This is a genomic window from uncultured Polaribacter sp. (genome assembly GCF_947495205.1).
Classification (GTDB): domain Bacteria; phylum Bacteroidota; class Bacteroidia; order Flavobacteriales; family Flavobacteriaceae; genus Polaribacter.
On sequence record NZ_CANLXV010000015.1, the window covers coordinates 1 to 57,671 of the forward strand.

A 57,671-nucleotide genomic window follows, 5' to 3' on the forward strand; every position below is an offset into this window, starting at 1 on the left:
TTTGCCTAAAAAACCTTCTATAAAATACCAAACAGTTAATACTAATCAACTTGCGTTTTATTAATCGAACTCAGGTTTTTATCTAAACTTTTCATTTCCTTACTAACTTTAGATTGAACAATTTAACCATAATGTGATTGCGTTATTGTTCATATTAGAATGACCTAATAATTCTGATACAATCTCCATTTGTACGTTGTTAAATAAAAGTGCAGTTGAAGCAAACTGTATAAGCTAAACCCTTGAAAAACCTATTAAAAACAAAAAATCCCCACTAAATAAATAGTGAGGATTTAAGTGAGCCCTGAAGGATTCGAACCTTCGACCGCCTCCTTAGAAGGGAGGTGCTCTATCCAGCTGAGCTAAGAGCCCGTAGTTTTATAGTTGATTACTTAAGTATCCCCCTTATATTATTCTTTGGGTGCCTAAAAGTGTGCCTCCAAATTCTTTTTCAATGCTATTTGGCAAATATTTTCATCTTTTATAAAAACCTCTAAAATTGTTTCGTTGATTCCATAATTCTTAATTTTAGAATATAAGTAGTTATAATGTTTTTGATGAAACTCATAAACTACTTTAGAGAGTATATCTCCGTTATATTGTAAAACTATATTACTTGTAAATTCAATACCAAAGAGGGCTTTTAAATCTCCCTTTATATACTCATAGTTTTCATATTCTATGCCATTTTGTAATGTTGATTCAATAGATTTAAGATTAAACTCATTCAGTTCATACTGCTCTCCTATTTTAAACCTTAGCTCTTGTTGTAAAGATTTGAAATTACCTTCATTAATATTAAATCTATCCATATTATAAGTGTATTAGAAAGGTAAATCTTCCTCTGGGTCATCATCTAAGAAACTTACAGGCTCAATGTCTGGTGATGCTAAATTCTTGTCCTCTGAACTGCTTAAAAGCTCAATTCTCCAGCCTTGAATAGCATTAAAATATTTTGCTACACCTTCAGGATTTATCCATTCTCTACCTCTTAAATTAATGTTGATTTTGACATCTTGACCAACTTTATAATTATTTAACAAATCACACTTATCTTGAATAAACTCTACTAAAATATATTGAGGATACTGGTCTTCTGTTGTAATTACAACTTCTCTCTTTCTAAAACCATTAGCACCTATTTTTTGTGTTTCATTTAAGACTTTAATTTTCCCTGTTATTTCCATAATTTTATTTTTTTAATTCTTCAATACTCCAACCTAAAAGACTTAAAGAGTAGCCCTGTTTATTAGACTCATCTTTACCTCCTAACAAGTCTGCATAAACTTTTACTTTTTGACCTACTTTAAGATTACTAAGTAAATCTGTTTTTCCTTTTAAAAATCTAATCAGTAGTTTACTTTGATGCATATCATCATTAGAAACAACTACAGTTTGCCTGCTATAAGTTTGGTACTTATTTAATTTAACTACCTCTAAATCATTTATATCCTCAATAGCACCATTAATCTCAATTTTGTTTGACTTTTCTAAAATTTCTAAAAACTTTAATACATTGTAAAAATCTAATTCATCTAATTTTACTTTTAAGGGTAGTGATAATGGATAAAGTAATGTGAGATTATAATTGGAAATAAGGCTATTGTCTTGAAATAAAGAAACAAATTCTTCATACTGATGTTTCTTATCAGTTTTATGAATTTCTAACCAATTATTTAATTGGTCTATATCTTTCTTTACTAAATCATAAACCTCAATTTGTTCTTTAAAATAGACTTCATTCCTATAAAATGCTGTTACTTTTAAAAGCACTTCATACATGTCTAAAAACTGAGATTGTTTAGCATATTTTGTGAGATTTCTTGGAGATTTTACTATACTTTTTAATTCATCAAAAAATCTTAATAGGGTTTGATATTCATTTTCATGTTTCATCAACCACCATTCAATTTTATCTCTTTTGTAGATGCCTTTATCAGACAAATTTTCTAATTCTATTATACTCTTGGTCATAATCAACTAAATAGATTAATAACCCAATTAAAAGCATCAATTACCCATGTTATTATCCAATATATTAAAGTAACTGTAAAAACCAAGGATATTAAAAGAGCCAAAATTTGTCCTCCAGAATCTATTAGAAACTTTATTTTACTAACAGCTTTTAGTTCTTGTGATAAAAGAACCAAAGAGATAATTAAAACTAATATTGAAATTGAGTAAAATTTAAATAAATCATCTTCTGAACCAAAACTTGATACTAAGTTTTGAATTATAAAAAAACCTACTATTCCTAAAATAATTTTAAGTATTCCAACTGTTCTAATTACCTTAATTATTTCTTCATCTATTTCAAGTCCTAAAGACTTAATGAATTTTAATATTTTATTCATAATAGTTTTTTTTTTAAAAGTTAAATAACAAACATACTTATTTTATCATTTATGATAACCAAAACAACACGTTTAATTATCATTTTTGGTAACTGATTAAATGATGATTTAAAATGACAGATAAAAAGCAACTTCAGTTAGCAATAGGTAGAAGGATAAAAAAATTAAGAGAACAAAGAGATATACCTCAACAAGACCTTGCTGCTAAATGTAATCTTGAAAAATCTAATTTAAGTCGTCTTGAAGCTGGAGGAACAAACCCTACAATTTATACTTTACAAAGAATTGCAGACAATCTTGGAGTAAGTCTCACTGAAATTGTAAATCTTGATAGTGAAAATTAAAAAAACGCTATTAATACCTATTTATAACATTTTTTAATCTCTAAATTCTTACCCAGTAGAGCCTAATTACTCAAACCTACAAATAAATAAAATCACTAAAAAGTCCTCTTTTTTCCATTTCTATATATAGTAAAATGGAAAAACAAGGGTTTTTATAACAATCCATTATCTGCAAAACTGAAAAAATTATCTTTAGTAATAATTAGATGGTCTAACAAGTTAATATCAAGATACTCTCCTGCTTTCTTTAATTTTTGAGTTAATCTCTTATCCATCTCACTTGGTTTTAGGTTTCCACTTGGATGATTATGAGAAATAATAATACTTGAAGCATTATATTTTAAAGCAACACTAAATACTAATTTAGCATCAACATAAGTTCCTGAAACTCCTCCTTTAGACATAGCATAAACTCCTAAAACTTGATTAGCCCTGTTCAGTAATAAAACTTTAAATTCTTCTTGAAGTTCAATAATATTTTTATTCCAAGAATCTAATAGAATTCTAAAACTATCATCACTATTGGTTATTTTATGTACTTTTTTGTTAGCATTTGAGTATGAAACACTTATTTCTGATATTTTCATGATATTTATTTTATTTTCCATGGAAAATACTTGCATATTAAAAATGAGATATATACCTTTGCACAAGAAGGTTTCTTTCTGACACTCTTCAGAGAAATTCTTCTACAAACTTTATATAATATAGTCAAAGGGAAAGTACAGTAAGGTTTTCTTTCTTTTGGTTCTTTTCTTTCTTTTAGACTTATTAAAACCTAAATTTTTCCTGTTTAATCCCTAAATACTTTTACCTACAAGAAAATTAATATATCTAATTAGAATATAGAGTAAACCTTTATTAATAATTGATTAAGTATAGTATAACCATACACTCTTTATTTCTTGAAGGTTTGTAACAAACAAGAATAAAATAGTTAGGATATTCTACACATTAAAAAAAATAGCCCAATCTAAAGAATAGACTGGACTAATATTTTTTACTCTGCGTGTTCTAAAATCCCATTAGATGAGAACACATCTGAATTTGCAATAACATTAGGTTCATACTGTACAGCTTTTTGTTTAGGCTTAACAGCATCTTCTGTTGTGTAAACCCACCTATGCTCTAAAGTAATTTCCTCTCCTGTTTCTTGAACAGTATATGAAAAAGGCTCACAAGACTCTTTAGCAATCTTACCAGCCATTTCTGTACCTATTAAAGCAGTACAAGTCTGCTCATCAAATGTTGTTGGTATAAATGCTTTCTTTGCTGTTGCATAGAAATTGCCTGTAGTTTGGCTTAATACCATTTCAATGCCACCTTGTAGCTCCAAAACAAAGAATGAGGTTCCATCATCTTTATTTCGTTCTTTGTAACCAATAATTCTAACCATTGTTTTTAATTTTTGAGTTTATAAATAACCACACAGAAAATAAATTATCTACAGATTTTAAATTACAGCTATCAACTTGAATTTATTATTTCTGCCAGAAAAATTTCTTATCTACATAAAGTGGCTGGGGGAGTTTTCCCTATGACTATGTGGGGGTGCTTGAGTATAGGGTAGTTTACATTCTCACAGTCTATTAAAAATTTTTTATTATAAAATTTTTTAACTAAATATTTTTGAAACCATTTTCTTACTTTTGAGAAAAATGCTAATACATCTCTTTTAGAGATTTTAATTACCAAATACAACAATCAACAAAATATGCCAACATTAAACTGGATAGGTAAAGAAAAGGTAATAAACCACCACCAAGATGTACCTTTTAAAATTTTAGAACCACAATACACTTTTACCAATGGTAAAGAGACTAAAGGTGCCAATTCTGAAAATAAAATTATACATGGAGATAATTTAGAAGCTCTAAAAAGTCTATTACCAGAATATGAGGGTAAAATAAATTGCATATACATAGACCCACCTTATAACACAGGAAATGAAGAATGGAAATATAATGATAATGTAAATAGTCCTACAATAAAAAAATGGTTAGGAAAGGCAGTAGGAAAAGAGAGCGAAGATTTAAGCAGGCATGACAAATGGCTTTGCATGATGTATCCAAGATTAAAACTATTACATAAATTATTAGCAAAAGAAAGTGTAATTTTTATTAGTATTGATGATAATGAGCAGGCAAGTTTAAAATTAGTTATGGATGAGATTTTTGGTTCTAATTCATTTGTTACTACACTTCATGTTGAAATGAGTTCAGTTCAAGGACAAAAAGTAAAATTTGCTAAACAAGGAAGCATTGTAAAAAATGGAGAACATATTTTAATCTACAAAAAAAGTGGAAAAAAAAATATTGCTAAAAAAATACTTTATAACCTTCAAGATTATGACACTCATTACAGCATTTATTTAAAGAAAATTGACGAAAACAATTATTTAGAAATACCTTTAAGTCAATTTATTATTAATGAAAATAAAGATATTATTAATCATTTACTATCAATTGGTTTAGCAAAAAAAAGCAAAAACAAAATTTCACTATCAAATAAGAACATAGCTAAAGCTTATTCTATTTCTGATATTTTTAAAGAATTTATTCATAAAAATGCTGAAAGAATAGTTGCTGATGATAAAGTCAGTTCATTGTCAGGTTTAGAAAATTTAGACTTAAAAAAAGGTGAAGTTAAATTAGTAAAGAAAGAAAGTAGAAATTATTTATTAACTATTAATTCTAATAACAATATTAGACAAAGATTAATTCTAAATGAAAAAATTCACAAAGCAAATGATTATTATAATACACATGGAATAACAACAATTAGAGGTGATTGGTGGTCTGGTTATTACAAAGACATGGGTAATGTTGCAAAAGAAGGAAATACTAAATTTGATAATGCAAAAAAACCTAAAAGATTGATAAGAGATATTCTTTATATGACCACAGATAAAAATGACATAATATTAGATTCTTTTGCTGGTTCTGGGACTACTGCTCATGCTGTAATTGACTTAAATAAAGAAGATAATGGTAACAGAAAGTTTATTTTAGTAGAAATGGAGGATTATGCAAATGAAATTACTTCTAATAGAATAAAGAATGTTATTAATGATTCTAAATCTGGTGATTTCACCTATTATGAATTAGGGGGTTCTTTGTTTTTAGATAATGGTTTTTTAAATGAGTCTGTAGGTTTAGACAAAATACACCAATATGTTTGGTATAGTGAAACCAAAGAGCCTTACAAGAAAGAAGAAGAGAACTATTTGTTAGGTGCAAAAAATGACACTGCTTATTATTTCTATTACCAAAAAGACAGCATAACTACTTTAGATGAAAGCTTTTTAAGGTCTATAAAAACAAAGGCTAACCAATATATAATTTATGCAGATAATTGTTTGTTACCTCAAACCATTATAGATAAATACAATATTGTGTTTAAAAAAATACCAAGAGATATTACCAGATTTTAAGATAAAAACAACATGGAATTAAAACCATATCAGCATAGAGTTATTAAAGATTTAGAGCGTTTTCTATCTTACACACAAAAAGAGGAAACACCTAAAAAAGCATTTGACCAATACTGGGAAGATAAATTGGGTATGCCTTATACACCACAATTAGATGGTTCTTTTACAGGTATGAAACCCTATAAAGACAATATACCAAATGCTGTACATATTGCCATAAAAGTGCCTACTGCTGGTGGTAAAACTTTTATTGCTGTGAATGCTCTGCATACTATAAACAAACATTTTTATCAAGGTAACGCAAAAGCAGTAGTTTGGTTAGTACCTTGGTCTAATTTATTACAGCAAACTGTAAATAATCTATCCAATCCTAATCATCCTTATAGAGAAAAATTAAACAGTCTGTTTAGTAACAGAGTTGAGGTATATGAAAAAGACCAATTGTTACAAGGTGCTAATTTTAACCCTACTTCTGTAACAGAACAACTAAATATTTTTGTATTTAACTTTAGTAGTTTACGTATAAATAGCAGAAAAAAAGATGATAGAAAAGTGTTTCAAGAAAATGGAGCTTTAGAGAGTTTTAGAAACACAATTGTAGATAAAGAATTAGTATTACCAGATACAGATGAAACTGCTTTAATTAACGTAATAAGAAGCTTAAACCCTATTGTTGTTGTAGATGAAAGTCATAATGCAGAAAGTGATTTAAGTGTAGAAATGTTAAACAATTTAAACCCTTCTCTGGTATTAGATTTAACTGCTACACCAAAAGAAAATAGTAATATTATTTCTTTTGTAAATGCTTTGGCTCTTAAAAAGGAAAGTATGGTAAAACTACCTGTTGTAGTTTATAATCATCATAAAAAAGAAGAAGTTATTACCTCTGCACTACACCTTCAAAGGCAATTAGAATTATTAGCCATTGAAGAAGAAAAATTAACAGGTAAATATATAAGACCTATTATCTTATTTCAAGCTCAGTCTAATATTAAAGGGAAAAACAATACTACATTCCAAAAAATAAAAGAGCAGTTGGTAAAACTGCAAATTCCAGAAGAACAGATAAAAATTAAAACAAGTGGTATAGATGAATTAAAAGACGTTGATTTGATGTCTAAAGATTGCCCTGTTAAATATATTATTACTGTAAATGCTTTAAAAGAAGGTTGGGATTGTCCCAATGCTTATATATTAGCCTCTTTGGCAGATAAATCTTCTGCTGTTGAGGTTGAACAAATTTTAGGTAGAGTTTTAAGACAGCCTTATGTTGTAAAACATAAAGAAGCATTGTTAAATATGTCTTTTGTATTAACGGCATCTTCTAAATTTAATGAGACCTTAGATAGTATTGTTAAAGGTCTGCAAGAATCTGGTTTTAGTAAAGATGATTATTATGCAGAAGAAATTGAAGAAGAGGTTTTAACACCAAATGAGGTATTAAATCAAGATTTATTTTCAAAAGAAACAACACTAGAAAATTACGTGAAATCTGATGATGATTTTGATGTTTCTGCTATTGAATTTAATCCTAATGATAAAGTAACATTAGACACCATTGCTCAACAAAATCCATTAGTATCTAAAATAACGGAAAAGGCTAAAGTTGAAGGACAAACTTTTGAAGAAAAAGTAAATGACCTTGATTTAGATGATACTACTTCAATTTTTACAGATATTATGAAAACTGCACCAAAAATCTACAAAATAGATGGTCAATTTAAAGAAGTAGCAAGCACACTTAAATTACCTCAATTCTTTAAAAAAGTAGAAGAAGATGAACTTGGAGAAATTAGTTTATTTGAAGAATTAAATTCTGAAGACCAGTACTTAAATAAATTAAGTTTGTTAGATGGTTTTAAGCTATCTAACTATAGTTCTATGGTAACCTTTGAAGACATTTCTAAAGAAATATATGCTGTAGATTTTAATGAGCAAAAAAGAACTGCTACAGCTCAAAAAGTAAGCAAAAGAGCCAAAGATATTTTAGTTGATACTATTTTGTCTAAACCTAAAGAATCTCAAATAAATCAGATTAGCAGTATTGTAGTTTCTAAGTTAGGAGATATGACTCCTATTTCTCAACAGGAACTTACTAAATATGTTAGTCAGGTTTTTGATAACCTTTCTAAAGAGCAAATTAGAGATATAGTAGATAATGATTTTATCTATGTAAAAAGAATAAAAGATAAAATTGGAGAATTAACCAATACTTATGCTAAAGAGCGTTTTAAAATAGGGATTGACAGCAACAAGATAATTGTAAAAGAAAATTTTACTTTTCCAGAAAAATTGTCATTTTTAAATCCAAGTACTACTATTAGTAAATCTCTATATGACAGAGAAGCAAGCATGAATAATTATGAGCAAAAAATGATTATGGAAGTTGCTTCACTTGAAAACATACTGTTTTGGCATAGAAATTTAGAAAGAGGAAAAGGATTTGCTTTAAATGGTTTTAGTTCTAATCATTATCCTGATTTTATTTTACACACTAAAAAAGGTAATACTATTCTATTAGAAACAAAAGGAGATGTATATGATAATGATGACAGTAGAAATAAGAATATTTTAGGTAAGACTTGGGCAGAAAAAGCAGGTGATAATTTTAAATACTTTATGGTATTTGAAACTAAAAAAGTAGAAAACACCTATACTGCTAAAAGTGTAATTGAAGTTTTAAAAGGATTGTAGAATTAATAATATGATGGAAGAATCAGAAAAAAAGCAAGAAGAGAATACTTATAAACATTTTTGGTTAATTGTATCTATATCTATTTTACTGGTTTTAGGACTTTGGATATGGAATTGGCTGGCACTAAATGAATATCCAGAAGATACAAGAGGTACACATGGAGATATGTTTGGAGCTGTAAATGCTATTTTTTCAGGCTTAGCTTTTGCAGGTATCATTATCAGCTTATACTTACAAAGAATAGACTTAAAAAACCAATTTAAAGAGATAAAACAAACTAATAGAGAATTCAAGATTCAAAATGATACTTTACATATTCAGAAATTTGAAAATCAATATTATAAAATGATTGATTTACATAGAGCTAATGTGAATGAAATAAGTATTCCTTTTTTCGATTTATTAGGTGACTCTCCTACATCTAAAATTAATGTTAAAATAGAAGTTAAAAGTCCAAATCTTATTTTAAGAGAGGTTACTGGGAAAAAAGGTTTTGTAGACATGGCTAAAGAACTTGAATATTGTTTAGAAATTTCATTAGATTTTTTTACAAAAAGAAATGATTTTAAATACAATGAAAAAGATATTTTCTCATTTGCTTATTCAATCTTTTTTTGGGGAGTCTACTCTGATTTTGCAGGCTCTGAAAAGATTATTGATGAACATCAAGAATTAGTTAAAAATCATCTAAAACAAGAACAAAGCAATTACAAAAGAAATCTATATCAAGGTAATAGTCAGGAGATAAATACAAGATATGTACCATTTCAAGGGCATGAATCAAGATTAGCACATTACTATAGGCATTTATTTCAAACAGTTAAGTATGTAACAATTCAAGTTGAAAGTAAGAATATAGATTATTCAGAAGCAAGACAGTATTTAAGAGTTTTAAGAGCACAATTATCTAACTCAGAACAATTAATGTTGTATTATAATTACATATGTGGCTTTGGTCAAAATTGGGATAGATTAGGAAAAGAGAACTACCAATTCTTTACAAAGTACAGGATGATACATAATATTCCTGTTGATAGAGTTGTGTTTGTTGAAAAACCAAGAGTTCATTTTAGAAAATATATTATAGAGGAGATAAAAGGTAAGGATTCACTTTTTGAATGGGGAGACTATGAATCCTAAAAATAATTCTATTATAACTTTTAGGATAATGATTAAAAAAAAGTATTCATTACTTGTAATATATAAGTGATTCTTTAAATTAGATTTAAAAAAATAAGACTATGAGTCAAATGTTAGCGGAAATAAGTAGGATTGTTAATGAAGACATCAGCAATAGAGTTAATCAATATGATGTTTTATTTGAATCTATCACTAATTCAATACACGCTAATGCTACTTCAATTAAATGTTACTTAAACTGTAACAATATGGTGGCAGATGATGGAGAAGAAAGTATTGGTACAATAAAAGTTGATACAATTAAAATTGTTGATAATGGAGATGGACTTACTGATGATAATTATAAGTCATTTTCAAAATACAGAACAAAGTTCAAAAAAGATTTAGGTTGTAAAGGTGTAGGGAGGTTTGTTTTTCTTAAGGTTTATAAAAATGCAAAGTACACCAGTAAAATAAGTTCTATTCAAGAGGAAAGGAAAATTAATTTTGATTTTCAATTTGATACAGATAATTTTAAAAAACATGAAACTGAAGTATTAGAAAATGAAACAGAGGTATCACTTCAGTTTTTAAATAAAAACTATTTAGATTATGAAAAAAAAGTAGACAGAAGAATTCAACTTGACCTACACAAAATCAGGGGAAAAGTGTTAATTCATTTGATTCCTACACTATTTTTCTACAAGCAAAAAGGAGTAGAAATTAACATAGACTTTATAGATGAATATAATGAGCTATCTATTAAAATTGCTCCTGAAGATGTGCCTGCTTTTTTAGAGAAAAAATTTCAGATTAGAAATTCTGATGGAATTACACATGACTTTTTACTTCATTATAAAATCGAAAACATTGCAGGTTCATTAAATGCATTTTATTGCGCCAACAATAGAGCTGTTTGTGAATTTTCAGAAAAAGACTTAAAGATTTCAATGCCATATAATTATTCTGGTTATATGCTTCTTGAATCTAAATATTTTGATACAAAAGTTAATAATGATAGAAATAACTTTGACATCTTCCCTGTTAAAACTGATGTGTTTTCTCCATTATCTTGGGAACTAATAAACTCAGAAGTTAAAAAGAACATAGGAGACATAGTTAAGGAAGGTGTCCCAGAAACTAAAAAAATAAATAAACAAAAACTTAAAGAAATTCAGGAAGAAAGACCTTATTTAATTCAACATATTCAACCAGAAGATATTGAAATGGCTGGTTTTTTGGACAAGAGAAATATTATAGAAAAAGCTAAAAAAAGTTTTGATACTGCAAAGGAAAGAGTGCTTAGCAATTCTGGTAAAGAAGAATACACAGACAAAGAATTAAATGATGCAATTGCATTAGCCCAGAATGAGTTGGTTTCTTACATTAATGATAGAGTAATTGTAATTGATAGGCTTAAAACTTTAGTAGACAAAAGTGAAAGGGTAGAATCTATCATTCATAATTTATTTATGAAACAATATACTAAAGATGATTATTACAGTGTTGGTAAAAATAATTTATGGCTTCTTGATGATAGATTTACAACCTATAGTTATGCAGCAAGTGATAAAAGAATTGGTGAGGTTTTAAATGATATTGGAGAGAATACTGATGATGTTGATATTTTAGGTGACAAGCCAGATTTGTCATTGTTTTTCTCTCACAAGCCAAATAATGTTGACAGACTTAAATCTGTACTTGTTGAAATAAAACCTTTTGATTTCTCAAAGAAACCTGATAGAAAAAAATTTCAGGGCATACAACAATTGTTAGATTATGTTAAGGCTTTTAAAGACAAAGAAAAGATAGAAGAGGTATATGGTTACTTAATTACAGACATTGACAAGGAGCTGTCTGAAAGGCTCTTAGATGATAGCTACACTCCAATGTTTTCTACAGAAAGACCTATTTACCATAGGTTTTATGAAAGATTAGGTATTTCAATTTATGTTGTTAGTGCAAAGACCTTAATTTATGATGCTGAATCAAGAAATAGAATTTTTCTAAACATCATAAAAAAACAGAATAAGATTACCAACTTATTAAAATAGATTTAGTACAAAACATATAGTAAATAGGTTTAAAACATTAATTTAAAATGAACTATTGGCACACTCAAATGCAACCAGATGATAAGTTGTCTGTTCAAACATTAATAGATGTTATAAAAACTAAAAATGTAATTGGTTTAGGTGAAACTTGGAATGACAAAAATGGAAAACCTGTTTCAGACCCAGATGTGTTTAAGAATGAAATAGATATTGGAGATATTGTTATGGTTCGTGAAACTATAACTCCTATTGCATTAGTTAAGGTATTAGGTAAAGCATTTATAGATAAAACAGCAGACTACAGTTTTGATTGGTTTACACTAAGGAGAAATGTAGAAGTTTTATCCTTTTTTGAAGAAAATAGAGATAGAAAAACACTTAATAGAAGCTTAAAAAAATATGGAAATGAACATATTCAAGCACCTGGAACATTAACAAAGTGTCAAGGTAATAATGCAACCAATTACTTTATTAAACAATGGCATAAACAAGTAATGAGTGACAAACTTATGGGAAAAATTAAAATATCAAATCAACGAAAAGAAGAATTAAAAACACTTTGGAATAAATATAAAAGTGAAGTTTCAAGCAAGGAAATAGAGTTTATTGAAAATGAGTATAATAGTCTTTTAAATGATTGGAAGTTATATAGAAATAAAATAACAAATAACACTTTAGAATTAGACGACTATACAAATCGTATAAATAATCCAGAGGCAACAATGGCAGGGGGTTATTTATGTAATTTCTTAGAACGTACTACAAAAACTGTATTTGGCTCTTCTAAGCCAGCTGGCTCTGCTTTAGCATTTGGTGTGAAAAAAAATGAAGATGGTAGTTATGCAATTGGAAAAAACATAGCTAAAGCTACTTTTGAAGAGGCTAATACTGTATTTAAGCAAGATATTAATGTTCTACTTGAAAGTGTTGTAAACTGTAATGAACCTCTTTTAATAGCATCTCAATTTGAAGATTCAAATTATCAGGCTAAACAAATTTTAAGAAAATTAGCTGTTTTAGATAACCTAAATGATTTTATTTATATTTATTCAGACCCAACAATTGATGCCTTACATAATGAGTTCTTAGATTCTGAAACAACAAGTAACTTGGGTAAAAATTATGAAATAAGAAAAGTTTTAAACGAAATTCTAAACATAGAAAACACTTCAAAAGAGAACGTATTATTATCGAGATTTCTTTGGAAATATGCAAACACACAGGCTTTAGCTGACTCAAATACTCCAAATGTAATTCTATATGGTCCTCCAGGAACAGGAAAAACGTATGCTGTCAAAAATAGTTTAGACTTTTTATGTCAAGGAGATAGAAGTAGATATGAATTTGTTCAATTTCATCCATCATTTACTTATGAAGATTTTATTGAAGGTATTAAGCCTAAAGGTGTAACAGAAAATGGAAACATCAAATTTGAATTGGTAGATGGTATTTTTAAACGTTTTTGTAAAAGAGCAAAGAATAACCTTGATAAAGATTATTATTTTGTGGTAGACGAAATTAACAGAGCCAATTTATCTTCAGTCTTTGGTGAAACTCTGTTATGCATTGAGAAGGATTATAGACATGATGGAGAAAGTGCTCATAATTTAATAAAAACTCAATATTCTTCTTTAATTGAGGATATGATTGAATCTAATAAAGATAATGTCGACTTAGCTTATCATTTACTAAAAGACGAAGATGGCAAAGTAAATGCTTATTTCGGAGTACCAAAAAACGTTTACTTTATTGGTATGATGAATGATGTAGATAAAAGTATTGATGCTTTTGACTTAGCACTTAGAAGACGTTTTAAGTGGATAAGAAAAGATTGTGATTACGAAGTTATTGAGAATGAAGTTAAATTTAGAAATGGAGAGGATTTTCATAACATTGAAAAATACACCAAATCATGTAAAAACCTCAACAACTTTATAAGCGAAGAATTAGCAATGGGGAAATCTTATGAGTTTGGGCATTCTTTTTTTATGAAAATTACTGGTATCTCTAATAATAGAACGATTACATCTAAGAACTTAGAACTACTATTTGTATTGCATTTAAAACCAACACTAAAAGAATATTTAAGGTCTATGTTTGCTGAAAGTCAGCTAGATAATAAGTTAGAGGAAGCTTTAGCAGTTTTCTTAAATCCTATTAGTAGGTAATAGATGAAAATTAATGTACCTACAAATCATAATTTCTATGAAGAAAAGCCTTTAGTTGAAAATCAATTAAAGCAAGAATTTAGTGCAAAAAACAAAAGAGATTTTAAGTACATTAAAGAAACTATTTTCTCTTCAACTTATCATTTTACAAGTAAAAAAGAGAGCCTTGAACAAATCAAAATATTTGGTTTTAAACAACAACGTAGTAAGCTTGAAAATGAAGAACAACTTATTTTAAAACTTTACTCAAAAGAAAGTAATACCGAAGAAAAAAAATATATTATACAGACTGGCTTATTTGCAGGAACAATCTATCATAAAGATGTTCAGTTTAACATAGTAACTCCTTATGGAGACACCTTCCTAAAGCGTATGCTAAACTTTGTCAATGACATCTATATTGACAATCAATCAACTAAAGCAGATAAAACTGAGGAAGTAAATGAGTTTCAAAATATTATAGCTTTTCTATTTATACAATCTTTAGAGAAAGCATCTGTTTTAGGTTTACCAAAAACATACCAATCTATAACTGAAAGAAATAATAAAGTTCGTGGTAAAATTGATTTAAAAGCCTATTTAAAACAAGATATACCATTTACAGGAAAATTAACTTCCACCTATAGAGAGCAAGTATATGTTCAAGAAATTATAGATGTATTATATTTAGCTTGTAAAGCACTTGAAAAGAAATTTGGTAAAGATATACACCGAAAAATATTAGGGGTTTATCAGACTCTAAAACAAAACTATTCAGGTACTTTTCCTCAGTCCAATATCTTAGAAAAAGCAAAAAATAATATTATTTTACAAAACCCTATGTTTTCTAACTTTAAAAAAACTATTGGGTTTGCTGAAATAATATTGAAAGAACAAAACCTGTTATTATCAAAGGAAGATAATAAACTATCTACAAATGGTTATCTCTTCGATATTTCTCAATTATTTGAAGTGTATTTAGAGAAGTTACTAAGTCGTTATTTTAAGGATTGGTATGTTACTGGACAAGAAGAATTAAATGTCTATAAAAAGATGTTTTATAAACGTAAAATGTTTCCTGATTTAGTTATGAAGCATAGGTTTACTAATAAAATAATAGTTTTCGATGCTAAGTTTAAAAAAATGAGATTACTTAAAACTCAAAGCAGTTATTCTGATTTGGATAGGAATGACTTTTATCAAGTTCACTCTTATATCCAACACTATCAGCCAGATGTTATTGCTGGAGGTCTAATTTATCCTTTATCTAATGAAATTAATACGCATACAACTCATGCTGAAAACTTATTCGATAATAAAAACATTAATACTAATTTTATTGTTGATGGTATTTACATAGACAAAGGAATGAGCATGAATGAAATTAGTAATAGAGAAAATGAATTTTTATTAAGGATAGAAAATGTAATAAATAGATTTAACGCTAATTAGTGAAAAAAAAATGGAAATAAATTTCAATATTCTTATTGATGCATCTGGAAGTATGGGAGCTATGAAAGACACTGCAGATAATGGCAAATATTTATTACCAGATGGAAGTACAAGAATGGATTTAGTAAAAAAAATTTTAAAGTTTAATATACTCCCTTGCTTAAAATTTTCAACTAATATTAATATTTCAAGTTTTAGAGGTGAGATTCAATATGACTATAAAAAAAATAAAATAATTTACAATAATAAATTAAAAATATTACCAAAATTAGACTTAATCTATAATGGAAAATTAAATTTTGATACAATCTCTGAAAGTCTTGAATTTTTAAAAGACCCAATAGAAGCAAGTACTCCCCTATATTTTTCTTTAGCTCAAAAAATAATAAAATCAAAAGAAAATAAAAATAATATTATCGTTTTTAGTGATGGTGGTGCAAGTGATAGAGAAAATTTTGATTCCGAAATTTTAAATCTTATAAAAACTAACAAAAAAGATTGTTGCATACATTTTATTGGTATAAATCAAAAGAAAAATGAAAGATTAAAGTCAGAAAATCTTGCTAAAAAGACTGGTGGGATTTATGTAAATCTAAAAGCTATGGATTATGATGAGTCTGAGCTTAATCTACTTTTGTCAAAACTAAATTCAAATATTGTTACCAAAGCAATTCAAACTAACATAAATGACAATAACTTTATAGTAGAAAAAAGTAAATCAACACCTAATGCAATAGAAGATAATAATTTAGATTCAGACATAGAGAAACAAGTACAAAAGAATACACAATCTCTTGAATTCATTTCAAGTCAATTGACTAACATAATAAACCTTATCCAACCAAAACAAAATTTAATTGAAGAAGTTGATATTTCCGAAAACACAATCTATAATAATAAAATTGGTAGAATCGCTGAGGAATACTTATATAAAGAGCTAAAAAAAATGTTTGAAAATATTCAAGTTATTTGGCTAAATGAATCTGAAGAGCAAGGATTTCCATATGATTTTTTAATTAAAGATGGAAGTAAAAAATTCTATTATGAATGTAAAGGAAGTTCTTCTGACTTGAATGAATTCCAACTAACAAGAAATGAATGGAATTTTTACTTAGATAATAGAAAAAATTATAGAGTCTGTTTTGTATCTAATGTAGAATCTAATCCTTCTTATATTCGTCTTATGGACTTACTTGAGGATATGAGCAATAAAACAATAGTTCCTTGTTCAAGTAAAAATAAAAAAATTAGAGCTAATAGGATTGTTTTTCGTGTGTGTTAATTAAATAAACCCAACCTCTAAATAAATAGAAGCTGGGCAAAACTCAACTCAAAAACCAATGGTAGTTAGAATTACCATTGATAGCATTAGCCAACCCTTTGGTAAAATCAAAAGCATTGACATTCCTTGACAGAAATGAGTCTATATAAGAGCTCTTATTAGCTCCTGTGAAAAGGTTATAAATATTCCATAAGTTTATATCTCCATTACTATTCCTACAAAAGCTTTCATCTAAATAATAATCTTTAGCTACAGTAGAAATCTGTCCATCATTTAATAACAATTCTGGAATATGAATTTTATCTTGCTTAGGAAGATAATTATACAATCTTGTCCTTCCAATAAGCTGTGCAAACTGCTGTTCTGTTAAATTCTGTTGAGAAAGCTGTTTCATTTCTTGCAAATGATTTTGAGCATTATAACCTTGAATCAATTGTAATATTTTAGACTGTAATTCTTGGTAATTTCCAACTCTCATTTCATCTTGATAACCATCTGTAGAAATACATAAATTACAACAAACCATATTTTGAAAACCTATAAAGAACTTAAACTTCTCAAAAGATTTTCTGTTATAAAGATTTTCCTGATTATAGGCTCTTACACCTCCAACAGTTAAAGCAACCTCATTTCCATTAATGTTTTCTGTAATAGACGGTATTCTAATAATAAATGCCATTCTTTCAAAATATTGTGTTTTCTCATGCTCTAAAAGTTCTTTTACAGGTTTGTAAATTGCACTACTGGTTCTACCTTTAATTTGATGTGAAACCCTAACCTCTGGTAAATCTATTGTATGATGAGAAAATACTTTACTCACACAATTCTGTGCTATCTCTATAAACTCTTGATGAGCCAAAGTTTTTTCATTATCCTTACTAAAGACAGGTATTATACAATCATTTTTTAAAGTAGAAAGGCTAACAGTTTTCGTGTTAGCCTCTAAAAATGGATTGATTTGATATACTTTATTTTCTGAAGGTATTTCCTGATGAGGTACATTTTGCAACTGACCTTCAGGTAAATTAAATACCTCATCATTTTCCTTATTTTTAATTTCTGCTACTGATATGATTTCCATTTTGTGAAAAATTTTCTGGATTAACTAATTGTTCTAACTGGTCTTTTTTACTTCTAAATTGGGGTTCTAAAGGTTTTTGAAAAGAAGGATTTTCATTATACAGCTTTGTTAATTCTGATATAGATAATGAGCTATTTATCTTCTCTACAATTTCTTTAATTGTAATAGGTTCTGCATTACACCATTTTAGTAACCTCTCACCTGTTTTTGATGTGATAACAAATTCTGGTTTATTCATAAATAAACCTGTTCTATCTTTTGAAGCTTTTGCTAAATGTTGGTCATTTACTAATTCAAAATTTACTGTCAATTCATATTCAAATCCTTCACGAGTAATTTCTTTAGTTCCATGCTTTACAACTTGTGTTCTACTACCTACTATATCTAAAGAATAATCTACTTTTCTTCTTGTAGTAGTAATAATATGACAAGTAGATTGCAGTATTTTATCAATAAATTTTTGATGTAGAGGTGTCACTTTAGCCCAATCTTGGAATCTTCCACCTAATTTAGCTTGAATATCTAAACAACCACCAGTACCATTCCATTCATGTGTTATTGAATCAATAATTACCACTTCAATATTGGCTTTTTCACATACCTCAATTGCCTCAATATATCTTGAAGGACTATAAGGTTCTTTTAAATCTAATACATTGAAGTTACCTAAATTTGAATACAAACTTGCTGATGAATTTTCAGTATCTATCACTGCTATTTTATTCCAATCTTGTGTCATTCCATAGGCTAATAATAAAGCTGAATGAGTTTTACCAAATCCTGAAGCTCCAGAGATTCCTAATCTTAGTTTTACATTTTGTCTTTTACTCTTTTTTAATTGCATAATCTTATTTTTTTGAAGGTTAATATTAATTTGAATTAGTAAAGATTAATCTGAATAGATTCATCTTTAAATGAAGAAAGACCCTCAAATTAATGAGAGTCTTTATCTTATTGAAGGTCTTAAAAAACCCCTATCTTTTTCCAAATACATATATAGTCAAATGGAAAAAGGATGTGTTTTTTTTTATAAAATATGTTGTGCTAAATTTTTATAAAGAAGATTCTGTTCAGGTTCTAAACTTTTTTCTTTTACGAGATAAACTTTAGTTCTTTTCCCTTTTACACTTATCTCTTTTTTGGAATCAGCGTAAAACAACTTAATTGTAAGTTTATAAATAGTCATAATTTTTTTTGATGGTGTTTTTTCTTTTTGAAAAGTATTTTTTAATGGAAAAACCCCAGTACCTAACAAAGCATCATAAGTTAACAAGTAATCAATATCATTATTAAAATTCATTGTTTTGTATTCCTTTACAAATGCTTTTTGAGCTTTACTATGAATAAAATTATGCTTTTTATAGGTTTCAATATTTTGTTCTAAAACATCTTTTAGATACTTCCATTTTGCATAAATCTCAATAATTTCTATTTTGATTTTAGATAATTTATATTTTTCTATTTCGCTTACTAAAAATTTATTAGAATTTATCAAACAGGATTTTAGATATAAATGATATACCTCATCTTTGGTTGTAGACTTAGAATCAAAAAAAATAATTTTAAGAATATCCAGTAATACTTTTTCTTTATCTACAGAAATTAATTTTTTATTATCTAAAATGACAATAATCGTAGATAGGTATTTTTTGAAAAAAATTATTTTTTCAGAGGGCTTTAAATGATTATAAAAGTAATTTTCCTCTATAACCTCTTCTTCATAAAGTAGGTCATTAACTTTTTTATCTAACTGTTCATATTGAGTTTTAGAATCTAAGTATAATCTGGAAATAAAGTCAATATCTTTCAATCTACAATTTAAAAATTGATTAGTTAATGATGCCCATAAAATATACCCAGGTAAATCTCCTCCAAAAAATCTTTTAACAAGATGCTTTTCTCCTTTATCTAAATTAAATATCTCTTGAGTTGGAAAAAACAATCTATTTAACTTACTATTTCTATCTGTCTCATCAATTTTTCTGATTGCTGGTAATACCTCATTATATAGTTTGTTGTAAGTTTCTTTTAGCTCTAAACTTTGTTCATTAATATTTGAATAGCTTATAGTTTTTTCTCCATATTTTTTTGCTTTTTCAAATACATCTAAAATTAGTTTTTTTTGAGGTTCTGTATATTTACTAGGTAATGATTTTGACTCTATGCCTATTGGTAAAGGTAAAAATAAATGTATTTCCCCTTTTTTTCTTTGTCTTGCTAATGCTTGAACTATAGAATTAGCACCCATTGTAAAAATCCCTTTATTATCTATAAAATCAGCATTCATGTCTTTTGGAAATAAAATTATAAATGTATGCTCCTCATGCTCTATATTAATTCCTGTACTAAATTTAGTACCAATATTTATTTTGTCTTTATCATAACCTATAGTACCATCATCTAAATTAAATGGGTCACTAATGCTTTTATTTATTTCAACACCTCTACTCTCTAAAAGCTGACCTATTTTATGCTTTTTATTGGTTAACATTTCTGCTAATTTCCTTGAATAAACAAGAATATCAAATTTTTTACCTTTTTCTAATCTGTCTAAAATTAGTTCATATAAAGTTTCATCTTTTTCAATATTTCTATCTATATAGAAATTCAGAAATAAATCACTTTGCTTATCTTTAAGTGGCTTTCTTGTGGATTCTATAATTTTTACATTGTGGTCTGTAAACTCAGAAAGGTATTTAATTACTTCTTTTGAAGCTTCATTATAGGTTGCACTTATTATATAGTTTTTATAAACTAAACCATGGTAATTCCATAATTTACAAATAAACTCTTCTTTAAAATTATGAATCCCAGCATGAATTTCATCGAAAAGTAAAATCAGTTTTTTACCTGTCTTCTCACAATATCCTAAAAGTTTATTAAAATATTCTGTTTTGGGTTTAGATTGAAATAAACTTTCTACAGAGTTACCTAATAGAGCGTTTATAGTTAAGATATGAATATCAAAATTTCTTATATTGAATTTGCTTTGATGATTTTCTAACCATTTCTCATCATCAACATAACCCCAAGACTCTTTTTTAACTTCTTCCTCCTCTTTCTCTTTTTCTTTTAATTCCTCTTTTTCTCTAAAATATTCATCAATTCCTAACTGGTTAAAAATTCTACCCTTTGAAATTTCATTTTTTATACATTCTTCTTCATACTGCTGAATAAGACTTTTAAATGGTACAGCTATAACCACTAAATAATCTTTATCATCAGCAAATTTTTTGATGATTTTTATGATAGCCTTAGTTTTACCTTGACCAACTCCAGCATTAATAACAGTTGTATTTTTGTTTTGAAGGTCTTTGGTTAATATAGGAATTAAGTTATCACTTAAATAACCTTCATCATTTGGTTTAACAATTTCTTTAGGTTCTACATTGTAAACTTCACTATCAAAATCTGTGTGATTTATTTCTTTAAACTCAATTGGTGTGTTTTCAAAAAGGGAATTATCAAAATCCATATAAATAATTTAACTGTGCTATAAATGTATTACAACACAGTTATTAATCATCCTTTTTTCTTCAGTTTTTTACTAAGCTTATTCATTTGACTACTTACTTTATGTTGAACAACTTTAGCATAACTTTCTTGAGTAATACTCATTTTAGAGTGTCCTAATAGCTCAGAAACTATTTCCATTGGAATATTATTATAAAGTAAAATAGTGGTGGCAAAAGTTCTTCTTGCAAGGTGATGAGACATTTTTTTATCAATGCCAACTAACACACCTATCTCTTTAATATAAGAATTAAATCTTTGGTTTGAAATTCTTGGTAGTACCTCTTCAGAATCTGAGTTGAAATATTTCTCAATTATACTTTTAGCTTGAGGTAATAATGGAATTGCTATAGGTCTTTCTGTTTTTTGCCTAACCATATTAATCCATAAGTTTCCATCAAATCCCTCACTTATATGATGTGTTCTCAAACTTATCATTTCTGTGAAAGCTAAACCTGTATAACAGCAGAAAACAAACATATCTCTTACCTTTTCTAATCTCTTTTGAGAAAATTTATAGTGCATTAGATTATTCAACTCTAACTCTGTTAAATAAACTATAGTTCCTTTATACTTCTTGTTCTTATACAAATTAAAAGGGTTGGTTTGTAAATAATTCTCATCTATAGCAAACTGAATTATCTTCTTAAATCTCTGCATACTCCTATAAATAGTTGCTTGCTTTAATTTTACCTCAGTTTTCCAATAAAATTCTAAATCTTTTATAAACTTTAAATCCAACTGCTTTAACTTCATATCAGACCTCTTATACTTTACCCTTATAAATTCTGCAACCTTCCTTCTACTTTCTACATATCTGCTCCAAGAAAGCTCATTAAAATCAACCCCAATAAGTTTTTTAGTTTTATCATTATGTAAGTCATAAGCCCCAAGTATGGTAATTTCAGTTTTTACATCTTCTCCTTTATATTTCCTAAATATATCATCAACATCAAAGCTCTCTGGTAAAACTTGAAGCATTAAAAAAGCCTCATTAATTTTTTGATTTATGAGGCTCATTTGAGTGTTAATTATAGTATTATTTTTGTTTGGTGGTTTTGCCAATTGCAAAACATTGTCCCAATTTTCAGGATTAATAAAAACACCTGTTGAAAATACTTTTCTTTTTTGTTTATAGGTTATTCTACACCTTAATGGACATAGACCTTTTTTATTCATTTTATTCCTCTGTATAACAAACAATACAGTGATTTTATAATTATTCATATGTAATGTTTTTTTTAAAATTAAAAGTGGGTGCCTCCAAGATAAAATGGGTGCCTTTTAGTATCCCCAGAAAAGTGTAATTCTGATGATTTTTGAGATATAAATAAGAAGTATAATAATTGCCAAATATTGGACTAAAGTCTTACTGTTATTGACTGAAAACAAAAAACCACACTAAAAATAGTGTGGTTTAAGTGAGCCCTGAAGGATTCGAACCTTCGACCGCCTCCTTAGAAGGGAGGTGCTCTATCCAGCTGAGCTAAGAGCCCGTATTTTTTATGTTGTTACGACAACTTTTATAAAAATTAGCTTCTATTATTTTTTAATCTTTGGCTAAAAAAATAAATTTGAACTATTTGTATTAGAACTTAATTTTGCGTTCTCTGCAAAAGTGGTGCAAATATAAAATATAATCTATATAAAACAATATAATTTCACTAAATTTTAGTGTTTTATTTATAAGGATTTATAACTCGTTATAAGACAGAATTATATTGTTAAAAATATTTAAAATATTTGCTATTCTTCCATGGAGTGATATACATTTTGTACATCATCATCTTCTTCTAAGCGTTCTAATAACTTTTCTACATCTGCTTTTTGATCTTCACTTAGTTTTGTAGTGGTAGTTGGTATTCTTTCAAAGCCAGAAGATAAAATTTCCACATTATTTTCTTCAAAGAAAGATTGTATTGCACCAAACTGTTCAAAAGGAGCATAAATAATAATTCCCTCTTCATCATCAAAAACTTCTTCTACTTCAAAATCTATAAGTTCTAATTCTAACTCTTCCATATCCATAGTAATATCTTCCTTTTTAAGGGTAAAATTACAAGTATGGTCAAACATAAAAACAACAGAGCCAGAGGTTCCTAAATTTCCATCACATTTGTTAAACGCAGCTCTTACATTAGCAACAGTTCTATTGTTGTTATCTGTGGCAGTTTCTAACAAAATAGCAACTCCATGAGGAGCATATCCTTCAAAAAGAACTTCTTTATAATTTGCAGTGTCTTTATCGGTTGCTTTTTTAATGGCACGTTCTACATTATCTTTTGGCATATTTGCAGCTTTGGCATTCTGCATAACAGCACGTAATCTAGAGTTAGCGTCTGGGTTTGGTCCTCCTTCTTTAACAGCCATAACAATGTCTTTACCAATTCTAGTAAATGTTTTTGCCATTGCAGACCAACGTTTCATTTTTCTTGCTTTTCGAAACTCAAATGCTCTTCCCATTATTACTCTTTTTTTTAAATTGATTCTCTACAAATGTAAAAATTACATTGTGGTTTTACAATTTTTTGTAACCTTCATTTTAGTATAAAAAGTTACCTATAAGTAGGTAATTTATGAAGATGATTTTTCGCTAGTTTTATACATAATTTTAAAACTTATTTATGATGAAAAAAATTACGATTTTATTTTTGCTTTTTATAGGCCTACAATTAGTAGCGCAAGATAAACTAACCTCAATTTCAGAAGAATATTTTACTGATAATCAATGGGAATTGTTAAATAAAACAGCGTATTTATATGATGCCAACGGAAACGTTATGTCAGAAAAATATTACAGTACTAATGACACTGGAAACGTAGAATTATTAGAAACTACCAATTACATTTATAATGCAAATAATAAATTAATAGAAGAGCTTTATGAAGATTCTAAGAATGTATACAGTTATAACGCAAATGGTTTTTTAACAGAAGTTATATCTTATACTTTAGAAAATGGAGTTTGGGTTAAAGAAAATAAGTTTGAACTGGTATTTAATGGCACACAAATAGATTATTTCACTTCTTTTGTTTGGAATGGTCAAGCTTGGGTTGTACCAGAAGAAGAATCAGAAAGGTATACATATACTTATGCAAATGGGAACATCGTAAAAATTATTGATGAAGAATTCAAGAATGGTGTTTGGGAAGAACGTGGTAAGGAAGAGTTTACTTATGATGCCAATAATAATTTAACCAGTGAATTCTATTATAATAAAGAAGACAATGGTTCTTATACTGTAAATGAATTTTATAATTATAGCTATGATTCTAATAACAATATTATTTCAGAAAGTGGAGCTTACATAGATAGTAATGGAATGCAGGTAAATTTTGAAACAGAAAATTACACTTATGATTTATCTAAAAGTATGAGTGCTATTATAAATCCGTTTAAAAATAAATTTGGAATTGAGCTATTTCCAGATACAGATAAACATCACATTAATAAAATTATTTCAAAAACATCTCCTAGTTATAGAGTTATTTACAATTATAATGAAGCTACAGCAAGTGTTGATAAATTTGATAACATTCAATTTTCTGTATATCCAAACCCTACAACTTCAATTTTAAAAATTGATGACAGTAATTTTGAACTTAAAAACGTAAGTTTATTTAATGTTTTGGGCAAAAAAGTATTGTCTTCTTCTAAAAATGAAATTAATTTAGAAGATTTATCAAAAGGAATTTATCTAGTAAAAATTGTAACTCAAAACAATAAATTTTCAACAAAACGAATTGTGAAAAATTAAAAACGCATTCGTTTTTATCAGAAAACAAAAGCCTCGAAACAAATTTGTTTCGAGGCTTTTAAATTTTATTAGAATGTAGTTTATTATTTTACATCCATTAATTCTACATCAAAAATTAAAGTAGCGTCTGGTGGTATAACACCTCCTGCACCAGCAGAACCATAAGCTAGGTTAGATGGTATTACAAAACGGGCTTTGTCGCCAACTTGTAATAACTGAATCCCTTCATCCCAACCAGAAATTACTTGACCAACACCAACGTTAAAATCAATAGGTTGTTTTCTTTTGTAAGAAGAGTCAAAAACAGTACCGTCTAATAATTGACCTTTATAATGTACAGAAACGCCTGCACCTTTTGTAGCTTTTTTTCCGTCTCCTTTTTGTAATATTTGGTAACGCAATCCGCTAGAAGTTTCATCATAACCTGCAGCAACTTTGTCTAACATTTCTTTTTGTGCTGCTTTGGCTTCAGCTTCTCTTTTTTCTCTTGCACCTTCAAAAGTTCTAAAAGCCTCAATAGCATTAAAAGCTTCTGCTTCTGCACCAACTCTTATGATTTCTAAAGTTTCCAATATATCTCCTTGTGCAACAGCATCTACAACATCTTGTCCTTTAATAACAGAACCAAAAACAGTGTGTTTACCATCTAACCATGGAGTAGGAACGTGGGTAATGTAAAATTGACTACCGTTTGTTGCTGGTCCTGAATTTGCCATAGCTAATTTACCTGGAGCATCATGTTTTAAATCTGGATGAAATTCATCATCAAACTTATAACCTGGGTTTCCTGTTCCTGTTCCTTGTGGGCAACCACCTTGAATCATAAAATCTGGTATTACTCTATGAAATTTTAACCCGTTGTAGTAAGGTGTACCTTGTTCTTTAACAGCATTCTCTAAATTTCCTTCTGCTAGTGCAACAAAGTTACCAACTGTACCAGGTGTTTTTTCATGCTCTAATTGTACTAAAATTTCTCCTTTTGGAGTGCTAAATTTTGCGTAGATTCCGTCTTTCATTTTGTTTTACTTTTTTCTCGATTGCAGTTAAGAGATAATATTTTGTTTTAATTCTCGACTGCGCTCGAACCGATCTTTATTTGTACTCTATAAAATTTTTAAAAAAAATTACTTTTTTGCGTTTAAAATAGATAAGCTATAGGTTAGACCTACATTAATGTTTGTTGAATTTACATTTCCATAAGGAGACCACATTTGACCTCCAGAAACATTTAGGTGAAAATCATCTGTAAAATGATAATTAATACCTAAAGTTGGTCTTACTAAAATACCTTCACCAGAGTCCACACCACCACCGCCAGCAACACCAGCTGCAGCTTCTGCAAATACAGATAATTTATCTTTTATAAATCTATTAGACTTTACTCCTAAACCAAAAATACCATGTGCATAACCTCCAGATTTACCTAAATAGGCAAAAGAAGTTTCACCTGCCACATAAAACCTATTAGAAATATCGTAGTTTATTTTTATTGCTATTTGTTGTAAATCGTTTGCTGGCCTATCTTTTATGGCTACATTAAAGTAGGTTTGGTTTTGTACACCTATTTGCAATCCTTGTGTTTTTATTGTTTTAACCGCTTTTCCGGTTTTTGGGTTTTTAGAACCACCACTTAAACCAAAGTATTTTAAACTTACACCAGAAGTAATTGCTTCAAATGATGCGCCTATTGATCTATGATATCCAGCGTGGGCACTTAAACCAAAATGTTCTGAAAAACGAACATCTAGCCCAGTACTTGGGTACATGGTTAATCCGTTTTCTGGAAAAATTCTTCCACCAGCAACTCCAATACCCATCTTTGCAAAGAAATTTACATATTTAGTTTCAATAAAGTTTTTACCAACTCCAAAAAATAAATCCATAAAACCTGCTCTTAAACCTTTATACATGGTGTCTACATGCGTATATAAAAAAGTATTGCTGTTTAGGTAACGTTGGTATTCAAAACCAATAATGTAAAGCGTTTGTGTTATTGGGGTTGTATTATTAAAGTTGCCCAAACCGTCGTTTCTAGTTCTTCCCATAGGAAAGAAAAAATCAAATTTTACTTGCTGTACTGTTTTTACTGCAGATTTTCCCCAAAAAGGGTCTTTAGAAGCTACTACATTAAAGGTTTTATGTGCATCTTTATAAGATCCTGCTCTTATAGTGGTAGGTATTTCTATAAAAAAAGATACGTTTTCTCCGCCTTGTATGCCATCAAAAAAATCTACAATACCATATTGTACTCCAAAAGAGGCGTGTTTTGTTTTGTATTGCAAACCAGCATTTGGGTAAATAATTGCACCACCGTTTACTAAACTTCTAAATCCACCACCACCACCAAAGTGAACATTAGCATCAAAAAATAAATTCCTATAAATTGGTAGGTTTACACCTAAATTTACACCCAATGTAAATAAGCCTCCTTGGTCACCAATACTTGCTGCATGAAAACCAGCTCCAGTATATAACCAATTATTAATAGGAATGTTATAGTTTAAACCTAAAAAGCCCATTTTTGGTTTTAAATCGTAGGTAGAGCCATCTCCATATCTATAAGTAATATCTGGTTGATTTATAAAAATATGGTTTAAACGAATGTTATTATTTAATTCATAAGTATTGATATCATCAATAGTAAAATCTTGAGAAAAAATTTGTATTGTGGCTATAAAAGCTAAAAATAAGATACTTTTTTTCATTTTAATTATTTTTAAACTCACTTGTAAAATGCAATTTTACAGTTGGGTATTTACTTTGTGTCATTTGAATGGTAAACGCAGAATCTGCTAAAAATACCAATTGCCCTTGTTTGTCTTTCGCTAAATAACGTTGTTTTACACGTTTAAAATCTTTAAACTCATCATTTTTTGCATCTTCTGGTTCTACCCAACAAGCTTTGTGTACTTGTAAATTTTCGTAAGTACATTTTGCACCATATTCGTGTTCTAAACGGTATTGTATTACTTCATATTGTAAAGCGCCAACTGTACCAATTACTCTACGGCCATTCATATCTAAAGTAAATAATTGTGCTACACCTTCGTCCATCAATTGGTCTAAACCTTTGTATAGTTGTTTAGATTTCATTGGGTCTGCGTTATTTACATATCTAAAATGTTCTGGAGAAAAGCTTGGTATTCCTTTAAAATTTAATTGTTCACCTTCAGTTAAAGTATCTCCAATTTTAAAATTACCTGTATCATGTATTCCTACAATATCTCCTGGAAAAGATTCGTCTACAATTTCTTTTTTCTCTGCAAAAAAAGCGTTTGGACTAGAAAATTTTACTTTTTTACCATTTCGAACGTGCAAGTATGGCGAATTTCTTTTAAAAACACCAGAAACAATTTTTATAAAAGCCAAACGATCTCTATGTTTTGGATCCATATTGGCGTGTATCTTAAACACAAAACCTGTTAGTTTTTCTTCTTTAGAATCTACTAAACGCTCTTCTGCTTTTTTAGGTTGTGGTGATGGTGCAATTTCTATAAAAGCATCTAACAACTCTTTTACCCCAAAATTATTTAAAGCAGAACCAAAAAATACAGGTTGAAGGGAACCACTTAGGTATTCATTTCTATCAAATTCCGGATAAACTTCACTTACCAATTCTACTTCTTCCCTTAAAGTTTCAGCGGCGGTTTCTCCTATAATTTCGTTTAATTGTGGGTTTGCTAAATCATCAAATTCTATACCTTCAGATATGGATGTTTTATTATCACCAGAAAATAGGTTTAGTTTTTTTTCCCAAATATTATAAATTCCTTTAAAATCGTAACCCATACCAATTGGGAAACTCATTGGTGTAACTGTTAAACCTAGTTTTTGTTCTACTTCATCTAATAAATCAAAAGCATCTTTACCTTCTCTGTCTAATTTATTTATAAAAACTAGCATTGGTATGCTACGCATTCTACAAACTTCCACAAGTTTTTCGGTTTGTGGTTCAACACCTTTGGCAACATCAATTACTACAATAACGCTGTCTACAGCAGTTAAAGTTCTAAACGTATCTTCTGCAAAATCTTTGTGACCAGGTGTGTCTAAAATATTTATTTTTTTGTCTTTATAGATAAATGCTAAGACAGATGTAGCTACAGAAATACCACGCTGGCGTTCAATTTCCATAAAATCTGAAGTTGCGCCTTTTTTTATTTTGTTATTTTTTACAGCGCCTGCTTCTTGTATTGCACCACCAAAAAGTAATAACTTTTCTGTTAGTGTAGTTTTACCAGCATCAGGATGCGATATAATACCAAAAGTTCTTCTACGTTTAATTTCTTCTAAAAAGCTCATCTACAAATTTTGAGGTGCAAAGATAGGCTTTATTCTATAATTTTTAAACTGATTTTAAAGGTATACAAATAAAAAAGTTCAAGTAAGTGCTACAAATTTTTAAGATTAAATTTTTGTCCATTTTCTTTATTTTTAATGCTTTATGTTTTTTCAGAGGAAAGTAATAGTAATTTCTAAAAAAGGTGTAAAAATAAATGGAAACGAATTTTGACGAAACTTCTAACGGGTTTATCTAGTGTGAAGTTGATAAATTTAAAAAAGCTAATTTTTTGAGATGAATATCTCTTAAAAAAAACGTTATTCAAGATAAATATATCGAGAAAGTATTAATTGATAAGCCAAGATTGAATTACTTGCCAAAAATAAATTAAATTTAATCTTAGAAGGAAATGCTTAAAGGTAATTTTATGAAGCAATTATAAAGTTTGTTATTCTAAAATTTCAACCGTTATTCTTATGTCTTCCAAAGGCCATTCATCTACACCTACTTTTACTTTAGAAATTTTATCCATAGTATCAAAACCTGCAATTACTTCTCCAAAAACAGTGTGTTCGCCATTTAAGTGATGTGCGCCGTTTCTATTATGTACCATATAAAATTCAAAAGGATTAGATTCTTTTTCAGGATTTTCCTCCCAATCTCTAGCTGCTGCTAAAGCTCCATATTTATGTTTTCTATTTTTTTTAAACTCTGGTTTAATTCTATAATTACCGTAAAGTCTTCTCTGTTTTAAGGTATACGTTTCGTCTGAATTACCACCTTGAATAACAAAATTTTTGGCAACTCTATAAATTTCTGTGGTATTAAAGTATTTTATTTTGGTTAAAAAAATAAAATTGGCTCTGTGCACGGGTACATCGTTATATAATAGTAACTTAATGTTACCAAATTTGGTTTTAATAATAACTTTTGTCTCCTTATTTTTTTTGCCGTATTCCGTAAAAAAAGCTTCTACATTACTCTCATTAAGGCTATCCCAACGTTTTTCTACTTTTTTTTCTAATTTATTTTTTGTTTTGTCTAGCGTGTTTTCTTTATTGTTTTCTGTGGATGAGTTTTCTCCTTTACAACTTAAGAATGCACAAAATAAAATCACTAAACAGGTATTTAAAAATATTTTCATTTCGAAGAAGTCACTTTTTAGAAATTCAAAGATAATTCAACAATACAAAATACTAAGGCATTCCTATTGTTTTAATTTTTTTTTATGATTTATTGCAACATCATTTCCTATTTTTGTAATAATGAAAGAAAACGTAATTTTAGTAGATACTAATGATGAACCATTAGGTTTAATGGAAAAAATAGAAGCACATGAAAAAGCATTATTACACAGAGCTTTTTCTGTTTTTATTTTTAATGATAAAGGGGAGTTAATGCTGCAACAAAGAGCAGCGGGCAAATATCATTCTCCTTTATTATGGACCAATACGTGTTGTTCACACCAAAGAGATGGTGAAAGTAATATCGCAGCAGGTAAACGCAGGTTGATGGAGGAAATGGGATTTACCGCAGAGTTAAAAGAGGTTTTTTCTTTTATTTACAAAGCACCTTTTGATAATGGATTAACTGAGCACGAACTAGACCATGTTATGGTTGGTTTTTATAATGATGCACCTGTTGTGAATAGGGAAGAGGTAGAAGCTTATAAGTGGATGTCTTTAGAAAACGTGAAAAAAGATATTGAAGATAAGCCAGAATTATACACTGCTTGGTTTAAAATTATTTTTGAAAAGTCTTATGAAAAAATTGCGAATTATAACTTAACCAAATAAAAATTATGCCTAAAGTTACTGTTCATAGAAAAGCACATTTTAATGCAGCACACAGATTGTACAGAAAAGATTGGAGCGACGAGAAAAATTTTGAAGTGTTTAACAAATGTAGCAATCCAAATTTTCATGGTCATAATTACGAAATGATTGTTTCTTTAAAAGGTGAGATAGACCAAGAAACCGGTTATGTTTATGATTTAGGCATTTTAAAAAATCACATAAAATCTGAAATAGAAGAATGTTTTGATCATAAAAACCTAAATTTAGAAGTTTTGGAGTTTCAAGATTTAAACCCAACTGCAGAAAATATCTGTGTAGTATCTTACCAAAAGTTAAGAAAATTGTTACCTAATCATTTAGACTTAGAAATTACCTTATATGAAACTCCTAGAAATTTTGTAAGTTACGCTGGAGAGTAATTTTAAAAATTATAAATCATAAAAAAAAGCCTCGTTTACATTTTGTAAGCGAGGCTTTTTAGTTTAAAAACTAGTTTTAGTTTTTCTGTTTATTTTTAAATTCGTCAAACTTATCGCCTTCTTTTTTAGGCCAAGTATTGTTAGACGTATCTACGTCTGCAGTTTCAAAATCTGGGTCTACCACAATGCTTTTAATTTCTTTAGTAGCTGCAAAAACTCTTTTTACAGAATTGTCATCACGCATCCAAATTTGGGCAGGAAAAGTTTCTCTTTTGGTTGTACCATCTGCAAATGTTAATTCTACAATTAAAGGCATAACCAAACCTCCTGGTTTTTCAAATTCTACAGAATATAAGTAAGATGGTACTTCTTCTCCTTCTGCATATTTACGCATTGCATTTCCGTTTGCATCTTCTTTTTTATCTGTAATATAAACAAGGTCTCCTAAACTATCAAAATACTGTTTGTATTGTTCTTTTAGTTTTACCATTCTTTCACTTGGCTTGTCTGTTAGATACAAAGGTTTTACATCTTTAATACCAATGTCTGTAACATCTGTTGTGTAAAACCATCCTCTAAAAAACCAATCTAAATCCATAGCAGAAGCATCTTGCATAGATCTAAAGAAATCTTCTGGAGTTGGGTGTTTAAACATCCATCTTTGTGCATAGGTTCTAAAAGCATGATCAAACAATTCTGGTCCCATTATTGTTTTTCTTAAGATGTATAAACCAGCAGCTGGTTTTGTATACGCATTTGGGCCAAATTGTTTTACATAATCTCCTTGAGACATAATAGGAGAAATGTTAGATTGGTCTCCACCCATATATCTTGTAATTCCTTTAGCTGGGTTAGAGGCAAACAATTCTGGATCATATACATCAGATGCTAAGATTTCTACAAAAGAGTTTAAACCTTCGTCCATCCACGTCCATTGTCTTTCATCAGAATTAACAATCATTGGAAAAAAGTTATGACCAACTTCGTGAATAATTACACCTAACATCCCTTTTTTAGTCCTGTCAGAATAGGTTCCATCTGGATTTGGGCGTCCAAAATTGAAACAAATCATTGGGTATTCCATTCCTTGTCTTTCTGAATGTACAGAAACAGCTTTTGGATAAGGATAATCAAACGTTAATTTAGAATATTCTTTCAAAGTAGTGGCTACTGCTCTTGTAGAGTGCTCTTCCCATAAAGGATTACCTTCTTTTGGGTATAAAGAGGTTGCCATAATGGTTTTACCATTAACATTTACAGCCATAGCATCCCAAATGTATTTTCTAGAAGATGCAAAAGCAAAATCTCTTACTTGGTTTGCTTTAAAGTTCCATGTTTTTGTTGCAGTGGCTCTTCCTTTTTCATTTTTTTCTGCTTCTTCTTGAGAAACAATAATTACAGGTTTGTCAAAAGATTTTCTTGCTTGTTCAAAACGCTTGCGTTGTGTTTTAGATAATACCTCTTTTTCGTTTTGTAAAGCTCCAGTAGCTTCAACAATATGATCTGCTGGTACTGTTAAACTTACTTCATAATCTCCAAATTCTAATGCAAACTCAGAGCGTCCCCAAAACTGCATGTTTTGCCATCCTTCTACATTATTATATACAGCCAATCTTGGAAAAAACTGTGCGATAGTATAATTGTTGTTTCCGTCAGGAAATGTTTCTAATCCAGAACGTCCACCATCTTTATTAATGTCGTTTATTTTATAGTTCCACTGAATTCTAAATTCAAATGTTTTGCCAGGAGCCAATGCTTCAGATAAATTGATACGCATCATAGTTCTGTTTATAGTATGCGATAAAGGTTTTCCATTACTTTCTACCTTTGTAATATTATAACCAAACCCTTTTTTCTGGTTCATGTAAGAACTTTTAAAGTTATCTGGTGTAATAAATGCAGAAGCACTATTAGATTTTGCTAAAGGTGTTTGTGAATCATCTGCCCTCATGTTTTGATCTAATTGCACCCATAAATATTCTAAATGATCTTTAGAGTTGTTATGGTAAGTAATTTCTTCATCTCCATAAATTTTGTTATTTGTTTCGTCTAAACGAATATCCATAACATAGTCTACTTTCTGCTGTGTGTATTGATGTCCTGGGGCACCAGCTGCATTGTGTTGATCATTTGGTGTTGCCAAAAGATCTTTCATTTGTCTAAATTTGTTTTCGTCTGTATGACCTTGTTGAGTTCCTTTTTTGTCAATTTTTGTTTGCTGTGCAATGGCAGCAATAGAAATGAAAAAAAGAGAACATACTAATAAAGTAAGTTTTTTCATATTGTTAGAATACTGTTTTTTTTTAAGTGCTGCAAATTAAGAATAACTGCACAATAAAGTTAAAATTCGTTAAACTTTTAACATATCTTTATTAAAAAAAACAATGTAGAAAAAATTCTACATTGTTTTAAATACTATTTCTAAAAGTACTAATTTTTAACTTTTGCTTTAAATCTACTAAACTGATCTCCTGTTTGCCTTGGGTAGCTATTGTTAGCAGTATCTACATCTGCAGTTTCTAAATCTGGATCAATCATAATTTTACGAATCTGTTTGTTAGAATGTACCGTTTTGGTAACTTCATTATCTGTATATCTCCAGATTTCTGCAGGATATATTTTTTTCTCTTTTGTACCATCTTCATACGTAAATTCTACAATAATTGGCATTACCAAACCACCAGGTTTGTTGTAAGTGATTTCGTAAAAGTATTTAGGTTGTGCTTTTTTTGGTTTTGCAATGCTTAAGCCTTCACTTTTATCTTCTATAAAATTTATAGTTTCTTTATTTTTTTCAACGGCATAAAACTTTTTTACGCTTTTTACGCCAATATCTGTTACATCTGTGGTATAAAACCAACCTCTAAAAAACCAGTCTAAATCTACGCCAGATGCATCTTCCATAGTTCTAAAAAAGTCTGCTGGTGTTGGGTGCTTAAACATCCATCTTTGTGAATAGGTTTTAAAAGCATGGTCAAATAACTCTTTACCCATAATGGTTTCTCTTAAAATCCATAAAGCAGTTGCAGGTTTACCATATGCGTTGTTACCAAAACTATATACATGATCTCCTTTAGACATAATTGGTGCAATTCTAGATTGGTCTCCTGCCATATAACGAACAATATTTTTAGGATAACCTCTTACAATAGGAAAATTTGGATCATAATCTAATTCTGCCAACATTTCCATAAAAGAGTTTAATCCTTCATCCATCCAAGTCCATTGTCTTTCATCAGAATTAACAATCATCGGGAAAAAATTATGCCCAACTTCATGTATAGTTACTTTTATCATTCTGTATTTTACTCTGTCTGAATAACCACCGTCTGGTAAATCTGGTCTACCAGGATTAAAACAAATTTGCGGATATTCCATACCCATTTGTCCATCTACAGAAATGGCTTTGTGGTAAGGATAATCAAAAGTATATTTAGAATATGTTTTTAAAGTTTGTGCGGCTGCTCTTGTAGAATGGTCTCCATATAAAGGGTTTGCTTCTTTAGAATATAAAGATTCTGCCATAACCGTTTTTCCATTAATATCTACAGCCATAGCATCAAAAATAAATTTTCTAGAAGATGCAAATGCGTAATCTCTTACATTTTTAGCAACAAATTTCCATGTTTTTGTTTTTTTGGATTTTGTTTTTTCAATTTTTTCTGCTTCTTTTTGAGTTCTAATAATTACAGGATTTTTAAAAGACTTTCTTGCTTTTTCTCTTCTTTTTAATTCTTGTTTTGTAAAAACTTCTTTTGGATTTTGTAAAACACCTGTTGCACCTAACATGTGATCTGCTGGTGTGGTAATGTTTACTTTAAAATCTCCAAATTCTAGAGCGAATTCACTTCTGCCCCAAAATTGGTCGTTTTGCCAACCTTCTACATTGTCATACACACACATTCTTGGATAAAATTGTGCAATAACATAATTATTGTTACCGTTTTCTGTAAAATGCTCATAACCAGACCTACCACCTTGGGTTCTGTGATTGTTGATGTTGTACCACCACTTTATTTTAAATTGAAATTTTTCTCCAGATGCCAAAGGTTTTGCTAAATTAATACGCATCATGGTTTGGTTTATGGTGTGCGATAAATTGCTGCCATCTAAATTGGTTACACCTTCTATTTTAAAGCCACCATCAAAAGCATCTGCTATATATGCAGCATTAAACCTGTCTTTAGATGTTTTATTAGGTATTCTGTTGGGTTGAATGTCTGGAGTTTTAGAGTCTGCAGCACGCATATTTTGGTCTAATTGAACCCATAAATATGGTAAAGTATCGTCTGAATTGTTGTGATAAGTAATGGTTTCATTTCCATAAATTCTGGTGTTTTCATCATCTAAAACAATGTCCATTGTATAATCTACCTTTTGTTGTGTGTATTTTATACCTGGCGCTCCAGAAGCTGTTCTTTGTAAATTTGGCGTTGGTAAAACATCTTTCATTTGGCGAAATTTGTTTGTATTTACATGACCTTGTTTTGTTTTTGATTCTTGCGCCATAAATGCACTAGAAATAAAAAATACGGTTAGGATTAGTAGCCCTAGTTTTTTCATAATTGTAAATTTGAATTAATTAATATTAGTCTGAATAGATTAGCTTTTCTTCTTGATTACTTTTAGTAAGGAGTACACTTTTATTTTTATTGCCAACTTTAGATTTTATTAAATTCTGTTGTTCAGGAAAGTTTTTAAGCAATAATTTACTGTTTACACTAATAGATTGTACGTTTGGTATTTCTTCTATTTCTAAGTAAAAATAAACCAAATCTCCTTCAAATTCTTTACCAATGTATGTAAAGGTTTTTGCCACATTATTTATTTTAAAAGAAAGTTTATCTGATAAATATTTTTCAAAATACACATTGTTATTTGGTAATTCTTTTTTTGTGGCTAACTGTAAATTTAAGTTATATTCCTTATTTACAGCCAGTTCTATATCATCCATAAAAACACTGGTAATGATCTGCACAGCTTGTGCTTTTTCTTTAAATTTAATTTGAGTTAGACTCAAATAATACTTATGTGTAGTAAAAGAGAGTAGTGGTAGTATTAGAACCAGTATTAAAAGGTTTTTTAATTTCATGTGTTGATAAAAACAATTAGTGCGCCAAGTTACTTTTCTTCATTTATTATTTCTAAGTAAGTTTTACCTTCTTGTTGAAATATTTTTATAATATCTAAGATTCTTCCTTTTGCATACAAGTCTTCTATACCTAAGGGATTACAATATTCTAGAAAGTGAAAGTAATTATCAATTGGAATTTTTAATCTTTCAAAGAAGAATTTATCACCTAAACGTGACATTATTTTATAAGGAAATTCCTTTTTTTGCGCTAATTCTTTACGCAATGCCCATAATTTTTCAGAATATTTAAATGGGATTGCAGCAGCAGCTCCTGCGCCAGCAAATTGTGCTGTTGGGTCTACATTGTTTAAAGGTGGTTTTGCCAAATCCATTTCATCTATAGGTCCTACAACATTTCTATCAATCTTAGAAAAATCCATTCTTATTCTAAGCAAAGAGTCTCTTTTATTTACAGGAACAGCTTTGGTGTCTATGCCTAATCTTCCAGACAAATCGTGTCTTTTTAATTCAAAAGTATCTAACACAACAGTTCTGTATTTTAATTTTACAGAAATATTTTTAGCAGTAATATTGCTTTTTTTAATAAGTACAAATTTTGTAAAGTGTTGCACAGAAGAAATTCTTAAAGAATCTCCTGCTTTCACAAAAATTCTAAATGCACCATTATCAGAAGAAAATGTACCTTGATTGGTTTTTAAATTAATAATATTGGCGTTTTTAACTGTGCTTAAAGAATCTAACACTTTACCATTTATAAGTCCTCTTCTTTCTTGAGAAAAAGAAGATAAACATACAAAAAGAAGCACTAAAAGTGTGAGTAATTTTTTATTCATACATTACTTTATAGGGTGAACAAAGTACGTAAAAAGAAGATTTTTATATGATAAATAAGTTTAAAATTCTGTTAAAGGATTTTTACTTGTTTGTTGTGGCTTTTATATAAGATTTGCTTTCCTTTATTAAAATTTGGATGAGTTTAAATTTTTTATGTTGTTTGTAGAGCTTAAAAATATTTTTTACTTCACAATAATTAATAAAGTGGTTATATTTTTCTTTGGGAATTTTTAATTCTTTAAAGAAAAAATGTGCTCCAAATTCACTTAATAAAACATCAGGAAAATTTTCTTTTTCTGCCAATTTTTTTGCTTTTTCTTTTTTACTTACTGCATTCTTTTTTCCTAATCTTCTTGTAAATCCTGCACCTTCAAATTTATTGTTTGGTAACCTTACTTTGTTGGCTTTTGCAAGGTGCACTTCATCTGAGCCAATACCCATTTTAGAAATTAAATAGGGATCCATGCCTTTTAATTGGTTTTCTAAAGTTGCTGTAGCTTTTTCTTTATATGTTTGTTTAACGTTTGTAATATCTAAAGATAAAAAACCACTTAAATTGTGTTTTTTTAATACGATTTCATCTAGAATAACAATGTTATTTTCTAGTTTAATAATATTTTCTGTTTCTCTTAAATGATAGGGTTTTACAATTATTATTTTAGTTTTAAAGCCAACAGCTGTAATTTGTAAACTATCCTTGTTTTTTGCAATAATTTTAAAAAATCCGGCTTTGTTAGAAAATGTTCCTTTTTTATTTTGAAGATTTACAACATGCACGTTTTTAAGTGCTTTAGAAACATCAAAAATTTTTCCTTGAAAGTTATTTTTACGCTGAGCATAAAAACAAGTGCTTGTAATTATTAAAAAGAAAAGTAATTTTTGTTGCATAATTTTTCTTTTTATTTGTAATTATTTGATAGAAAGTCTTTAGATTTTTTTTGTAAAAATGTAATCAACTTAAATTCATCAATTAATAATAAGCTGTTGTAAAGACTGTCTTTTACGCAATAGTTTAGAAATCTGTAGGTGTCTTCTTCTTTAATTTTAAAGTTTGTTAAAAGTAGCTTGCCGTACTTTTGAAATAATTTATCTGTATCTTGAAGCTCTTCAATTAATTTTTTTCGTTTTTTTAATTTTTTTAACCTACCAGATAAAACGTTTAAAAAATAGTCAAAAGGAATACCGCCAGAGCTGGTAGTTGCTGTGTAAATTTCTCTATCCTGTTTTTCCATTTTTTTCATTCCTGCTCCTGGTAAACCCAAACTTACAGCATCTACATCTTCTTTTGTTTTTGGAGGAACCGCTTTTAGGTCTATATCTAAATTGCCTAAAAGATTATGTTTTTTTACAATAACTTCATCTAAATTGTACTTTTTTGTAGCCAAAACAATTACATTTAGTTTTTCTCTAAAATGATGGGATTTTATTTTTATAATTTTTGTTTTGTAACCTATGGCAGAAATCTGTAGACTATCATTTTCTTTTGCGGCTATTTCAAAAAAACCATTTTTATTAGAAAAAGTTCCTTTGTTGTTTTTTATATGAATAACGTGTACATTTATTACAACATCTACAGCGTCTACAATTTTACCGTAAAATAGTTGTTGTTTTTCTTGTGCAATACAAAAAGAAGATACTGCCAAAAATAGGAGGAATAATTTTGGTTTCATTGGTTTGGTTTGCTGCAAAGAAAACAGTAAAGCTTCTTAAAACTCTATTAACAGAGTTGTAAAAAGCTGTTAAATAACATTTTATTCACTTTTTAAAAAAATAAATTTCTAAAAAAAAATAAATTATTTTTGATCTATGAAAAACATGATAATTGCAAGTACATCAACAGTTTTTGGAAGTGGATATTTAGAATACTTATTACCCACGTTAAAAGCACATTTTAAAAATGTAAAAACATTACTTTTTATTCCTTATGCAAGACCTAGTGGTATTTTATATGATGCGTATACAACAATTGCAAAAAAGGCTTTTGCGTTTATAGATATTAATGTTGAAGGCATACATGAATTTAAAAACCCTAAAAATGCAATTGAAAACGCAGAAGCTATTTTTACAGGTGGTGGAAATACGTTTGAGTTGGTAAATCAATTATACAAAAATGATATTTTTTCAATTTTCAAACAAGTTTTAGAAAACGGAACGCCTTATTTAGGCACAAGTGCAGGTAGTAATATTTGTGGTATTTCTATGATGAATACCAATGACATGCCAATTGTGTATCCACCAAGTTTTTTAACTTTAGGTTGCATTCCGTTTAATATAAATGCACATTATTTAGATCCAGAAAAAGGTTCTAAACACATGGGAGAAACCCGAGAAACTAGAATAAAAGAGTTTCATGTATTTAATGAAACTCCGGTTTTAGGTCTTAGAGAAGGCAGTTGGTTGCAAGTTTCTGGAGATTGTATAATTTTAAAAGGTAATTATTCTGCAAGATTGTTTCAACAAAACCAAGAACCTTTAGAGTTAGAAAGTGGAGTAGAGGTTTTCGTTTAATTTTAAAGTTGAAAAAAACTAAAAAACTTAGCGTACTTTCTCTTTTAGTAGGCAAAGTTTTTTAGTTTTGAATACTGAATACTGAATACTGAATACTGAATACTGAATACTGAATACTGAATACTGAATACTGAATACTGAATACTAATACTTTACATATTCTACAATTTCTAAACCATAACCAATAATACCAACACGTTTGGTTTGTTGCGAATTAGAAATTAGTTTTAATTTTCTAACATTAATGTCATGTAAAATTTGTGCGCCAATACCAAAGTCTTTGGCATCCATTTTAATTTCTGGAGCTTTAATTTCTCCTTGTTCTTGGTTTTCTTTTAAAATTTTTAACCTACTTAATAAGTTTTGAGACTGATTTTGTTGATTTACAAAAATTATTGCACCCTTGCCTTCATCATTTATCACCTGAAACATTTGATCTAGCTTTTGATCTGCGTTATTGGTTAAAGTACCTAAAATATCATTATTAACTAAAGTTGAGTTTACTCTAGTTAAAATGCTTTCCTCTTTAGTCCAAGTACCTTTGGTTAAAGCTATATGTACTTGTTTATTTGTAGTTTGTTGGTAAGCTCTTAGTCTAAACTCACCAAAACGAGTAGTTATATCAAAGTCTTCTTTTTTTACGATTAAAGAGTCGTGTTCCATTCTATAAGCAACCAAATCTTCTATAGAAACAATTTTAATATCAAATTTTTTAGCGACTTTTAACAATTCTGGTAAACGTGCCATTGAGCCATCTTCATTCATTATTTCTACAATAACTCCTGCAGGTTTTAAGCCTGCTAAACGTGCAAAGTCTATAGCAGCTTCTGTATGGCCAGTTCTTCTTAAAACACCACCAGTTTTTGCTTTTAACGGAAAAATATGTCCAGGTCTGGCTAAATCGTGCGGTTTTGTATTGGTATCAATTAAAGATTTTATGGTTAAGGCTCTATCAGATGCAGAAATACCTGTTGTAACGCCTTTGCCACGTAAGTCTACAGAAACGGTAAATGCAGTTTCCATAGGATCTGTATTGTTGTTTACCATCATGCCTAAATCTAATTCTTTACATCTTTTTTCTGTTAAAGGTGCACAAATTAAACCACGTCCATGAGTGGCCATAAAATTAATCATTTCTGGAGTTGCTTTTTCAGCAGCTGCTAAAAAATCGCCTTCGTTTTCTCTATTTTCATCATCTACAACAATAATTACTTTACCATTTCTAATATCTTCTATTGCGGCAGCAATGTTGTCTAATTTTACTTTTTTTGTGTTTGATAAAGTTGTCATGGTATTATTGGTCTTTTTTAGACTTAAATTTATTAAAGAAATTAATAATAGGTTGTGTTATGGTATCAATATTAAAAATACCTTTATCATTGGTAGCTCTTTTTGTTAATAAAATTCCTAAAGGAAAAAGTGTAAGCGTAGATATCCAAGCGCCTAATAAAGATGTAATGGAGCTTTCTTCTGCTAAGTTTTTTCCCATGGTATTCACAAAAAAATAAATAACATAAATGGAAATTGCTAAAATCATAGGTAAACCAAAACCTCCTTTTCTTATAATAGAGCCTAAAGGTGCTCCTATAAAGAATAGAATTAAACAAGAAAAAGACAATGCTATTCGTCCATAAAACTCAGAATCAAAAAAGTTTAACATTTTCCTTTTCCATTTTATAGTTTTTATATTGTTTCTTACATTGGTTAGGGCACTATTCATTTTTGTGCTGGCTGCACTTAAAACACTTATTTTATTTTGTAAGTCGAAATTATTCAGAATATTTAAACTGTCTATGTTTTTTACTTTTATAGAATCTTTATAAGCATATAACATTTTACCATTTGCTATGGTAGAAATGGTATTTGCTCTAGAAGAAAGCATTTCATTATACGCTCTTTTTAAATCTGGTATGGTATCACTTAATTGGTTTAAGGTACGCATATTGTAGCTGTTCTTTATTTTTTCTGCACCCAAATCATCATTACCGCCTATTTTAGAAATATCTATGTTAAATTCATATTCTTTAAAAGTAGCTTCAGATGCAGGCATTCTTTTCTTTTTAGCCTGGGTTTTAGATGCACTGGTATGATCTACGTAATAAAAACCATCGTACAAAACAAAGGTCATGTATCTGCTGCCTTCTTCAGATATAATTTTACCTCTTTCTGCTGTAATTACTTTTGTATTTCCATGTCTGCCTGTTAAATCATAAATTAAAACTTTTTTAAGCAGGTTTTCTTCTTCACCGTATTTTTCATCAAATTTAATTTGATAGCTTTCTAAATCACTATTAAAACTACCAGCAACTAAAGCCAAAGCTGGTTTTTTCTTTTTAATGTTAAAGTAAAGGTTTCTTTGTTTTAATATAGCATGTGGAAAAATATTGTTTAAGAAAACAAAATTAATAGCACTTAAAAGAAATGCTAGTAATATTAAAGGTCTAACCAAACGTTGTAGGGAAATACCAGCAGATTTTGCAGCAGCAAATTCATAATTTTCTCCAAGACTACCAAGTGCCATTATAGAAGAAAGCAAAACAGCAATAGGTAATGCTTGTGGTACAACAGTTAAGGTGGTGTAATATAAAAACTTTAGAATAAACACCATGCCTATTCCTTTACCAGCAATGTTTTCAAAAATTTGCCAAAGAATTTGCATAACCAGGACAAATAGAACAATTAAAAAAGACGCAACAAAGGGCCTTAAAAATGTTTTTAAAATGTATTTGTCTAAAATTTTCATTGTAGCAAAAGTAGTTTCTTATCTGTAAATACGCTACTAATTTTCTGTTAATTGAAAATATTAATCAATGGTGTAATTTTGGTTGAGATACTTCTCTTTATTTACTTGAAAAAAGTTAGGAGAAAGGTCTTCGTTTTTCTTAAATTGATCGATTGTGAATGTGGTTTTAGAACCATTTTCGCCAGTTTGAATCAGTTTGTAAATATGCTTTGTTTTTGCATCTATTGCTAGTTCTACTTTTACAATTTCAGAATTGCTATCTATTGGGTTTAGCGTAACATATTGTATGCTTCTGCCTTTTGTGTTTTCTAATTTACCCATGTTGTAGTTATAGCCTTCTTTATAAAAACTTAATAATTTAGAAGGATAAACAAATCCGTCATCTTCACCTAAATCACCATCTGTTATAGAAATTTCTTTTTCCTCATGGTTGATGACATGTAAGCGCGTACCATCATAAATAAATTGATTACCTAGATAATTTAAATTGTATTTTTCTCCTTGTAAATTAATAGCTCCTCTAATTGGTGGCTCGTCACCTTCATTAATTCCAGCCTCTTCATTACTTAATGTTTGGCTAAAGCGGATGTACATGTTTTTATAAGCGCCCATTTTAGTAGATACTTCATCTAACAAATTTTTTGCTTTTTCTGAATTTTGAGAAAAAGTAATTGTGGTAAAAAATACGGCTAAAAATAAAATTGTTATTTTTTTCATGATTTTAAAAATCTTTTATTTAAAATTTAAAAAGAAATTATACGTTTTTTTCGTTTTCTAATAATTGGTCTAAGGCTACAAAGTCTGGTATTAAAACTTGTCTTGCTTTACTACCTTCAAAACCACCTACAATGCCAGCAGCTTCTAATTGATCTATTAAACGGCCAGCTCTGTTATAACCTAATTTTAATTTTCTTTGCAATAAAGAAGCAGAACCTTGTTGTGCAGTTACAATAATTTCTGCGGCTTCTCTAAACAGTTTATCTCTGTCTGCAATATCAATATCAATACTTGTGCCATTTTCATCATCTACATACTCTGGTAATAAAAAAGCATCAGAATAAGCTTTTTGAGAACCAATAAAGTCGGTTATTTTTTCTACTTCTGGTGTATCTACAAAGGCACATTGTATTCTATTAATGTCATTTCCTGCTGTGTATAATAAATCTCCACGACCAATTAATTGATCTGCGCCACCAGCATCTAAAATGGTTCTAGAATCTATTTTAGAAGTTACCCTAAATGCAATTCTTGCTGGGAAATTAGCCTTAATAATACCAGTAATTACGTTTACAGATGGTCTTTGTGTAGCTACAATTAAGTGAATACCAATAGCTCTTGCTAACTGCGCTAAACGCGCAATTGGTGTTTCTACTTCTTTACCAGCGGTCATTATTAAATCTGCAAATTCATCAATAACCAAAACAATGTATGGTAAAAATTGATGGCCATCATTAGGATTTAATTTTCGCTTTTTAAACTTGGCATTATACTCCTTTATATTTCTTACCATTGCTGCTTTTAACAAATCGTAACGATTGTCCATTTCTATACAAAGCGAGTTTAAGGTATGCACAACTTTGGTAGTATCTGTTATAATTGCTTCTTCTACATCTGGTAATTTTGCTAAGTAATGACGCTCTATTTTGTTAAACAAAGTTAGTTCTACTTTTTTAGGATCAACCAATATAAATTTAACCTCTGCAGGATGTTTTTTGTATAGAAGTGATGTTAATACCGCATTTAAACCAACAGATTTTCCTTGTCCTGTAGCACCTGCCATAAGCAAGTGAGGCATTTTAGCTAAATCTACCACAAAGGTTTCATTAGAAATGGTTTTACCCAAAGCAATTGGCAACTCCATTGGCGATTCTTGAAATTTCTTTGAAGAAATCACAGAATGCATAGAAACAATGGTAGATTTTTTGTTTGGCACTTCTATACCAATTGTTCCTTTACCAGGAATTGGTGCAATAATTCTTATACCTAATGCAGATAAAGAAAGTGCAATATCATCTTCTAAATTTTTTATTTTAGAAATTCTAATTCCAGCTTCTGGTACAATTTCATAAAGTGTAATTGTTGGACCAACAGTGGCTTTAATTTCTGCAATACCAATTTTATAATTTTTTAAAGTTTCTACAATCCTATCTTTATTGGCTTCTAATTCTTGTGGATCTATAGAAATTGTTTCGTTGTATTGTTTTAACAAATTAAAAGTTGGGAATTTGAAATTTGCCAATTCTAAAGTGGGGTCAAATTCACCAAAATCTTTTACTAATTTGTCAGATAAGTTTTCGGTAGAATGTTCTTCATCTCTGCTAATAGCAACATCTATTTCTACTTCTGGCTCTTCTATAACTGTTTCTTCTACAATTAAATCTGTTTTTAAAACGGGTTCTATTTCTTCAGGTACCGTTTCTTCCACCTTTAATTGTATGCTCTCTTTTTTATCAGAAACCTCTGAATGATTTGTTATGGTAGGTTTTAAATTAATAAGTGGTTTTTCAAAAGTAGATTGCTCCTTTTTGTCTGCAATTATATTTTTAGCTTGCACTGAAGTTTCTTCTTTGGGTTCAGAATGGTTAGTGCTTTCATTTGAAACGAGATCTTGGGTAGTTTTTTCAATATTTGCAACTTCGTTTTTTTGCTTGATTTTTTCTAAAATACCATCAAAAGTTACTTTGTAGCGTAAAACGATGTAGGCAATAAAGAAAAAACTTAAAATAATTATTAATCCTGTTTTGCCAATAAAAGTTTGTAGATAATCATTAATTTCAAACCCTATAATACCAGAAAGCAAGGCATATTTTTTATTTAAAAAACCTAAAGTAACAGAAAGCCATAACATTGCTATTAAACCCCAATTCCATGAGATTACAATTTTTGCTAATTTTCTATGCAGTAATACAGATAAACCAGTTAAAAAAAGTAGGAAACTGATTATAAATGAAGCGATACCAAAACCTTTGTAAATAAAAAAGTGACTAAGATTTGCGCCTATTTTTCCTAAAAGATTTCCACTTTTTATGGTTTTATTACCAAGTTGCGTTAATGTACTTTGATCTTCTTGCCAATTAAAGAAAAATGAGATAAAAGCAATTCCTAAAAAAAAAGCAAAAGACATTAAGAAAAAGCCAAAAATAGTTTTTGCTTGTTTTGTCTTTAAAAAAGCAAAAGCAGATGTTTTGTTTTCTAAGTTTTCAATTGGTTTTTTTGTGCTAGGTTTTCTTTTAGCCATTTATGTTTAAATAAATTTTACGTTTTTTTGCTAAAATAGCAAAACGATTTTAGGAATGTATATAAAGCCAGCAATTATTAAAGAAATAATACTGGCTAAAGCTGGTGCACCTGCTGCAATATCTTTTATGATACCTATTTTTGTATGAAAATCTGGATGGATAAAATCTGCAACTTCTTCAATTGCTGTGTTTAATGCTTCTGCAACTAAAACTAAACCTATGGCCAAAAACTGTACCATCCATTCTGTATTAGAAATTTTGAAACAAATACCTAAAATTGTAGCAAATAAAGCAATACCTAATTGTGCCTTTATACTGTCTTCTTTAGTAATTAGTAACCAAGTACCTCTAAAAGCAAATTTTAAACTACGTATTCTGCCACTTAAAAAACCATCTTTAGGATTTTTCATTGATTTATATTGCTTTTAAAGCAGCATCATAATTGGGCTGGTCTACAATTTCTTGTACTTGTTCTGTATAAGAAACTTTGCCGGTTTCATCTAAAACAATTACTGCTCTAGAATGCAATGGAGCTAGTGGGCCAGAGGTAAAATCAAGTTGGTAATCTTTACCAAAACTTCCGCTAGCAAAATCAGACAACATTACTACATTATCTATACCTTCTGCACCACAAAAACGAGCTTGTGCGAATGGTAAATCTTTAGAAATACATAAAACCACGGTGTTCTCTAAACTAGCCGCTTTTTTATTAAATTCTCTAACAGAAGTTGCACATGTGCCAGTATCAATAGAAGGAAAAATGTTTAAAACTACTTTTTTTCCAGAAAAATCTGCCAAAGTTTTATTTTCTAATTTTACTGTTTTTAAAGAAAAATTTGGTGCTTGAGCGCCTACCTTTGGTAAGTCTCCTAAAGTTTGTATTGCGTCTCCGTGTAATGTTATATTCGCCATAATTGTTAAAATTTAGTTTCATCAAAAGTAATTATTTTAATTGGAAAAAATAAGTGAAAATTGATAAGTTCTTGCCAAATATATTGCCACTATAATATCTATATTTGCACAATTTAAAAGCAATATTTTATTGAATCTATCTCAATATACATCAGAATTTGAATACAATTGGAAACTTGCTGCGCCTGTAATGTTAGGTATGCTAGGGCATACTTTTGTTAGTTTTATAGACAATATTATGGTTGGGCAATTGGGTACTGCAGAATTAGCAGCAGTATCTTTAGGTAATAGTTTTATGTTTATTGCCATGTCTATTGGTATTGGTTTTTCTACAGCTATTACGCCGTTAATTGCAGCTGCAGATGCTTCTGATAATTTACAACAGGCTAAAAATGTTTATAAAAGTGGTTTGTTTTTATGCACAACTTTGGGCGTAATTTTGTTTTTAGGAATTTATTTTTCTAAACCTTTATTATATCTAATGCAACAACCAACAGAGGTTGTAAATTTAGCATTACCGTATTTAGATTTGGTTGCATTTTCTTTAATTCCTTTAATTATTTTTCAGGCAATTAAGCAATTTAGTGATGGTATGTCTATGACCAAATACCCAATGCACGCTACTTTATTAGCAAATATTATAAACGTTGGTTTAAACTATTTATTAATTTTTGGAAAATTTGGTTTTCCAGAAATGGGTATTGTTGGTGCTGCTTATGGTACATTGGCTTCTAGACTTGTTATGGTTTTGTATTTATGGCTAGTGTTACGTTATAACAAACGGTCTAAGCGCATTGTAAAACACATTAAAGTTTTGGTTTTAGACTTTATAAGTATAAAAAAAATAATAAATTTAGGTTCTTTAAGTGCTATGCAAATGTTTTTTGAAGTGGCTATTTTTACAGCAGCCATTTGGTTGAGTGGTTTGTTGGGTAAAAATCCGCAAGCGGCAAATCAAATAGCATTAAATTTAGCTTCTATGACTTTTATGGTGGCTATGGGCTTAAGTGTGGCTTCTATGATAAGAGTAGGAAATCAAAAAGGATTACAAAATTATAAAGAACTGCGTAGAATAGCATTTTCAATATTTTTCTTAGGAACAATTTTTGCGTTTGTATTTGCAGTTTTCTTTTTTATATTTCATGAAGTTTTACCAAATATTTATGTAGATTTAAAAGATTTGGCAAATTATGATGATAATATGGAAGTAATAAAAATAGCTGGTAGTTTATTGTTTGCTGCAGGATTTTTTCAAATATCAGACAGCATTCAAGTAATTGTTTTAGGCGCTTTAAGAGGATTACAAGATGTAAAAATACCAACAATTTTAACTTTTATTTCTTATTGGGTAGTAGGTTTTCCTATTTCTTATTACTTAGGAAAAGAAAATATGTATGGCAGTTTTGGCATTTGGTTAGGTTTACTAGCTGGTTTAACCACAGCCTCTATTTTACTTTTTATGCGCTTTAATTGGTTAACTTTAAAGTTGATAAAAGAAAAAGAAGAACAAACCAGTTTTTTACACGCAGGTAAAAAATTAGTGCACACAAAATAACCTTCAACGGCATGCGAGTTGATTTAATTTAGATTTTAAGAAATGGATTTACCAAAATTTTTACTAGCAGATAATAGCAATTTTCCTGATGATATTTTTGTTTTACATACAGAATTTCCTCGTTTTATTATTAATTTAAAAGATGATGAAATTGAGTGGTTTGAAGATTTAACAGGAGAAAGTGAAGAAGATATTGCTACAGAATTAGCAGATTTAATGGATAAAGCAGGCGCTTTTTATGATGATGAAATGAAACAATATCAATAATTTGTCTTTGATATTTGTTGATAGAAAATTTAAGGAATTATTTAAAAAATTCCTTAGATTTTTCCCAATAGCTATCCATTTCTGTTAAAGACATGTCTGCTATGTTTTTGCCTTCTTTTTTAGCCGCTGTTTCTAAATATTGAAAACGATTTATAAATTTTTTATTTGTTTTTTCTAATGCGTTTTCTGGATTTACACCAATAAAACGCGCGTAATTAATCATAGAGAATAAAACATCGCCAAATTCTTTTTCTGTGTTTTCTTTATTTTTAGCTTTTATTTCTTCATTTAACTCGGTAAGTTCTTCTTGTACTTTTTCCCAAACTTGCTCGGGTTTTTCCCAATCAAAACCAACACCTGCTACTTTTTCTTGAATTCTACTTGCTTTAACAACAGCAGGTAAACTTTTTGGAACGCCTTCTAAAACCGAATTTTTACCTTCTTTTAACTTTAATTGTTCCCAATTACGTTTTACGTCTGCTTCATTTTCAACTTTAACATCGCCATAAATATGAGGATGCCTGTCAATTAATTTATCAGAAATGGCATTGGCAACATCAGCTATATCAAATGCTTTTTTCTCGCTACCAATTTTTGCGTAAAAAACAATATGCAACAAAACATCTCCCAGTTCTTTTTTAATTTCTGGCAAATCGTTATCTAAAATGGCATCTGCCAATTCGTAGGTTTCTTCAATAGTTAAATGGCGTAAACTTTCTAGCGTTTGTTTTTTGTCCCAAGGGCATTTCTCCCTTAGATCGTCCATAATATCTAACAATCTGTTAAAAGCCGCTAGTTGTTCTTTTCTGCTATTCAAAACGTTTCTTTAATAAAATGCCATTTCTATTATGCATAGAAATGACATTGCTTTATTTTAGTAAGAATTATAGGCTTGTTAAAGCGGTTTATTCTTCTGTAGTTTCTTCTTTTGGTGCTTCAATTTTAGAAAAATCCATGCCAGATTTTACCAAAAGATTAAACCATTGTATTACTTTTTTTATGTTAGAAGTGTACACTCTTTCATCATCATAATTTGGTAAAACTTCTGCAAAAAATGCTTCTAGTTTTTTACCACTTTCTTTATGAGAAATAGCTTCTTTACCTTCTGTTTTAGCATACATTGCTTTAAAAACATCTAATAAAGGTAAATCTTCTTCAAACGTATATATTGCAATATTTTCTAGTAAACTTACATTTTGTGTTGCATTTACTGCAATTCTTTTGTTATCTGTTAAAGATGAAACAATAATTGCATTTTTAGATTGTGATACTACTTGGTATAAACCTGGTTTACCAGTTATTGAAATAATTTTACTAAACTCCATATTTTTTAATTTTAAAACTTCTCTTTTAATTCAATTAAAAGTTGTTTTACTTTTTGTGTACTTTTAATACGAACTTTAAAGAGATTTTATATTTTTATTTGCCTTTTTTTGCTAGCGGAAAACGCATTCTGTAATCTGCTTTAATTTTTCCTTTAGAAATATTTTCTAATTTCTTTTTAATAATTCTTTTTTTAAGTGAAGATAGTTTGTCTGTAAACAAAACACCTTCTATATGATCATATTCATGCTGAAAAACTCTTGCAGCTAAACCATCTAAAGCTTCTGTGTGCTTTGTAAAGTTTTCATCTAAATATTCTATTTTAATTGTTGGTTTACGAACAACATCTTCTCTAACATCTGGTATGCTTAAACAGCCTTCGTTAAAAACCCATTCGTCTCCTTCTTCTTCTAAAATTTTAGCGTTAATAAAAACTTTATTAAAATCTTTTAAAACGGCTCTGTCTTTTTCAGATAAATCTTCATCTTCTGCAAAAGGCGAAGCATCAATTAAAAACAAACGGATAGGTTTACCAATTTGAGGGGCAGCCAAACCAACTCCAGAAGCATTGTACATGGTTTCTTTCATGTTTGCAATTAGCTTGTCTAAATCTGGGTAATTTTCATCAATATCTACAGCAACTTTTCTTAAAACAGGATCTCCGTAGGCAACAATTGGTAAAATCATTCTTTTTATTATTTATTTAAAAACGAGTGCAAAAATACAATTTACAATTACGAATTACGAATTTTTGCTTTTGATTTTTTAAGTAATGCTATTACTCGAGGGAAAAATGAAATTTTATTTCTTGTATTTTAATTGAAAATTAAGCAGTTTGGTTTAGAAATTTAAAACTTAACACGTTTATTTGTCTGTTTTTGCATTAAACTGATTTCAATAGAACCAATTACATCCTTAAAATTGATTGTATAAATAAGACTGTAAAATTATAGTTGCACTAATTTCGTCTACTAAAGCTTTATTTTGGCGCTGTTTTTTTTTCATGCCGCCAGCTATCATAGTTTGAAAAGCCATTTTAGATGTAAAACGTTCATCTATTCTTTTTACAGGAATATTTGGTATTTGTTTTTTTAATTGCTCTAAAAAAGGAGCAATTAAAACTTCACTTTCGCTATCTGTGTTATTCATTTGTTTTGGCAAGCCTACTAAAAACAATTCAACCTTTTCTTTAGAAATATACTCTTTTAAAAAAGTTAATAAATTGGGTGTATCTACGGTAGTTAAACCAGAAGCTATAATTTGCAGTTCATCGGTAACTGCAATTCCTGTTCTTTTTTTACCAAAATCTATTGCTAAAACTCTTGCCAAAATATTTTTTTAAGCAAAGGTATGTTTTAAAATTCAAAATTAATAACTTCAAAAGTTAGGTTATTATAGTGGTTTTAATATTTTTGTTAAAATTATTAGTTATGAAGTTATTGGCAGTTTTGGTAAATTTTGGAGACGAACAATTAGATTATTTATCTGAAGTTGTAAAGGAACTTAAAAGCTTTAAAAAATACGAAGTTACTGTAATTGTTCAATCTAACATTCCTTTAGAAATAGAAGGTATAGACCAAGTTAATGTTGTAAAATTAAACAACTATCAATTATTACCTTTAACATGTAGAGCAGAAATTTGGAAAAGAAAAAATGATTTTGATGTTTTTATTTACGGCGAAAACGATCATTTATTTTTAGAAAGCCATGTAGATAAACATTTAGAATACAGCAAAATTCTGCCAGAAGATAGAGTTACTGGTTTAATTCAAATAGAAAAAAGTAAAGATGGCCTTTTTTATGTAGGTTACCACAGCCATTTTGATTGGGATTTTAATTCTGTGGAAGAGCATGCGGGTAAAAAATTTGCTTACTTTAAAAACACACACCAAGCTACTTTTATTTTAACCAAGAAACAGTTAGACAAAGTTGGGCAAAACATTAATTTTGAACAATTAATACGCTATAAACCTTTTTATTTATGGAATAATTTGGTCAATTCCTTACGTAAAAAAGTTGGTAAACCAATTCAGGAGCCTTTTAGATATAGTTTAAAATGTAAGGTAAATACAGATGTGTACGACTTTGGAGGAATGAAAAAATTAATTTGTATTTCAGAATTTGAAGAAAATTTAATTCACCATTTACCCAACCTATACATAAAAGGATTAAAAGGTAGAAAAAAGCTAAATTCTGATGAAGATCGAATGAATAACGCTTTACAGAAATTATTACAGCATTAAGTACAGATTTTAACAAACCAAAAATATCTGTTTAAAAAATGTATCTTGCCTTGCTTTAAAAGAGATACAATTATATTTGCAATTAAATAAATTTTAAGATGGAACAAATTAGAGAAATAATAGAATCAGCTTGGGAAAATCGCGAGTTATTAAAAGAACAAAAAACGATTGATACCATTAGAAATGTAGTTGATTTATTAGATAAAGGAGAATTAAGAGTTGCAGAACCAACAACAGATGGTTGGCAAGTAAATGAATGGGTAAAAAAAGCAGTAGTTTTATATTTCCCAATTCAAAAAATGGAAACTTTAGAAGCTGGTATTTTTGAATATCACGATAAAATGCCATTAAAAACAGATTATGAAGCACAAGGCGTGCGTGTAGTTCCTGGTGCATCTGCTCGTAAAGGATCTTACCTTTCTGCAGGTACTATTTTAATGCCAAGTTATGTAAATATTGGCGCTTATGTAGATGCAGGTACTATGGTAGATACTTGGGCAACTGTAGGTTCTTGTGCACAAATTGGTAAAAACGTACACCTTTCTGGTGGAGTTGGTATTGGTGGTGTTTTAGAACCGTTACAAGCAGCACCTGTTATTATAGAAGATGGTGTTTTTGTAGGTTCTAGATGTATTGTTGTAGAAGGTGTTAGAGTAGAAAAAGAAGCTGTTTTAGGCGCAAATGTAGTATTAACTATGAGTACTAAAATTATAGATGTAACTGGCAATGAACCTGTAGAAATGAAAGGTGTAGTACCTGCAAGATCTGTAGTAATTCCTGGTAGTTATACTAAAAAGTTTGCTGCCGGAGAGTACAATGTACCTTGTGCATTAATTATTGGAAAAAGAAAAGAAAGTACCAACAAAAAAACTTCTTTAAATGATGCTTTACGTGAGTATGACGTAGCTGTTTAAAGACAGAGTTCTATGACAAAAATTTCAGCAATAATACCTACCTTAAATGAAGAAATTCATATCGCAGATGCTATAAAATCTGTAAGTTTTGCTGATGAAATTATTGTAATAGATTCTTATAGTACAGATAATACGCTAGCAATAGCTGAAAAAATGAATGTAAAAATCATCAAACGAAAGTTTGATGATTTTTCTTCTCAAAAAAACTATGCCATTTCTCAAGCAAAAAATGCTTGGATTTACATTTTAGATGCAGATGAAAGAGTTACAAAACAAGTAAAAGCAGAAATTTTAGAAGCAGTTAAAAAACCAAAAGGTTTTGTTGGTTTTTATGTAAGAAGAACCTTTTATTTTGCAGATAAAAAAGTAAATTATAGTGGTTTTCAAAGAGACAAAGTAGTACGTTTGTTTTTGAAAGAATACTGTAAATATGCAGGTGTGGTGCATGAAACCATAACGGCTAAAGGTGAATTGGGTTTTTTTAAAAGTAAAATAGATCACTTTTCTTTTAGAAGTTACGACCACTATATTGCCAAAATGAATCACTACGGACAACTTAGGGCAGAAGAACTTTATGAGAAAGGTAAAAAAGTAAATATTTACCATGTTTTAGTAAAACCACCAGCACGTTTTTTAATACATTACTTAGTAAGATTAGGGTTTTTAGATGGTTTTGCCGGTTTTTTAGTAGCAAAAACACAAGCCTACGGTGTTTTAACCCGCTATATTAAACTTTGGCTCATTAACAACAGAAATCAATAAATGTGGCTGCAGAAAAAAATAATATTTCTATTATTATTGTAAACTATAAAAGTTGGCATCATTTACAGAATTGTTTAGATTCTATTGCTAAAATTGATGATGATGATTTTTTATTAGAAGTAATTATTGTGGATAATTCTTTGAATAAAATTAAAATTGAAGAATTTAAAAATAATTTTCCAAGTTTTAAATTTTATATAAATTCTGGTAATAATGGTTTTGCAAACGGATGTAATTTAGGAGCTAAAAAGGCATCTGGAAATTATTTTCTATTTTTAAATCCTGATACAAAAATTACCAAACAACCTATTTTAGAAATGCTTACTGTAATTTTAGCTAAAAAGAATTTAGGAGCAGTTTCTTGTTTACAAAAAAATGAAGATGGTAGTTATGAAAAAAGTATGCGATTTTTTCCTAAATTAATTACATTATTTGGTTTTTTTAGGGCAATTTTTAAAACAAAATTAGAAAAATCTATTAAAAAAGATACTCATATTATATATCCAGATTGGATTTCTGGTGCTGTAGTGCTTATAAGTAAAAATTGGTTTTCTAAAATAAAAGGTTGGAATGAAGATTATTGGATGTATTTTGAAGATGTAGATTTGTCTAAAAAAATTAGAGATAAAAAAGGGGAAATAGGTTTGCTTACAAATACCTTTATTATACACAATCATGGCGGATCTTCCCGAATAAACCTAAAAACAGCTTCCATAACAAAATTAGAGGTGTTAATTTCTAAACACGTTTATTTTGCCAACCATTTTAAGGGTATTTATTGTTTTTTATTACAAACTCTGCTTGTGGTTTACACAATGTTTAGTAAATTTATTTTAGGTTTACTTGGTTTGTTTTTTTTCTTTGTACCAAAGCTTAAACTTCAGTTTGTTTTATTTAAAAAAATAATATCTTATTATTTTTTAGCGATAATAAACAGTACTTGGTTAAGTGAAAAATCTATAAATTACAGCAAATTAAGTTTGTTAAATAAGAGAAAAATATAATGGAAATTGATGTTGTTTTTACTTTTGTAGATGCCAGTGATGTAAATTGGCAAAAAAAAATTAATACATACTTAGATAACAAAGTTAACTGGAAAACTACAAAGCAGTATACTGCTTATAATTCAGTTAATGAAATTGAATTTGCTGTAAAATCTATCTTAAAATACGCAAAATTTGTTAGAAATATTTACATTGTAACAGATAATCAAATCCCTGTTTTTTTAAAGGACAAACAAAAAGCAAAAAAAGATTTTCCGAACGTTTTTATAGTAGATCATAAAACTATTTTTGAAGGCTATCACCAATACTTACCAACTTTTAATGCAAGGTCTATAGCTACAATGTTGTATAGAATTCCTAATTTATCAGAACATTTTTTAGTTTTTAATGACGACGTTTTGTTGTTAAGCGATGTGCAAGAAAAAGATTTTTTTATAGATGGTAAATTGGTTGTAAGAGGTGTTTGGAGATCTTTAGATGAAAACGTTTTAAGTAAGAAAATAAAGCAGTTTTATTTAAAAGTTTTTCAATTAAAAAAAAGAAATAAAGCGAGCCATTTTAAAGCTCAACAGCTTGCTGCAAAAAAACTAGGTTTTACCAAGTTTTTAAAAACAAAGCACACTCCTTTTCCAGTAAAAAAGTCTACATTACAAAATTATTTCAGCAAAAATAAAAATGAATTTGAGAATAATATAAAATATAAGTTTAGAGATTCAACTCAATTTTTAACAGAGTCTTTAATGTATCATTTAGGAATAAAAAATATCAATATTGTTCTTAAAAAAAAATATCAATTAGCCTATTTTCAAAATTATAGAAAACCATTTTTTTGGTTAAAATATAAAGTGAATAAGGTAGAAAAAAGTAGTGATAAACTTTTCTTATGTATGCAAAGTTTAGATTTGTGTCCGCCTAAAAAGTTAGCTTTTATAAAGTCTTGGCTTCAAAAAAAATATAATTAAAACGCATCAATAATTATTAGTAACAATTTTTATAACTTAGATTAAATCTTACATTTGTACAACCTTAAAAACGTACAAGATTTGCGTTGTAATTCGTGAGTTTTTTATAAATACATAATGATGCACCCAGAAGCAATATCCTTAGAAATATTTAAAATTATCTCTAAAGCGTCTAAACAATTACAAATAGATAGCTATGTAATTGGTGGCTTTGTGCGCGATTTTTTTCTTAAAAGAGGCACAGCAAAAGATATAGATGTAGTTGCCATTGGAAGTGGTATAGATCTAGCTCTGAAAGTAGCTGATCTTTTACCAAATAAACCAAAAGTACAAGTTTTTAAAACCTATGGTACTGCAATGCTGCGTTATAAAGATGTAGAGGTAGAATTTGTTGGTGCCAGAAAAGAATCTTACACAGAAGAAAGCAGAAATCCAGAGGTTTCTGAAGGAACATTACAAGATGACCAAAATAGGAGAGATTTTACCATTAATGCTTTAGCTTTAAGTTTAAATGAAGCGAATTTTGGCGAAGTGCTAGATCCATTTAATGGCATACAAGATTTAGAAAATGGTATTATAAAAACACCTCTAAATCCTGACATTACGTATTCTGATGATCCTTTAAGAATGATGCGTGCCATTCGTTTTGCTACACAATTACATTTTAGAATAGAAGAGGAGTCTTTAAATGCAATCACAAAAAACGCACATCGTCTTAAAATAATTACCAGAGAAAGAATTATTGACGAGTTGCACAAAATTTTGGCTTCTGTAAAACCTTCCATTGGTTTTTTGTTATTAGAAAAAACAAAATTACTGCCACAAATTTTACCAGAATTAATAGCTTTAAAAGGAGTAGAGGAGGTAGAAGGGCAAAAACACAAAGACAATTTTTACCACACTTTAGAAGTGGTAGATAATATTGCACAACACACCCATAATGTTTGGTTACGTTGGGCTGCATTACTGCATGATATTGGTAAAGCACCAACCAAAAAATTTAGTAAAAAAGTGGGTTGGACCTTTCATTCTCATGAATTTGTGGGCTCTAAAATGGTTTACAAATTATTTAAACGCTTAAAAATGCCTTTAAATAATAAAATGAAGTTTGTACAAAAAATGGTAATGTTAAGCTCTAGACCTATAGTTTTGGCAAGTAATGTAACAGATGCTGCAGTAAGACGTTTGGTTTTTGATGCTGGTGAAGATATAGATGCTTTAATGACCTTGTGTGAGGCAGATATTACCACAAAAAATCCAAGAAAATTTAAACGCTACCATCAAAATTTTGAGCTGGTTCGTGCCAAAATAAAAGAAGTAGAGGAAAGAGATAAAGTGCGTAATTTTCAACCACCAATTACAGGCGAAGAAATTATGATTGTTTTCAATTTAAAACCTTGCAGAGAAATTGGTCAAATTAAAGAAGCTATTAAAGAGGGGATTTTAGATGGTAAAATACCTAATGAATACAATGCTTGTTATACTTTTATGATTGAAAAAGGAAAACAATTAGGGTTGACACTAAGTAAATCTTAGTAAATTTCACAATAAAAAAAAGCCTAGTAAATTAAAATTACTAGG

The 57,671-nt window shown here is 28.9% G+C and carries 51 protein-coding genes and 2 tRNA genes; 20 read left to right on the forward strand and 33 right to left on the reverse strand.

The features are described from left to right. Positions 1-298: 298 nt before the first annotated feature. From Q0762_RS12830 to Q0762_RS12850, 5 genes are all read right to left on the reverse strand, one after another. Positions 299-372 (reverse strand) — tRNA-Arg (locus tag Q0762_RS12830). A 53-nt stretch (positions 373-425) separates the two neighbouring features. Next, the gene (locus tag Q0762_RS12835) at positions 426-812 is read right to left on the reverse strand and encodes a hypothetical protein (protein WP_298767335.1); all 387 of its coding nucleotides are present in this window, start codon (positions 810-812) and stop codon (positions 426-428) included. Between the two features lie 12 nt (positions 813-824). Further along, a complete protein-coding gene (locus Q0762_RS12840) occupies positions 825-1,187 on the reverse strand; it encodes a DUF3127 domain-containing protein (protein WP_298767337.1) in 363 nt (120 codons plus the stop codon). A 4-nt stretch (positions 1,188-1,191) separates the two neighbouring features. Beyond that, positions 1,192-1,974, reverse strand: a complete 783-nt coding sequence (locus Q0762_RS12845) for a DUF3127 domain-containing protein (RefSeq protein WP_298767339.1) — start codon at positions 1,972-1,974, stop codon at positions 1,192-1,194. 2 nt (positions 1,975-1,976) lie between these two features. After that, positions 1,977-2,354 (reverse strand): hypothetical protein, encoded by a 378-nt coding sequence (locus tag Q0762_RS12850; RefSeq protein ID WP_298767341.1) that lies wholly within the window; start codon positions 2,352-2,354, stop codon positions 1,977-1,979. A 113-nt stretch (positions 2,355-2,467) separates the two neighbouring features. On the opposite strand from Q0762_RS12850, the gene Q0762_RS12855 reads away from it, so the two are divergent. Then, positions 2,468-2,698 (forward strand): helix-turn-helix transcriptional regulator, encoded by a 231-nt coding sequence (locus Q0762_RS12855; protein WP_298767343.1) that lies wholly within the window; start codon positions 2,468-2,470, stop codon positions 2,696-2,698. Positions 2,699-2,850: 152 nt separating this feature from the next. Here the strand turns inward: Q0762_RS12855 and Q0762_RS12860 are convergent, their stop codons facing one another. Beyond that, complete coding sequence (locus tag Q0762_RS12860) at positions 2,851-3,285, reverse strand: RadC family protein (RefSeq protein ID WP_298767345.1); 435 nt, start codon at positions 3,283-3,285, stop codon at positions 2,851-2,853. 413 nt (positions 3,286-3,698) lie between these two features. Next, positions 3,699-4,094, reverse strand: coding sequence for a hypothetical protein (locus tag Q0762_RS12865; RefSeq protein WP_298767347.1), 396 nt, complete (start codon positions 4,092-4,094; stop codon positions 3,699-3,701). A 318-nt stretch (positions 4,095-4,412) separates the two neighbouring features. Here Q0762_RS12865 and Q0762_RS12870 point away from each other — a divergent pair, with 318 nt between their 5' ends. The 7 genes from Q0762_RS12870 to Q0762_RS12900 all read left to right on the forward strand — a co-directional run bounded on the left by Q0762_RS12870 (position 4,413) and on the right by Q0762_RS12900 (position 16,880). Further along, a complete protein-coding gene (locus tag Q0762_RS12870) occupies positions 4,413-6,131 on the forward strand; it encodes a site-specific DNA-methyltransferase (protein WP_298767349.1) in 1,719 nt (572 codons plus the stop codon). A gap of 12 nt (positions 6,132-6,143) precedes the next feature. Further along, entirely contained in the window at positions 6,144-8,825 is a 2,682-nt protein-coding gene (locus Q0762_RS12875; RefSeq protein ID WP_298767351.1) for a DEAD/DEAH box helicase family protein, read from the forward strand. A gap of 10 nt (positions 8,826-8,835) precedes the next feature. Beyond that, positions 8,836-9,966 carry a putative phage abortive infection protein gene (locus tag Q0762_RS12880; protein WP_298767353.1) on the forward strand — a complete coding sequence of 377 codons (1,131 nt, stop codon included), beginning with the start codon at positions 8,836-8,838 and terminating at the stop codon, positions 9,964-9,966. Positions 9,967-10,067: 101 nt separating this feature from the next. Next, entirely contained in the window at positions 10,068-11,999 is a 1,932-nt protein-coding gene (locus Q0762_RS12885) for an ATP-binding protein (RefSeq protein ID WP_298767354.1), read from the forward strand. 47 nt (positions 12,000-12,046) lie between these two features. After that, positions 12,047-14,167, forward strand: a complete 2,121-nt coding sequence (locus Q0762_RS12890) for an AAA family ATPase (RefSeq protein ID WP_298767356.1) — start codon at positions 12,047-12,049, stop codon at positions 14,165-14,167. Between the two features lie 3 nt (positions 14,168-14,170). Next, entirely contained in the window at positions 14,171-15,598 is a 1,428-nt protein-coding gene (locus Q0762_RS12895; protein WP_298767358.1) for a hypothetical protein, read from the forward strand. 10 nt (positions 15,599-15,608) lie between these two features. Beyond that, positions 15,609-16,880, forward strand: coding sequence for a DUF3883 domain-containing protein (locus Q0762_RS12900; RefSeq protein WP_298767361.1), 1,272 nt, complete (start codon positions 15,609-15,611; stop codon positions 16,878-16,880). A gap of 43 nt (positions 16,881-16,923) precedes the next feature. Here the strand turns inward: Q0762_RS12900 and Q0762_RS12905 are convergent, their stop codons facing one another. The 6 genes from Q0762_RS12905 to Q0762_RS12930 form a co-directional block, all read right to left on the reverse strand. Continuing rightward, a complete protein-coding gene (locus tag Q0762_RS12905) occupies positions 16,924-17,961 on the reverse strand; it encodes a DUF3871 family protein (protein WP_298767362.1) in 1,038 nt (345 codons plus the stop codon). Further along, positions 17,933-18,805: an AAA family ATPase gene (locus Q0762_RS12910; protein ID WP_298767364.1), complete on the reverse strand. Its 873-nt coding sequence runs from the start codon at positions 18,803-18,805 to the stop codon at positions 17,933-17,935. The genes Q0762_RS12905 and Q0762_RS12910 overlap by 29 nt, the downstream gene beginning before the upstream one ends. A 183-nt stretch (positions 18,806-18,988) precedes the next feature. Then, entirely contained in the window at positions 18,989-21,436 is a 2,448-nt protein-coding gene (locus Q0762_RS12915; protein WP_298767366.1) for a DEAD/DEAH box helicase family protein, read from the reverse strand. Positions 21,437-21,483: 47 nt separating this feature from the next. Then, entirely contained in the window at positions 21,484-22,701 is a 1,218-nt protein-coding gene (locus tag Q0762_RS12920; RefSeq protein WP_298767368.1) for a site-specific integrase, read from the reverse strand. A 195-nt stretch (positions 22,702-22,896) separates the two neighbouring features. After that, positions 22,897-22,970 (reverse strand) — tRNA-Arg (locus Q0762_RS12925). Positions 22,971-23,220: 250 nt separating this feature from the next. Then, a complete protein-coding gene (locus Q0762_RS12930; RefSeq protein ID WP_298767370.1) occupies positions 23,221-23,937 on the reverse strand; it encodes a YebC/PmpR family DNA-binding transcriptional regulator in 717 nt (238 codons plus the stop codon). A 161-nt stretch (positions 23,938-24,098) separates the two neighbouring features. Here Q0762_RS12930 and Q0762_RS12935 point away from each other — a divergent pair, with 161 nt between their 5' ends. Beyond that, positions 24,099-25,232 (forward strand): T9SS type A sorting domain-containing protein, encoded by a 1,134-nt coding sequence (locus tag Q0762_RS12935; protein WP_298767372.1) that lies wholly within the window; start codon positions 24,099-24,101, stop codon positions 25,230-25,232. Between the two features lie 83 nt (positions 25,233-25,315). On the opposite strand, the gene Q0762_RS12940 is transcribed toward Q0762_RS12935, so the two are convergent. The 4 genes from Q0762_RS12940 to Q0762_RS12955 form a co-directional block, all read right to left on the reverse strand. Beyond that, positions 25,316-26,248 (reverse strand): peptidylprolyl isomerase, encoded by a 933-nt coding sequence (locus tag Q0762_RS12940; protein ID WP_298767374.1) that lies wholly within the window; start codon positions 26,246-26,248, stop codon positions 25,316-25,318. Positions 26,249-26,356: 108 nt separating this feature from the next. Further along, complete coding sequence (locus Q0762_RS12945) at positions 26,357-27,937, reverse strand: hypothetical protein (protein ID WP_298767376.1); 1,581 nt, start codon at positions 27,935-27,937, stop codon at positions 26,357-26,359. A 1-nt stretch (position 27,938) separates the two neighbouring features. Next, positions 27,939-29,534: a peptide chain release factor 3 gene (locus tag Q0762_RS12950; RefSeq protein WP_298767378.1), complete on the reverse strand. Its 1,596-nt coding sequence runs from the start codon at positions 29,532-29,534 to the stop codon at positions 27,939-27,941. Positions 29,535-29,962: 428 nt separating this feature from the next. Continuing rightward, positions 29,963-30,658, reverse strand: a complete 696-nt coding sequence (locus tag Q0762_RS12955; protein ID WP_298767380.1) for a peptidylprolyl isomerase — start codon at positions 30,656-30,658, stop codon at positions 29,963-29,965. 121 nt (positions 30,659-30,779) lie between these two features. Between Q0762_RS12955 and idi the strand changes: the two genes are divergently transcribed. Together idi and Q0762_RS12965 are read left to right on the forward strand one after the other, a co-directional pair. Continuing rightward, complete coding sequence (gene idi / locus Q0762_RS12960) at positions 30,780-31,310, forward strand: isopentenyl-diphosphate Delta-isomerase (protein ID WP_298767382.1); 531 nt, start codon at positions 30,780-30,782, stop codon at positions 31,308-31,310. Positions 31,311-31,315: 5 nt separating this feature from the next. Next, positions 31,316-31,729 (forward strand): 6-carboxytetrahydropterin synthase, encoded by a 414-nt coding sequence (locus Q0762_RS12965; RefSeq protein ID WP_298767384.1) that lies wholly within the window; start codon positions 31,316-31,318, stop codon positions 31,727-31,729. A 76-nt stretch (positions 31,730-31,805) separates the two neighbouring features. Here the strand turns inward: Q0762_RS12965 and Q0762_RS12970 are convergent, their stop codons facing one another. The 6 genes from Q0762_RS12970 to Q0762_RS12995 form a co-directional block, all read right to left on the reverse strand. Then, positions 31,806-34,010, reverse strand: a complete 2,205-nt coding sequence (locus Q0762_RS12970; protein WP_298767386.1) for a M1 family metallopeptidase — start codon at positions 34,008-34,010, stop codon at positions 31,806-31,808. A gap of 149 nt (positions 34,011-34,159) precedes the next feature. Beyond that, positions 34,160-36,292: a M1 family metallopeptidase gene (locus Q0762_RS12975; protein WP_298767388.1), complete on the reverse strand. Its 2,133-nt coding sequence runs from the start codon at positions 36,290-36,292 to the stop codon at positions 34,160-34,162. Positions 36,293-36,317: 25 nt separating this feature from the next. Further along, a complete protein-coding gene (locus tag Q0762_RS12980; RefSeq protein ID WP_366941007.1) occupies positions 36,318-36,821 on the reverse strand; it encodes a DUF6702 family protein in 504 nt (167 codons plus the stop codon). Positions 36,822-36,850: 29 nt separating this feature from the next. Next, complete coding sequence (locus tag Q0762_RS12985) at positions 36,851-37,657, reverse strand: hypothetical protein (protein ID WP_298767392.1); 807 nt, start codon at positions 37,655-37,657, stop codon at positions 36,851-36,853. 82 nt (positions 37,658-37,739) lie between these two features. Next, positions 37,740-38,546, reverse strand: coding sequence for a carboxypeptidase-like regulatory domain-containing protein (locus Q0762_RS12990; protein ID WP_298767393.1), 807 nt, complete (start codon positions 38,544-38,546; stop codon positions 37,740-37,742). Positions 38,547-38,557: 11 nt separating this feature from the next. Then, positions 38,558-39,328: a carboxypeptidase-like regulatory domain-containing protein gene (locus Q0762_RS12995; protein WP_298767395.1), complete on the reverse strand. Its 771-nt coding sequence runs from the start codon at positions 39,326-39,328 to the stop codon at positions 38,558-38,560. A 136-nt stretch (positions 39,329-39,464) separates the two neighbouring features. On the opposite strand from Q0762_RS12995, the gene pepE reads away from it, so the two are divergent. Beyond that, complete coding sequence (gene pepE, locus Q0762_RS13000; protein WP_298767398.1) at positions 39,465-40,166, forward strand: dipeptidase PepE; 702 nt, start codon at positions 39,465-39,467, stop codon at positions 40,164-40,166. 144 nt (positions 40,167-40,310) lie between these two features. Here pepE and ribB read toward each other — a convergent pair whose 3' ends face one another. From ribB to tpx, 6 genes are read right to left on the reverse strand one after another with little or no spacing between them, the layout of a single operon-like run. Continuing rightward, the gene (gene ribB, locus Q0762_RS13005; protein WP_298767400.1) at positions 40,311-41,456 is read right to left on the reverse strand and encodes a 3,4-dihydroxy-2-butanone-4-phosphate synthase; all 1,146 of its coding nucleotides are present in this window, start codon (positions 41,454-41,456) and stop codon (positions 40,311-40,313) included. 4 nt (positions 41,457-41,460) lie between these two features. Further along, positions 41,461-42,909 (reverse strand): LptF/LptG family permease, encoded by a 1,449-nt coding sequence (locus Q0762_RS13010; protein ID WP_298767402.1) that lies wholly within the window; start codon positions 42,907-42,909, stop codon positions 41,461-41,463. Positions 42,910-42,969: 60 nt separating this feature from the next. Then, positions 42,970-43,626 (reverse strand): outer membrane lipoprotein carrier protein LolA, encoded by a 657-nt coding sequence (locus tag Q0762_RS13015; protein ID WP_298767404.1) that lies wholly within the window; start codon positions 43,624-43,626, stop codon positions 42,970-42,972. Positions 43,627-43,663: 37 nt separating this feature from the next. Continuing rightward, positions 43,664-46,147 (reverse strand): DNA translocase FtsK, encoded by a 2,484-nt coding sequence (locus tag Q0762_RS13020; RefSeq protein WP_298767406.1) that lies wholly within the window; start codon positions 46,145-46,147, stop codon positions 43,664-43,666. 30 nt (positions 46,148-46,177) lie between these two features. Continuing rightward, positions 46,178-46,558 (reverse strand): diacylglycerol kinase family protein, encoded by a 381-nt coding sequence (locus Q0762_RS13025; protein ID WP_298767408.1) that lies wholly within the window; start codon positions 46,556-46,558, stop codon positions 46,178-46,180. A 4-nt stretch (positions 46,559-46,562) separates the two neighbouring features. Continuing rightward, positions 46,563-47,060, reverse strand: a complete 498-nt coding sequence (tpx, locus tag Q0762_RS13030; RefSeq protein ID WP_298767410.1) for a thiol peroxidase — start codon at positions 47,058-47,060, stop codon at positions 46,563-46,565. A 130-nt stretch (positions 47,061-47,190) separates the two neighbouring features. On the opposite strand from tpx, the gene Q0762_RS13035 reads away from it, so the two are divergent. Together Q0762_RS13035 and Q0762_RS13040 are read left to right on the forward strand one after the other, a co-directional pair. Beyond that, a complete protein-coding gene (locus tag Q0762_RS13035; protein ID WP_298767412.1) occupies positions 47,191-48,615 on the forward strand; it encodes an MATE family efflux transporter in 1,425 nt (474 codons plus the stop codon). A gap of 42 nt (positions 48,616-48,657) precedes the next feature. Beyond that, positions 48,658-48,882 (forward strand): hypothetical protein, encoded by a 225-nt coding sequence (locus Q0762_RS13040; RefSeq protein ID WP_298767413.1) that lies wholly within the window; start codon positions 48,658-48,660, stop codon positions 48,880-48,882. A gap of 37 nt (positions 48,883-48,919) precedes the next feature. Here the strand turns inward: Q0762_RS13040 and mazG are convergent, their stop codons facing one another. From mazG to ruvX, 4 genes are all read right to left on the reverse strand, one after another. Continuing rightward, on the reverse strand, positions 48,920-49,699 hold the full coding sequence (gene mazG, locus Q0762_RS13045) for a nucleoside triphosphate pyrophosphohydrolase (RefSeq protein ID WP_298767414.1): 780 nt from the start codon (positions 49,697-49,699) through the stop codon (positions 48,920-48,922). An 88-nt stretch (positions 49,700-49,787) separates the two neighbouring features. Beyond that, positions 49,788-50,207, reverse strand: a complete 420-nt coding sequence (locus Q0762_RS13050; protein ID WP_298767415.1) for a DUF5606 domain-containing protein — start codon at positions 50,205-50,207, stop codon at positions 49,788-49,790. A 94-nt stretch (positions 50,208-50,301) separates the two neighbouring features. Next, entirely contained in the window at positions 50,302-50,892 is a 591-nt protein-coding gene (gene def, locus Q0762_RS13055; RefSeq protein ID WP_298767416.1) for a peptide deformylase, read from the reverse strand. Positions 50,893-51,120: 228 nt separating this feature from the next. After that, positions 51,121-51,534 (reverse strand): Holliday junction resolvase RuvX, encoded by a 414-nt coding sequence (gene ruvX, locus Q0762_RS13060; protein WP_298767418.1) that lies wholly within the window; start codon positions 51,532-51,534, stop codon positions 51,121-51,123. Between the two features lie 101 nt (positions 51,535-51,635). On the opposite strand from ruvX, the gene Q0762_RS13065 reads away from it, so the two are divergent. From Q0762_RS13065 to Q0762_RS13090, 6 genes are all read left to right on the forward strand, one after another. Next, complete coding sequence (locus Q0762_RS13065) at positions 51,636-52,448, forward strand: hypothetical protein (RefSeq protein ID WP_298767420.1); 813 nt, start codon at positions 51,636-51,638, stop codon at positions 52,446-52,448. Between the two features lie 98 nt (positions 52,449-52,546). After that, a complete protein-coding gene (locus Q0762_RS13070; protein ID WP_298767422.1) occupies positions 52,547-53,362 on the forward strand; it encodes a 2,3,4,5-tetrahydropyridine-2,6-dicarboxylate N-succinyltransferase in 816 nt (271 codons plus the stop codon). A 12-nt stretch (positions 53,363-53,374) separates the two neighbouring features. Continuing rightward, positions 53,375-54,124, forward strand: coding sequence for a glycosyltransferase family 2 protein (locus tag Q0762_RS13075; RefSeq protein ID WP_298767424.1), 750 nt, complete (start codon positions 53,375-53,377; stop codon positions 54,122-54,124). A gap of 2 nt (positions 54,125-54,126) precedes the next feature. Next, the gene (locus tag Q0762_RS13080) at positions 54,127-55,128 is read left to right on the forward strand and encodes a glycosyltransferase family 2 protein (protein ID WP_298767426.1); all 1,002 of its coding nucleotides are present in this window, start codon (positions 54,127-54,129) and stop codon (positions 55,126-55,128) included. Further along, positions 55,128-56,090, forward strand: a complete 963-nt coding sequence (locus Q0762_RS13085) for a hypothetical protein (RefSeq protein WP_298767428.1) — start codon at positions 55,128-55,130, stop codon at positions 56,088-56,090. The genes Q0762_RS13080 and Q0762_RS13085 overlap by 1 nt, the downstream gene beginning before the upstream one ends. A 117-nt stretch (positions 56,091-56,207) precedes the next feature. Then, positions 56,208-57,626 carry an HD domain-containing protein gene (locus Q0762_RS13090; protein WP_298767429.1) on the forward strand — a complete coding sequence of 473 codons (1,419 nt, stop codon included), beginning with the start codon at positions 56,208-56,210 and terminating at the stop codon, positions 57,624-57,626. Positions 57,627-57,671: the final 45 nt, after the last annotated feature.

Excerpts from the sequence above, each read along its gene's own strand:
- def (WP_298767416.1), bottom strand. The coding sequence starts at position 50,892 with ATGATTTTACCAATTGTTGCCTACGGAGATCCTGTTTTAAGAAAAGTT.
- Q0762_RS12875 (WP_298767351.1), top strand. The coding sequence starts at position 6,144 with ATGGAATTAAAACCATATCAGCATAGAGTTATTAAAGATTTAGAGCGT.
- Q0762_RS12915 (WP_298767366.1), bottom strand. The coding sequence starts at position 21,436 with ATGGATTTTGATAATTCCCTTTTTGAAAACACACCAATTGAGTTTAAA.
- Q0762_RS12965 (WP_298767384.1), top strand. The coding sequence starts at position 31,316 with ATGCCTAAAGTTACTGTTCATAGAAAAGCACATTTTAATGCAGCACAC.
- Q0762_RS12910 (WP_298767364.1), bottom strand. The coding sequence starts at position 18,805 with ATGCAATTAAAAAAGAGTAAAAGACAAAATGTAAAACTAAGATTAGGA.
- Q0762_RS12970 (WP_298767386.1), bottom strand. The coding sequence starts at position 34,010 with ATGAAAAAACTTACTTTATTAGTATGTTCTCTTTTTTTCATTTCTATT.
- Q0762_RS13085 (WP_298767428.1), top strand. The coding sequence starts at position 55,128 with ATGGAAATTGATGTTGTTTTTACTTTTGTAGATGCCAGTGATGTAAAT.
- Q0762_RS13075 (WP_298767424.1), top strand. The coding sequence starts at position 53,375 with ATGACAAAAATTTCAGCAATAATACCTACCTTAAATGAAGAAATTCAT.
- Q0762_RS12920 (WP_298767368.1), bottom strand. The coding sequence starts at position 22,701 with ATGAATAATTATAAAATCACTGTATTGTTTGTTATACAGAGGAATAAA.
- Q0762_RS12855 (WP_298767343.1), top strand. The coding sequence starts at position 2,468 with ATGACAGATAAAAAGCAACTTCAGTTAGCAATAGGTAGAAGGATAAAA.
- Q0762_RS13090 (WP_298767429.1), top strand. The coding sequence starts at position 56,208 with ATGATGCACCCAGAAGCAATATCCTTAGAAATATTTAAAATTATCTCT.
- Q0762_RS12995 (WP_298767395.1), bottom strand. The coding sequence starts at position 39,328 with ATGAAACCAAAATTATTCCTCCTATTTTTGGCAGTATCTTCTTTTTGT.
- Q0762_RS12975 (WP_298767388.1), bottom strand. The coding sequence starts at position 36,292 with ATGAAAAAACTAGGGCTACTAATCCTAACCGTATTTTTTATTTCTAGT.
- Q0762_RS12935 (WP_298767372.1), top strand. The coding sequence starts at position 24,099 with ATGATGAAAAAAATTACGATTTTATTTTTGCTTTTTATAGGCCTACAA.
- Q0762_RS13015 (WP_298767404.1), bottom strand. The coding sequence starts at position 43,626 with ATGAAAAAAATAACAATTTTATTTTTAGCCGTATTTTTTACCACAATT.
- Q0762_RS12865 (WP_298767347.1), bottom strand. The coding sequence starts at position 4,094 with ATGGTTAGAATTATTGGTTACAAAGAACGAAATAAAGATGATGGAACC.
- Q0762_RS12880 (WP_298767353.1), top strand. The coding sequence starts at position 8,836 with ATGATGGAAGAATCAGAAAAAAAGCAAGAAGAGAATACTTATAAACAT.
- Q0762_RS13070 (WP_298767422.1), top strand. The coding sequence starts at position 52,547 with ATGGAACAAATTAGAGAAATAATAGAATCAGCTTGGGAAAATCGCGAG.
- Q0762_RS12890 (WP_298767356.1), top strand. The coding sequence starts at position 12,047 with ATGAACTATTGGCACACTCAAATGCAACCAGATGATAAGTTGTCTGTT.
- Q0762_RS13050 (WP_298767415.1), bottom strand. The coding sequence starts at position 50,207 with ATGGAGTTTAGTAAAATTATTTCAATAACTGGTAAACCAGGTTTATAC.
- Q0762_RS12900 (WP_298767361.1), top strand. The coding sequence starts at position 15,609 with ATGGAAATAAATTTCAATATTCTTATTGATGCATCTGGAAGTATGGGA.
- Q0762_RS12850 (WP_298767341.1), bottom strand. The coding sequence starts at position 2,354 with ATGAATAAAATATTAAAATTCATTAAGTCTTTAGGACTTGAAATAGAT.
- Q0762_RS13010 (WP_298767402.1), bottom strand. The coding sequence starts at position 42,909 with ATGAAAATTTTAGACAAATACATTTTAAAAACATTTTTAAGGCCCTTT.
- Q0762_RS12845 (WP_298767339.1), bottom strand. The coding sequence starts at position 1,974 with ATGACCAAGAGTATAATAGAATTAGAAAATTTGTCTGATAAAGGCATC.
- Q0762_RS12930 (WP_298767370.1), bottom strand. The coding sequence starts at position 23,937 with ATGGGAAGAGCATTTGAGTTTCGAAAAGCAAGAAAAATGAAACGTTGG.
- Q0762_RS12895 (WP_298767358.1), top strand. The coding sequence starts at position 14,171 with ATGAAAATTAATGTACCTACAAATCATAATTTCTATGAAGAAAAGCCT.
- idi (WP_298767382.1), top strand. The coding sequence starts at position 30,780 with ATGAAAGAAAACGTAATTTTAGTAGATACTAATGATGAACCATTAGGT.
- pepE (WP_298767398.1), top strand. The coding sequence starts at position 39,465 with ATGAAAAACATGATAATTGCAAGTACATCAACAGTTTTTGGAAGTGGA.
- Q0762_RS12870 (WP_298767349.1), top strand. The coding sequence starts at position 4,413 with ATGCCAACATTAAACTGGATAGGTAAAGAAAAGGTAATAAACCACCAC.
- Q0762_RS13020 (WP_298767406.1), bottom strand. The coding sequence starts at position 46,147 with ATGGCTAAAAGAAAACCTAGCACAAAAAAACCAATTGAAAACTTAGAA.
- Q0762_RS12980 (WP_366941007.1), bottom strand. The coding sequence starts at position 36,821 with ATGAAATTAAAAAACCTTTTAATACTGGTTCTAATACTACCACTACTC.
- Q0762_RS12860 (WP_298767345.1), bottom strand. The coding sequence starts at position 3,285 with ATGAAAATATCAGAAATAAGTGTTTCATACTCAAATGCTAACAAAAAA.
- Q0762_RS12840 (WP_298767337.1), bottom strand. The coding sequence starts at position 1,187 with ATGGAAATAACAGGGAAAATTAAAGTCTTAAATGAAACACAAAAAATA.
- Q0762_RS12835 (WP_298767335.1), bottom strand. The coding sequence starts at position 812 with ATGGATAGATTTAATATTAATGAAGGTAATTTCAAATCTTTACAACAA.
- Q0762_RS12885 (WP_298767354.1), top strand. The coding sequence starts at position 10,068 with ATGAGTCAAATGTTAGCGGAAATAAGTAGGATTGTTAATGAAGACATC.
- Q0762_RS13025 (WP_298767408.1), bottom strand. The coding sequence starts at position 46,558 with ATGAAAAATCCTAAAGATGGTTTTTTAAGTGGCAGAATACGTAGTTTA.
- Q0762_RS13040 (WP_298767413.1), top strand. The coding sequence starts at position 48,658 with ATGGATTTACCAAAATTTTTACTAGCAGATAATAGCAATTTTCCTGAT.
- Q0762_RS12940 (WP_298767374.1), bottom strand. The coding sequence starts at position 26,248 with ATGAAAGACGGAATCTACGCAAAATTTAGCACTCCAAAAGGAGAAATT.
- Q0762_RS12950 (WP_298767378.1), bottom strand. The coding sequence starts at position 29,534 with ATGAGCTTTTTAGAAGAAATTAAACGTAGAAGAACTTTTGGTATTATA.
- Q0762_RS12985 (WP_298767392.1), bottom strand. The coding sequence starts at position 37,657 with ATGAATAAAAAATTACTCACACTTTTAGTGCTTCTTTTTGTATGTTTA.
- ribB (WP_298767400.1), bottom strand. The coding sequence starts at position 41,456 with ATGACAACTTTATCAAACACAAAAAAAGTAAAATTAGACAACATTGCT.
- Q0762_RS13065 (WP_298767420.1), top strand. The coding sequence starts at position 51,636 with ATGAAGTTATTGGCAGTTTTGGTAAATTTTGGAGACGAACAATTAGAT.
- Q0762_RS12955 (WP_298767380.1), bottom strand. The coding sequence starts at position 30,658 with ATGAAAATATTTTTAAATACCTGTTTAGTGATTTTATTTTGTGCATTC.
- tpx (WP_298767410.1), bottom strand. The coding sequence starts at position 47,060 with ATGGCGAATATAACATTACACGGAGACGCAATACAAACTTTAGGAGAC.
- Q0762_RS12990 (WP_298767393.1), bottom strand. The coding sequence starts at position 38,546 with ATGCAACAAAAATTACTTTTCTTTTTAATAATTACAAGCACTTGTTTT.
- Q0762_RS12945 (WP_298767376.1), bottom strand. The coding sequence starts at position 27,937 with ATGAAAAAAAGTATCTTATTTTTAGCTTTTATAGCCACAATACAAATT.
- Q0762_RS12905 (WP_298767362.1), bottom strand. The coding sequence starts at position 17,961 with ATGGAAATCATATCAGTAGCAGAAATTAAAAATAAGGAAAATGATGAG.